The sequence below is a fragment of the Legionella sp. W10-070 genome (genome assembly GCF_900640175.1).
Taxonomy (GTDB): Bacteria; Pseudomonadota; Gammaproteobacteria; order Legionellales; family Legionellaceae; genus Tatlockia.
In genome coordinates this window covers 57672-115342 of record NZ_CAAAJC010000007.1, presented here as the reverse complement: position 1 = coordinate 115342, position 57671 = coordinate 57672, and the positions used below count along the sequence as shown (strand labels likewise).

Here is a 57671-nt window from a genome sequence, read left to right as displayed (position 1 = left end):
TGATTCGTTAGCAAGAATTTCATCAATGAGTAGTTTAGAACGAGGATATTGTTCACATTCAATGGGAGCAATTAGAACCATCTTTCTGTTGGGGGCAGTGACTAATTGAGAGTTAAAAAAATAAGTATGAACAGCCTCAGCAACGGTTAATTGATTACGGCTTATCTCAATGATCTGGATGGGAGAATTTATTTTTTGTCTTAATTCCTCTATAACCGCTGCTTGTTCCACAAAAGCATCCTCATGAACTAGTAGTACGGATTCATTCGCGACTGAAATGACGTCATTATGAAAAACACCTTGATCAATTGCCTGGGGATTTTGGCAGGCAAATACTACCTGTTCCGGATTTAACTGATGGGCGCGGACTATTGCTTGCGATGCTTCCAGTGTTTGTCTTGCCGGGTATTTGACAGGTATTCTCGCTTTTTGATATTCATTAAAACAGCGTTTACCGTAGACAAACAAGTTGACGGCTGAACTGGCATGTTCACCGCATAATCGACTATGGTTAGCTGCTCCTTCATCTCCGGTTACACTGCTTCCTGGAAGTAAAGGATGATGAGAAAAATAACCCTCATCAGCGAATAGCTGTTTTAACAAGTAGCTTGAAAAATCGGCTTCCTGATAACGGTGTAAATTACTGATTAAGTTTGCTGCAGTAAAGTGGACGTGATGGTCAGCAGTATCGAGGCTTGATGACACGGTTGCTGCGTTGGCAGTCCACATGCTTGATGCTGAATAGCATACGCTAAGGAGTTCTGGTGCACTGCGGTAAGCCTTCTCAATTTGTTGTGTTGCATTGCCGCAAAAGCCCAACTGATAAAGCAGTTGCAAGTTAGGGCGCTGGTGAGGAGGTAATAAGGCTTGTTTGACACCCATTTGATGTAAAAGGCGCATTTTTGCTAAACCTTGAAGTGCTGCTGCCTGCGGGTTGGCAAGAGTCAGGGCATTCATTGTTGAGGCAATATTGCCTTTTGCCAACCCGGCGTAATGATGTGTCGGACCAACTAATCCATCCATATTCAGTTCAAAAACAGGCATAATCTTATTCCATATAAATACCCGGTAATAATTGGGCCGGGGTCGTCAAGGCTGCTTGCTCAAGGCTTGCAATGGGATAAGTGCAGTAGTCGGCAGCAAAATAAGCGCTTGGCCGATGATTGCCGCTACAACCAACACCTCCGAAAGGCAGACTGCTGGAAGCACCGGTAGTCGGTCTGTTCCAGTTAACAAGGCCGGCATGAATTGTCTGATAAAATTGCTGGTAATGTTTTAGATTATCACTGAGTAAGCCTGCTGCTAAACCATAACGGGTGTTATTAGCCATAACCAGTGCTTCTTCAAAATACTTGTATCTATAAATTTGCGTTAGGGGGGCAAAAATTTCTTCATCCGGGGCATTTGCTACTTCAGTCATATCAATAATGCCGGGAGAAAGAAACCCGGTGTTTTCAGTGATCAGTGTCATGGTGAGTAGTGCCTTACCTCCCATCAGAATTAGTTTCTGCTGTGCCTTCAGATGCATAAGTGCATGCTCAGGGCCAATGACAGGCCCCATAAATGGTTCGGGTTGGCTCGTGAAGGAAGCAATTTTGATGCGCTTGCAAGCCTCAATAAATTGAGATAGAAACTCGTCTCCTGCAGTGGTGTCAGGAATAAATACCCGCCTGGCACAAGTACAGCGTTGTCCAGAAGTAATCATGGTGGATAAAAGGGTGTGATAGACTGCGGCATTGACATTTTTAACGTTGTCTACTATCAAGGGATTGTTTCCCCCCATTTCCAAGGCCAATATCACTTCAGGTTTCCCACTAAAGGATTGGTGAATTTTTTTACCGGTAGGGTAACTACCAGTAAAGTAAACCCCTTGAATATCCGAACTTAAAAGTATTTTTCCGCAATCACTTCCACCTTGCACACAATTGATAACGCCCTTGGGAAGACCGCTTTCATGCCAACACTGCATAATAAACTGGGCAACTGCTGGTGTTAACTCGCTAGGTTTATACACTACGGTATTGCCTGCCAAAAGGGCTGGTACTATATGTCCATTACTTAAATGGGCAGGGAAATTAAAGGCACCAAGAACGGCTACTACCCCGTGAGGTTTATAACGAAGGCAAGCGTTTGCTTCTGGAGTTTGGGTTTGTTTTTGCGCATTACGCTCCTGGTAGGCTTGGATAGATAAACTAACTTTTCCGATGACTGCACTGACTTCAGTATGGGCTTCCCATAATGGTTTGCCTGTTTCCAGCGCAATTAAGTAAGCTAATTCCTGGCGTTTAGCTTCAATTTCACCGGCAAAATGCAGCAAATAATCAGAGCGGGTTGAGAAATCAAGTGAACTCCAGTAAGGCAGCGCAAGGTGTGCGGCTTCACAAGCGGCGGTAACTTCTTCTTCGGTGGCATGATATCCTTGCCAAATACTGCTGCCATCCGCTGGATTTCTAGATTCAAATGCTTCGCCTTCCCCGTGTACCCAGCATCCATCAATATAATGGATTGCAAGATTACTGATTGGTGTTGCTTTCATGTTTTGGTTCACTTTCACTGTAAATAATTTGTTCTTCTATGTATAAAGGAGCCAGACGGATGCACTCCCCGCACTTTATTTCTAATAGTTCTGCTGTATCTCTACTGATGATACAGGTATCTTGTCTGACATTAATAATTGCCTGGCTGATTGTTGCTCTGAAATCAAGCTTGGTGTTCGCTAACAAGAATCGTTTGGAGCTTACTTCATCACTGATATTCTTCACGGTCAAAATTCGACTGGTAGCGATAGTCCGTATTTCTTGCCGTGGTGCTTCAATGGTTGGGCCGGCATCAAAGATATCAATATAGGAATTATAGCGAAATCCTTCACGCAACAAGATATTCATTGCTGGTACCGTGGATTGATGGGGTTTGCCAATGACTGCCTGTGCTTCAGGAGAGAGTAACTTGATGTAGACAGGGTTTCTTGGCATTAAGTCAGCAATAAACTGTTTATTGGTTGAAATGGTCAAGCGATCAGCCTCGGGGAAAGGCATATGAAAAAAATGACGGCCCACATTATCCCAAAAAGGGGAATGCCCAAGGTCATCAGAAATACCCCTCATTTCTGCAATCACTATGTCTGCAAAGCGGGCAGGATAATGAGCCATAAATAAAAATCGTGCTCGCGAAAGCAGCAATCCATTACTGCTATGTCTGAAAGAAGGCTCTAAAAACAGGGTACAAATTTCACTTCGTCCTTGATTATCATTAACCAGACTCAACACTTCATAGTCGCTGCGAATATTTAATGAATGACAGATGCGGGTTCGCTTGGATACTTTATAGGAATAGAAAGGGGTATCGTGACCCGTTGCTGCTTCAATTCCAGAGGTACCTACCACTTTAGAGTCCGCAGGATCCTCCAGGACGAATAAATAATATTCACTAACAGGATGGTTAATCGCTTTATGAAAGGAAGTGCAGGACCAGTTAAGTCTTTCTTTTAGTAATTTTTTATCCTTGGGTAAGGTGGTCATACCAATGCCACAACCTTTAGCTAAATGATAAATAGCGTCAAGATCAGATGCGCGAGCACTGCGAAAAAGCATCATCGGGTTAATTCCTCAAGCCCTCCCTGGGCTAAGTCGAGGAGTAGAAGGGTACTTAGTGCTGCACGTTCCACCAAACTATCCACAAGAATATATTCATCCGGGCTATGGATAGCTCCTCCTCGGACGCCCAGGGTGTCTATAACAGGAAGGCCATGACTGGCTAAATTATTTCCATCACAGCAGCCTCCACTGTCTTTCCAGTCTATTACCAAGCCAAGTTTTTTGCCTGCGTCCTGGATACGGGTAAATAATCGTTTTGTTGCCGGACATACCCGTTTGACGGGGCGGCCAAAAGCACCCTTAAGGGTTAAGGAATAATCTTCGCGCTTCATATCATTAATAATTATATTAAGTTGGTCCCAAACCCAATGTTCATCTTCAGATTGACCAATACGAACGTCCATTTTAGCAACAGCTTTGTCAGGAACTACATTCAATGCATCTCCACCGGCAATTTTACCCACATTAATTGTGACATCTTTTCGCAGGCCATTGAGTGCGTGAATCGCGGTAATGGCTTCTGCCAGATAGCAAATTGCATTACGTCCCTGATCAAAAGAGCGCCCGGCATGCGCTGTTTTCCCTGTGGCAATTAAGGTTAATTTGGCACTTCCTCTGCGATGTTTAGCCAAGGTGCCAGTTGGATTCATTGCTGGTTCATAAACCAGGGCTGCCTGATAATGAGAGGCAATTTCCTCAAATAAGATGCTTGAAGCAGGAGAGCCAATTTCTTCATCGGCGTTAATGACAACATCCCAGCCTAATTTGGAAGCTACTGATGATTCTTCAAAAATACTTAATGCATGCAACATGACAATTAAGCCTCCTTTCATGTCAGACACCCCTGGGCCATTGAGGTGATTGTCATTAACGTAGGTTAATTTTTGAAAGGGATGATTAGCAGCATAGACGGTATCCATATGACCGCTTAGTAAAATCCGGCGCTTTAATTCGGGACGTTTACGAATTAAAAGTGCATCACCACATTGTTGCACAGTAGGCTCACCTCTCATGTCAATAGTAGTGATTTTTGGAAGTTGGTGTATTGTTATTTCATCAGCGAGCGGTTTAAAGGCTCTATTCAATGTCTGGAGCATTATTGCCAGCCCCTGCAAGTTTTCTGTGCCTGAGTTGATTTCACAGAATTCATGCAGCTGGTCTATCATCAGCTTTTGGCGAGCATTAAGAGAACTTAATAATCCCTTTGTTATTTGATCCATATTCTATAACCAGATATAAAGCTTACGACATTAGCGGAAATTTTTGCTAATCGCAATATTAGCAGTTAGCAGGCCAGGGGATAGAGCATGCCTATCCCGACCAGTTTCAATAATCAGTTTATTGTCGTTTGATTGAAGGCTCCTGGCTTTCAGACAGCTCTGGTTCCCTTAGCGAGTTGACGTGCTCTTTCATATTACGTTGGAGCGCTTTTCTCTCATTAGATTCAACACCTGCTTTGACAGAGGCTAATCCTTTGTCGATCCATTGTTTTGTATGGCCAAAGGAAGGAAGATAAAGTGCTATGCCAGCCAGAGTTTTCATCATTCCGCCAAGTATTTGCAAAGCAGGATACTTACTGGCAAGTTTATCTGCGAGTCTTATATAGTCTTTTCTATTTTCCTTATTTGGGTGCAAGACGATATCAGGAGTACGTGAGGCTGCTTCTAATAATAAGCGCTTGCCACTTACTCCTATGTCAACCTGGGCTTTTATTTGATTTAAAATTTCAAGCCCTTTTTTTATGGCGTTTTCTTGTATGTTAATTTCTTTTAAGGGGATAGTTTTCGCTTTGTTTAAAGTTCCTTTGGCTTTGTTTAACTCATCTATACTTTGTTCAACACGTTGTTCTAATAAATGTTGTACGCGAGAGTGGGGACAGTTGGCATCACGCCATTCGATTAACCAGGCTTGATCTTTTTTACTTCTGAGGGTTTCATAGTTTGCATTGATATAAGCATCAACCGCATTCCATATTAATTTTAAATGGTGATTCATACCGCGTGCCTTAACCATTGCCGGGGCTGCATGCAAAGCCCGCTCAAATTCTTCTCGGCTAAGGGGTTTTTCTTGCCTGAACGATTCCAGCAGATTGTAATAAGCTGAAGAAACCCCTCCTCGGTCAATCGCATCCTTACAGGAAAAATTAATACTTTCTGGTTCAAGTGTCTTAATAATATAATTGGTTAGTTCAAATTTAATAAAATGAAACCAGACGGCTTGTCGCTGAGCACTGGATAGTGTTGCATCCTCTTCAAAACCCATAGCCTTAAAGCTTTTAGTTAATAAAAACTTCATCTGGTCTTCTTCAGCTACATTTTTAAATAAAAGTTGGCGTACTTTATCGCTGATAAAAAAATCTTTTGTTTTGCGCTTTGATTTTTGAGTCGCAATTGACAAGAAATCATCATAAACATCCTGATAGCTATGCCGGGGTTCAGTTTTTCTATATTCACCCTTGCTCATTAATCCCTTGTCGGCAGGCAGAGTGATAACAGCAATATTGTGATGTTGATCTTCAAGTTTATGTAGGACTTTTGTAAGATCGCGCTCCTTTTTTCCCTCAGTATCGTTCCTGTCCAAACCAAGGTTGTTAAAGTAAATATGGGTTATTTTTTCATTACCTGTTCTAGTGGCTTTAACTTGCAGCCATCTTTCAAACAATGGACTGACTCGTGCTACTCCATGGTGGCGCTGGCCTTGGGTTCCAATACGGTATTCGGTAACCGGAGCAGGGTTATTCTCACTGGGCTTATTGTAGGCATTAAGCCTGACTGCTGCTAAACTCGTGTCATGCTGCGGCTTAAAATTATCCGAAATCATGGCGAAGAAGCGACCGAACAAAGAACCTGCCTGGGCAGGTGACTTCGCTTTATTAATTCGTTGGTTATCGTCGTCTTTTAGATATTGGGAAATTGATTTCTCGATGCCGGAGTCAACCAGGGTATGGCTAAGTGGGATTTTTTTAATCACCTCGAAAGTATCTTCGAGAATAGAATTTTCATTGTTATAAATGGAAAAAATAAAATCATCGAGAGCCTGGATTTCCTGGTTTATTTGTTTTGTATCACCCAACTGTTTTCTATAATATCGCATAAACTGCTGAGAATCTTTGACCAGGGGGGCATCAGAATTGGCAAGCGTTTTTTCATACTCTTTAATCCGGGCATCGCTAAGAACCAGGTTGGCTCTTCTTTTATCGTATAGCTGCTCAATGTTTTCTTCGACGTAGGAGAAGAATTGGGTGTAAAGATCAGCATAAGCAACGTTAGGATCATAATTATGTTGTTGTACTATTTTTAACTGTTCTGCCATGGATGATGGAAGTGCTTTTAAAACCGACTCGCTTAAATTTAATTTCTTCAAATAAGAACAACAGTTCTTATTGTGTAGGCGATCACTGGTGGTTTTTATTATGTCTGCAGCATTGGTGGACATCGTTATCTCATAGGTTAAGCACTTAACTTATTATAGCTTAGTGGATAAACCTTAACATATTATGAAATAATATTTTTTTAGATTGGCTTTGCATTTATTTTTTCGTTACCCTTCGTACAGTAGTTTAAGATGAATGATAAGGTATCTGGAGGAATAGTGCATCAATCAGTTAAGAATACTCATCCAGAATGGCATGATATATTAAATAAGGCACTGCGGTGTGTTGATGAAGATTATTTGATAGAGTTGCAGCAATATAGTGATTGGTTGCCCGGTATTGAAAATATATTTGCCGCATTCAGTGTTCCGTTGACTAAAACCAAATACATTTTACTGGGCGAATCCCCTTACCCTCGTCTGCAATCAGCTAATGGGTATGCATTTTGGGATAATGCGGTCCAATGCCTGTGGAGTATGAAGGGACTCAGCAAAGAGGTTAATCGTGCTACTTCATTGAGAAACTGGATTAAAATGTTACTGGTGGCGCGAGGGGATCTTAAACAGGATCTGTCGCAAGCAGCTATTGCTGCGCTGGATAAGTCCTCATTCTGTCAGACTGCCAGTGAATTTTTTCATTCTATAATAAAGAAAGGTTTTTTGTTGCTAAATGCCTCTTTAGTTTACAGAGAAGGAGAGGTACGTTTACATGCGCGAAAATGGAAACCCTTTATGGCAAGCCTGTTTGAGCAATTGGCAATCTGTAAACCTTCTGTTGAGTTGCTTTTATTTGGCAACATTGCCAAGGAAATTCCTCAAACTGATTTTTTCACTTGCTTAATTGCAGAGCATCCTTACAATTTAAGCTTTATTACAAACTCCAACATACTGGAGTTTTTTAAACCTTTGGACTTACTTAATTGTCATGAAAACTAAATCAACAGTAGATTTACAGGAAGTTGCAAAATTTGCGCAACATGCGGCTCATTGGTGGGATAAAGACGGCCCATTAAAGACCCTGCATGATATAAATCCCACCCGACTGGAATTTATTACCAGCACTTGTGATTTAACTGATAAAACTGTTCTGGATGTAGGTTGTGGTGGAGGTATTTTATGTGAAGCCATGGCAATGCGTGGTGCAAAGGTCATTGGTTTGGATGCGGAAGAAGATGCCCTTAAGGCAGCGGCAGCCCATGCTTTAAAGAATCAATTGCCTATAGAGTATGTTTGCTCTCCAGTTGAAAATTATAATGGTCAATCTTTTGATATTATTACTTGTATGGAACTTTTAGAGCATGTGCCCGAACCGCAAATAGTGATTAGTCATTGTGCTCGCCTGTTAAAGCCAGGAGGGTATCTTTTTCTCTCTACAATCAATAGAACATTCAAGGCTTATGCAACTGCGATTATGGCGGCAGAGTATATCCTTGGTTTACTGCCCAGACAAACGCATGATTTTAAAAAATTCATTAAGCCAAGCGAGTTAGCCGCTATGATAAGGGCTACTGGACTTGAGATTTCCACTATTGCTGGCATGGCTTATAATCCATTAACGCGAACAGCAAAGTTACAAAGTTCAGTGGCCGTTAACTATTTGCTTTCTTGCTCAAAGCCTTGAGTTTTTTTTCCACATAGCGCTGTTGGTAGCGTTGATGCGCATATTTTGCTTGCTCTTCAGTGACGATATCTACCTCGTTGCCAAATAAATCGACACGTGCCACATTAGGTTTTTGACAATTTAAATAAGCAGGAGAGGCGCTATAGTAACTAAGAGCTTCTCTTAATGCTTTTTTGCTGAACGGCGGTGTGTCGAGGCGTTCATAAAAATCAATAATTTCGTCAAAAATACCGATTTGCAGCGGCTTTACTTGGCTGCCTTTTTTAAAAAAAGCACCAGGAAAATGTTCAACCAGCCAATCAATAATTTGTAGTTTATCTTTTTTAGCACTTTCAGCTTGTCGGTTCATAATAATATTCTGAGACATATTTAATTCCAAGTTAAATTATCATAATCCATGAGATTAGTAAGGTAATTTACCTTATTTAAACATTAAAATTAAGTCCATTATTTCTTAATAAGAACATAGTTTATCTTGGCTTGGTTTGAGAAATATCTCAATTTGGGGCGAGAAATTGAAACGTTCAGATACTGTATAGTGCTTTAATCCTTAATAACGTTTTGATAATAATAAAATAAATTAAAAATGAAAAACATAAACGCGCTTCAGACAAAAGCTTAATGTACTTGCCAGAGAAAATTCAAACTGCTAAATTTTAATTATGGGCTTCAACGGATTGAAGTCTTTACAAAGGGATTTGGAATCATAGGGAATATGATAGTCAGGGAAGAAATCAGGATGGGATTTCCTGATTGGAAAACTGCGAAGCCAGGACTTTGTTCCTGGCTTTATTTTATGCAGAAAGAAAACCTGAATGTGAAAGGTAATATTGATCGGGATAATAAGCAAAAACGACTGAACCACCCTTTATTGTATTAATTACGGGTTTTGCCAGTGTCTTGGCAATAGAGGGGCAACCCCAGCTTCGTCCCGCACGTCCTGCTTTCTTAATGAAATCAGGTTCAACATACCATGCTCCATGCATCACTACGCGTCTTGAATAGGCGTTATCGTTAAATCCGTGCTCCAGGCCTTGGAGATTAAGTGAGTAACCTTTAGAGCCAGTATAAGTGTCTCGAGTGACATAAGTACCAAGACTGCTCTCCTTGCTGGAGGGTTGGTTTGAAAAATGGTTCGGAACGCTCATACCGGAATTTCTGCCATGGGCCACGTATGTATTATATAACAGCCGTTCTTTACCGAGATCAAAAACCCACAAACGCTGTTTGTTAGAGGGCAATGAATAGTCAATAACAGTAAGCAGGGGTCTTTTCACAGCGCCTTTTTCGGCTGCTTTTTTATAGGCAGTTAATGCCAACTTCAAGACTTTCTTGTTAAGTTGCGGTGCTTTTTGACTAAGTTGCTTTACTTCTTTGTTAATATCCAACTCGGTTTTAGCTGAAGGGGGAGTGTGAGTGATACCTGTCGAAAAAAAAGCTGCCGAAAGAATGCTTAATACTGCGTTCATAGTACTCCTTTTCTTATTTCATTCGCATGAATAAATCTCAAAATTTTGGTGATTATATTGTCAATTAAGACAAAAGTAAAATTATAAGGAGAAATATCGATCATTAGGTTGGAAAATCAAGCAATATCATTGCCTTAGAGCAGAGGGCGAATCCCGGATTGTTCAAAATATACACAAAAAGATGTTAAATTAAACGCAAAAGATGGTTTTTTGGGGTTCTTTTTGTGTAAAATTTAATCATTTTTAATAAAATAAGATCAGCTTCTAGCAAAATGGATGCCAGGTTTAACGAGTTTACAGACTGCTTTCTAATATCTTATGGGTAGATTTTGCCATAATAGATTTTAATTCGATATATTCTGAATTATCATCCATTGAGATTTTTTACCTGCTTTGATTGGAGAAAGATATGCTTGAGCAGCATTCAGCACTATTGCCGCAAGGTTCTCGCGCACAAATTAATAAAGCTTACCGGATTGATGAGCTAACCTTAATGACAGAACTTATTGAAAAGGCAAGGTTAGATACTTATCAGGTGGCTGCTATTCAAAACCAGGCAACCGGCTTTGTTGAACAAGTAAGGGCTGAACGAAAAAAAAGTACAGGAATTGATTCTTTCCTTAATGAGTATTCCCTGTCAAGCGAGGAAGGAATTGCGTTGATGTGTTTGGCTGAAGCCTTATTGCGTGTCCCGGATAATGCAACGATAGACAGTTTAATCAAAGACAAGTTAACTAACGCTGATTGGGAATCACATCGTGGCCAGAGTGAGTCCTTTTTTGTTAATGCAACCACCTGGGCTTTAATGTTAACAGGCAAGGTATTGACTCCAGAAAGAGCTGACACGGTACTAAGCAAATCTTTATTCAAGTTAATTAATCGCAGTGGTGAAGGGGTTGTGCGCAAAGCTGTAGATAAAGCAATGCGCATTATGAGCAAACAATTCGTTACAGGACGCACTATTCGCGAAGCACTGTCACGTGCTTCAAAAAAGGAAGCCAAGGGGTATCGTTACTCATACGATATGCTTGGTGAAGCGGCGTTGACCGCAATAGATGCCAATCGCTATTTTATTGCTTATAAAGAGGCTATTGAGGCAATTGGTGCCAGTGTTGATAAAAATTTAAACGTTTATCAACGTCCAGGCATTTCCATTAAATTATCTGCGTTGCATCCAAGATACCAGGAATCGCAAAAGGAGCGGATTCTGGCAGAGTTACCTCCCAAATTATTAGAACTTGCTCAACTGGCTAAAAAATTTGATCTTCCATTGACTATTGATGCCGAAGAGTCTGAGCGTCTGGACTTGTCTTTGGATGTTGTCGAGCGGGTTTTCAGTGATGACAGTCTTCATGGCTGGCATGGTTTTGGTATGGCTGTGCAATCCTATCAAAAAAGAGCTTATTATCTCCTGGATTGGATAGCAGATTTGGCCAGAAGTAAACGTCGTCGTATGATGGTTCGTCTGATTAAGGGGGCGTATTGGGACAGCGAAATTAAAAAGACTCAAATGCAGGGATTGGCAGAGTATCCTGTCTTTACGCGCAAGGTGTTTACCGATGTTTCGTTTCAAGCCTGCACTAAAAAACTGCTGACTATGACTGATGCGATTTACCCGCAGTTTGCCACACATAATGCTTATTCTGTGGCGATGGTTTTAAATTTGGCAGGCGACTACCGCGATTTTGAGTTTCAATGTTTACATGGTATGGGAAATGAACTTTATGAACAGATTGTCCCTGCAAATCGCTTAGGGATTCCTTGTCGAGTTTATGCTCCTGTGGGTAGCCATGAAGATTTATTGCCCTATTTAGTTCGTCGTTTGTTGGAAAATGGTGCAAATTCCTCCTTTGTGAACCGCATTGTGGACGAGAAAGCTCCAATAAGCTCTCTGGTTGAGGGTCCGGTAGGGAAGGCGAATCATTTCCTGGGTAAGATCAATCAAAATATTCCTTTACCCGCTTCAATTTTCTTGCCGGAAAGAAAGAATTCCAGTGGCCTTGATTTTACTGACAGGGAAGTTGTGGCCAAACTGCAGCAACTTTATAGGGAGATGGATTTTTCACGTTGGCATGCAAGGCCTTTACTTGCTGGAAAACAAGGAGGGGAAGTAGACAGGAGTGTTGCTTCACCCCAAAACGCTGAGCGCTCTATTGGCCGGGTAAGTCATGCCACACTACAGGATGTTGAGTGGGCTTTATCTCAAGCTCAGGCTGCATTCAGTTCATGGAGTAAAACTAACGTTTTTGAACGTATTAGCTGCATTGAGCGTTTTGCTCAGCTTCTTGAAGAAAACATGCCGGAGCTTTTGGCAATTGCTTGTTTGGAAGCTGGTAAAACCTGGAATGATGGTGTTGCGGAAGTGAGAGAAGCGGTTGATTTTTGCCGTTATTATTCGGCGATGGCTGAAAAACTAATGGTAAAGCCTGCAAAGCTTCATGGTTATACCGGAGAATTGAATGAGCTGAGTCTCCATCCCAGAGGGACTATTTTATGCATCAGTCCATGGAATTTCCCATTGGCTATTTTTACAGGACAGGTTGTTGCTGCTTTGGTGACCGGTAATTGTGTGATTGCCAAACCGGCTGAGCAAACGTCAATTATTGCCACTTATGCAGTGGAATTATTGCACCAGGCGGGTATTCCTTCAGGCGTGATTCAATTATTGCCTGGTAGTGGAGAGGTAATAGGTGCAGCCTTGGTCGTTGATAAACGAGTAAAGGGCGTTATATTTACAGGTTCGACGCAAACTGCTGCAAGTATTAATAAGACTTTGGCTACTCGAGGTGGGGAAATAATTCCTTTAATCGCTGAAACGGGTGGTCAAAATGCAATGATTGTGGATTCTTCTGCCCTGTTGGAGCAAGTGACAACCGATGTAATTACCTCTGCTTTTGGCAGTGCTGGTCAGCGATGCTCCGCATTACGTGTGTTATTCGTACAGGAAGAAGTATATCCACGGATGATTGAGTTGCTTAAAGGTGCGATGGCTGAGTTGCAAGTCGGTGATCCCTGTTGGCTATCAACTGATATAGGGCCGGTAATCGATAATGATGCACTGGCTGGTTTAAAAGCCCATGTTAGTGCAATGCAGCAAAATCACGAGGTTATTTATCAATGTAAGCTGGCAGATGAATGCGAAAATGGCTATTTCATGCCTCCTACTGCCATTGCAATTGATAATATGTCGGTACTTGACAGGGAGGTTTTTGGTCCTGTACTACATGTAATCCGTTATAAGCGCAAGGCTTTAGATGATGTTATTCAACAAATTAATAATACTGGTTACGGTTTGACTCTGGGAATCCATAGCCGTATTAACCAGACTGTTGAATACATCCGTACCCGCGTTCATGCAGGGAACTGTTATGTTAACCGCAATATGATTGGTGCGGTAGTGGGATTACAACCTTTTGGTGGGGAAGGGTTGTCAGGAACGGGTCCTAAAGCAGGGGGGCCTTATTATTTACTGCGCTTATGCCATGAGCGAACCTATACAGTAGATACAACTGCTGCTGGTGGAAATGCCAGTTTAATGTCAATACCGGAGGGGTATTAACGCAGGGTTTACGCATGAAAAATTCTTGACTTCTACGTTCCGTGCTTTATGCGCGGAATCCATTAAAATTCAAATGCTTATTATGATAAAGAGTGAGGTATATCAGACGCGGGAGTAATTCCAAAGTGAAATTCATTGAGCACTTCATTTCGCCTTTGCTCCAGTGTCTGCATGACAGATTCGAGGGATCCGTCTATCTTCTTGTTTTGCAAGTCGGTTAATCGATGGAAAACCTGGCTGCTTTTAGTTTCTGTTGTATCGAAAGTGCGTGGTTTCTTCAGGAAGCCCAGGCATTCTGGTGAATTGGAGATGAAGTTTAATTGGTTGTTTTGTTCCTTACTCAAATCAATTGCTGCATTATAAAGCAATTGTGTTTTAATCGCTTTTTCTATATGGGAAATAAGTGCAGGCGTAAATCGGGTTGGTGTGTTAAAAAATGAATTGGTATTTGTATTTAACCCTTTATAGAACGAGCTATTTACAATATTGCAGTAAAAATCAAATAATTGTTGATTATCATCTATATGTAATACCGTGTAACTGAGTATACCCGCTATTGAGCGGTAGCTGGCTGCATTATTGCTCTTCTCTAAAACAGGGACTGCTATATCGACTAGTTTAAGAATTTTTTGTGTATCATTACAGTTTGGTAATAAAATAACCTGATGCAGCTGCTCCATTAACTTAATGCTTTCTTCATCGCTTAAATATAGACACTCAGGCAACGAATTATAAATAAAGGCAATTAGATCATTAACCGGTTTTGAGTAATTTTGCACATAGGCAGATAATTGGTCTTGCAGCTTATGAGAGAAGATTTTCTGGTAAACGTCCTCATCGCTATCTTGTACGTAAGTCAGAGCATTTGTCAGTATGCGATTACCTTTATTTTTTGCGTTCACATAGAGTGAATTCTTGGCTTCAGCCAAGGTTTTTTCTTTTCGGGTAACAGGCTGCTTCATCTGTTTACTGCCCAGGTTTGCAAATAATCGTTTACTTTGGCTTAATCTAAAAATGGAAGATAAGGATTGCGGAATATCTGCTCTGCCAAGCGTTACATAATCAGACTCACCCAGATTTTTTTTAAGGTGCTGAAAGACATTGGTACGAGAAAGAAAAGAAAGATGATCAACAACAAAAATACCGCAACTGACAAAGTCAGTTTGGATCATATTGGCAACTTTTTCCTTAGGGGTTCCTGCAAGAGGGCCTTCTGAAGGAACTGAAACGTAGTAGGTATATCCTGATCTTAAAATCTTATGGTGTTGCAGGTGATTATTGTAGACCAGGAAAAAAATTCTTGCTTTATCTCCCATGACTGCATCCAAATTAAAAGTACTGATTCCTTTGGAAGTAATTAGATTGTCTACACAAGTCCAATGGCCGTTTATCAGCACGGCTAATTGAAAACGTAGTCCTTCTGGCAACTTATGGTGGTTATCTTTTAGAAATTGAATAAACCCTGATAACTCTTTGTTTTCTTTCAGGTAATAATCTGTGGAATCTTCATGCGATTTAAATTCAGTCACCATGTAATTAAAAGGTATTTTTTTTTTCAGACGATGGCTTGCTTTTTGGGCTAAAGCAACTTTCATAACCTCTTCAGGCCAGATGCTCTCTTCAATATATTGGGGAGGATACTTTAAATCATACTGTGTTTTTTTAATTGCTCGAATAACGTTTTTTTTTTGCAGCAACGAAATTTTCTATTTTTTTAATATTTCTCATAATGAATAAAATTTAAGAACACCACATTCTAATATTATAGTCATTTTGATTGAAATAAAACCAAAAAGGTTAATTTTATTATATTGTGGTTTTTCTTGGTTCTTTGATTGGATAACAATCAATAAAAAATCTGTTATGAAATCCTAATTGGAAATAGGGGTAAGGGTTACTCAATAATTCATAGCATTAGATACAGCGAGTCTTATAACCAGCGTCTATATAAATCAGGCATTGGTTTGTGGATACTGTCTTTCTTCAAGAGGCTTGAAAGTATTACTTTAGGCTCTGTGAACCAATACATTATCTGATTAATTTGTAAAATGTTCCTCGCTATTTATAGCTATATTCAAATTAATCAACAAAATGGTCAGGATGGGTTTTATCATAAGTTTCTTCATGCTTCTTGGCAAACCACCAAGGCAAAACTACAAACAAGAATAAACCACCCAATAAAAAACTTTCAAAAAAGATAATATTGCCGACAGGAATTTGTGTTGGGGGGACAAAACCTATAAGCATAGCCATAAGGCAACATAAAATACCGATGCCAGCGACTACCCACATGACAGCGTTACCACCAGGAATTTTATAACTACGGGGTTGGTCTGGCTTGCTGTAACGGAGTTTAATTGCTGCGGCGAACATAAAGACATAAACCAGCAATGCCATTTGTGCGCTCAAATCGCTTAAAAGCCAATAAGCTTCATTAACTGAATCCAGGAGGATAAAAAGGGAGCTCAGCAAGGAAAAAATAATACCTTGAGTTATGAGTACGGCCACCGGAGCCCCATAGCGGTTCACTTTAGAAAATACTTCGGGCAAAGAACCATCCTGTGCTGAAACCAGTAAACCTTTTGTGGGACCTATAATCCAGGCAGATACCCCGCTTAGACCGCCGATTATAATAAAAATTGCAATGACTGTAATTAACCAATGCAGATTGTAAGCGTTAAAGAATACGGCATAGGCATCGATAAGTCCGGATACCACGCTTAACTGTTGATTAGGGACAACTAGAACTATCGCTAATGAACCTAATACCAGCGTGGCAAAGATAATAATGGTTGAATAAAGAATAGCTCGTGGATAATCCCGTTGAGGATTTTTAACTTCATCTGCATGGACAGCCGACATTTCCATGCCAATTAATCCAAACAACACCGCTGAGAAGAGGGATAAGTTTCCGATGGAGCTGAAATCAGGAATCCAGCTGGACATTTCGACCGATAATGGACGGCCTTGTAAAAGCCAGATCCCTCCCAGGGATATAATGCCAAGCATAGGCAGAATTGTCCCTACGGTGGCGCCAATGATACTAACGATGCTGGACACCCGCATCCCAAAACAATTAAGCAAAGTAAAAAGCCAGAATAGGCCAAGGGCTGAGCCTAATAAGTAAAATTTATTGTTAGCAAGCTGTGGGGCAAACAGGTAAGACAGTGTTGCGGCAATAAAGGCAAGAATGGTGGGATACCACACAACATTATAAATCCACTGTAACCAGATAGTAATAAAACCTGCGCGACGTCCAAAGGCTTCCCTTACCCAAACATAAAGCCCCCCTCGATTGGGGTAAGCTGTTGCCAATTCCGCAGCGACCAATGCTATTGGAATAAAAAAAGCAAATGCAGCAACAAGATAATAAAAGATCAATGAAAAACCTAATTTTGCACTCATAGGGAGTGTACGCAGGCTATCTACTGCAATGACATTAATCATTACCAGAGAAAAGACTGATAAAACTTTTTTAGAAGGATACATAGGGAGTCCTTGATGGATACGGCCGAAGCGGGTAGCAATTAACCGTACCATACAGACAGTTAACCAATTCACAAGCTTCAAAATTTAGCAGTTTACCTATCTAAAATCAATCAGTGCGGGTTTTTATCATCATTATCTGGTTAATGGGTAGTTGTTTGTATGCCGTTATCTGATTAAGTAAAAATAGAGGTCAATAACTGTTTATTTCAATTATTTTTTTATAGAATTGTCTTGGGTACTTTCTCTCATTTTCTTTGTCTGTGGATAATTCATTCACTTCGGTACACCACGTTTAATCTTATTTATGTGGCATAAGGATAGAAACCATGCAAAATAATGTCAAAGACAAAAACTTAATAAATAGGCTTCTGGTTTGCCTGTTCTCCTGCCTGCTGATGACAGCAGTTCATGCCGCCAAACCCCTATGGACGTTTGTACCGCAAACAGCGACCGAGATTACCGTGGCGAAAAGTGGCAGTGCTCAGGTTGTTTATACCGTGCAGAATCAGTCTTCCAAACCCAAAACGCTGGTGATGAAACCGATTGCAGGTATCAGTCAAGCGTTGCCCTGCCAGATGGCGCCCAAAGGAAGCTGCACACTGACGCTCAACGTGAATGGCGCTACCTTGCAGGGGGATGTCGTGGGTGGCCCTGTTTTATGCCAACAGGGCAAGGACTTGCAGTGTTACCAGCCAAGTTCGACCCATATTTTACGTATTCGTCTGATAGAGCAGCCTCCGGTGCAGCAATTCACAGTCACGCCATCGGCTGGTGCGGGCGGTTCGATTTCGCCCTCAACAGCGCAGATTGTCAATGCCGGTAGCAGCCTGACGTTTACAGCAACGCCTGATGTGGGTTTCGGAGTCAATCAGTGGCTGCTGGACGGCAATATGGTGCAGACCGGCGGCGCCAGTTTTCAATTAAACAACATCCAGGCCAATCATACCCTGCAAGTGACCTTTGAGCAGACTACCCTTTCTCCCAGTACACAGGAACTGGCTTTGTCTGTTAATGCCAATGACCCGAATTTCCCAGAGCTTATCGGCAATCCGCGCATCATCCGCATAGAAAATACAGGCTCAATACCAGCAAGCAATGTGCAGGTAAACGTAACCGCTTTTCCCAATAATACTGGAGTCAACGACGACTGTATGGGCACTCTCAATCCAGGCGATAGCTGCGACATCACCATCACCCCGGGTGATACGGCCAGTGCTGACATCAACGGTTTGGCCTGCAATACAGTGCCACCAGGCACAGTACCTGTGCCGACCACGGTCACAGTCAGTGCGGCGAATGCCACAGCCGTTAACATAAGCGTTGTGGTTCTGAATTATGGCTGTATCTACCAGGGCGGATTTTTGTTTTCCGTGGATGACAGCACCCCTGATACCGACAGTATTGGCGGGAAAGTGGCGGCGTTGGGGGATGAGCCAGCTCCATTCTATCTATGGGCAACGTCGCCTGGTGTCACTGGCGCAGACAGTCTGACGAATGGCCAGGAGAATACGGATACACTTGAGCAACTTGGTGCTGCTCAATTTCCTGCGGCGAATGCCTGTATTACGAAAAACAGCGAAGGGTTTGCTGACTGGTTCTTGCCGGCGATTTGTGAAATAGGTTCTAATGTCGGTGCTGCCGGCTGCGCTCAAGGCCCGGGCAGTTTATATACTTCCTTGCAAGATAATGGTGGCCTAGGTGGTTTTGCCGCTGGCAACTACTGGAGTTCTACCGAGATTGATGCGAACAACGCACGGCTCCAGGAGTTCGTCACTGGCGGCCAGTTCTCTGGCCCTAAGAACTTCGTCAACCACAGAGTGCGTTGTACCCGGGCTTTTTAACCCGGCCCCTTTATCCCTTTTCTTTGAGGCAGCGTAGCTGCCTCATTATTGCTGTTATTAGAGAGATTGATAACTCTTAATGGATATCTAAAGGGGCTATTTTCCCAATCGAAACAACAGGGCCATGATCTCCTGGTTCATAGCTATCGGGATTTTGGTTATCCAGGACAGTTAACTGGATACTAACACCATCCAATGGAAAATCACTCATTAGAGCTCTTCCCATATTGATAGCAAGAATTTCCCAAAACACCCCGGCAGGAAACTCGTCTGACGGTTCCATATATTCCAATATTTTTGCCCGCAATACTCGATAGTCAGGATATTCGTTTGTTGACAAGTCTTTCTTATAAGCATACCGCACGTAAATATTAACGGTTTGCCCAGCTTGGCGCGTAGTGTGGTAGTCAGAAATGACAAACTGAAAATAATTCTTTTCGCTCTCGTTTTCATGACTTGAGGTAGCCCATAGGGAAACAGGCCAATATGCAACCACTATAATTAATAAGATTGTCTTAAGTAAATTTTTCATAAATTCTCCAATATAGCCCACACACCAACGAAAAAACGATTGGTGTAGTCTAATTAAAATCGATAGATAATCAGGCTTGGAGAGATAGTTTAGGGGGTTTATAGATAGGGGTTTTAAAGCCTAGGCATAAGACAACAAGATAGATAAATGTGATAAGACCGAGTTGCAACTGCAGGTTTGAGTGGATATTGAATAATACGGATGCGATGCAGGTTATATTAGAATTACACTGCATACGGGCATTATTTGATGATTTTTGTGGGCAGGGAGCATTATGCTGTGATTTGCTCATTACAGCAGTATTTATTTGGAAAGTATCCTTATTGACTGTATAGGGTATCACTAAAAAAAATATAATGATAAAAATTAAACCTATTTTCATATTTTCGATTCTAACATGACCCGATAACTCCATGCAAAAATTTAAAAAAAAGTTGGGTGTGATTTAACCGCACAAAATCCTACCCAAACGTTAATTTAACTAGGTTCCGTGAACAAATTTTTTCGCAAAGCGAAAATGTGGGTGATTGAGTACCATGGTGTCTTTGAATGAGGCGAATAGCTGGCTCTATTTAACGAATTCAAAGATATCATGGTGCCAATTAGCCGCATTTGCAGCTGTGAAAATTTTCGTTCACGGAACCTAGGGCATGCCTTCAATTAAGGCCTATTTTTTAGGCATTTGCTGCATATTAAAGCTCATTAGTTATCTAACTTTTCAGTTTGCATGTCATTCCCGCGCAGGCGGGAATCTATGCACTTGCGTAGCCCCTTACGTTGCTACGAAGATGGATCCCCGCCTGCGCGGGGATGACAAAGAGTGCTCATAATTGTATCTTAAATTGAGGACACTAGAGTCTGTTGACATTTCAACTTAAACTGCCCACTTCCCGCGCTTTATGCGCGGGATCCACGCAAACCACACGAAACTAATCATCCTCTTGACAAGGTTTGAGACTAGATTCCGCGCATAAAGCGCGGAACGTAGTACAACGTTTGACTGTCTTACACTGTCATTCCCGCGCAGGCGGGAATCCATAGCCCAATTTAGCTCCTCACTTCACCTGAGAGATAGATTCCCCCTGCGCGGGAATGACAAACTGGACAGATTCAGTGAAACGTTGTAGTAGGCTCTGGCTCCAATTGTCAACAAACCCTATTCAATTGTTGTGAAATAAATTAGCCGAAAATGCCGAAGATAATGTTAATAAGATTAATGAAATGGGTAGTCAGAAATACAGCTTACGATGGTGCAGAAGAACAGGGCTCCTGGAAATTGCCAGGAACCCCCTCAAAAGATTCACATTAAATTACGGAGGACATACTGCAGGATGCCGCCATGACGGTAATATTCCAGTTCATTCGTGGTATCTATACGGCAAACCACCTCTATTTTTTCCTGATTGCCATCCTGTCTTTCAATCAGCATGGGTAATTTAGCACCTGGTTTCAAGGAGTCGTTTACCTCAATACTGATACGCTCAGTTCCGTCCAGGCCTAAAGTTAGCCGGCTTGTACCGTCTTCAAATTGCAAAGGTAATACGCCCATGCCAATTAGATTGGAGCGGTGGATACGTTCAAAACTTTCTGTAATAACTGCTTTCACCCCTAAGAGATTAGTCCCTTTAGCAGCCCAGTCACGTGAGGAGCCAGTACCGTATTCTTTACCTGCAATCACAACTAATTGCTGGTGATCTTTCTGATAAAGCATTGAGGCATCATAAATAGACATGATTTGATTGGAGGGGATATGACGTGTGACGCCTCCTTCAACATCAGGTGTCATTTCATTGCGGATACGGATATTAGCAAAGGTGCCTCGCATCATGACTTCATGGTTACCTCGTCTTGAGCCGTAAGAATTAAAGTCCACTTCATTAACACCATGTGACTTGAGATATAAACCGGCAGGCGAATTTGCTTTGATAGAGCCAGCAGGGGAGATATGGTCTGTTGTAATTGAATCTCCTAAAAGCGCCAATACATAAGCTTTACTGATCGGCTTAATTGACTCGGGTTTAGTTGAAAGATTCTCAAAGAAAGGAGGATGTTGGATGTAGGTCGATTTGCTATCCCAATTATAGGTAGAACCACTGCTGGTTTGAATTGCTTGCCAGTGGCTATCGCCTTTAAAGACTTCAGCATATTCTTTACGGAACATGGTGCCTGTAACTTTGGTGACTTCAGCGGCGACTTCAGCATTGCTTGGCCAGATATCTTTAAGGAAAATGGGGTTCCCATCCTTATCCTGGCCAATGGGTTCTTTGCTTAAATCAATACAGGCCGTACCACATAAAGCGTAGGCTACTACCAGTGGTGGTGATGCCAGCCAGTTAGCCCGCACTTGCGGGTGTACCCTGCCTTCAAAGTTACGGTTACCGGAGAGAACAGAACAGACAACCAAATCATTTTCATTGACACATTCGGCAATAGCATCGGGCAATGGACCTGAGTTACCAATGCAGGTAGTGCAGCCATAGCCGACCAGATTAAAGCCTAACTGATCCAGATAGCCCTGTAAGCCGGCTTTTTTTAAATAATCAGTAACTACTTTGGAGCCGGGAGCCAGGGAAGATTTAACCCAGGGTTTGCGGTTTAATCCTTTTTCAATTGCTTTTTTTGCAACAAGGCCTGCCGCCATTAGTACGCTCGGATTTGAAGTATTAGTACAGCTGGTTATTGCTGCTATTACTATATCCCCGTGCCGCATCTCATAAGGATGACCTTTTACTGGAAATTTTACATCCTCTTCAGAGGTTTTACCTGACTCTCTAAGAAAGGCATTCAGTTCTTTTGGCAGGGAATGCAAGGTGACTTTATCCTGAGGACGTTTGGGACCTGCCAAAGAAGGTTCAACGGTTGTCAAATCGAGACTTAAGGTGTCGGTAAAAAAAGGATCTTCTGATTCCTTGTCGTACCATAAACCTTGCGCTTTACAATATGCTTCAACTAACGCAATTGTCTGATTATCCCGCCCGGTTAGTTCCAAATAGCGTAGGGTTTCTTTATCCACTGGGAAAAAGCCGCAAGTGGCACCATATTCTGGTGCCATATTAGAAATGGTTGCCCGATCGGCAAGTGGTAAATCAGCAAGGCCTGAGCCATAGAACTCAACAAATTTTCCAACGACTCCCTTCTGACGCAGCATTTGGGTGACGGTTAAGACCAAATCAGTAGCGGTTATTCCTTCTCTGAGTTTTCCTGTTAATTTAAAACCGATAACTTCGGGAATAAGCATGGAAACAGGCTGACCCAGCATAGCCGCTTCAGCTTCAATCCCGCCAACGCCCCAGCCTAATATACCCAGACCATTGATCATTGTTGTGTGAGAATCAGTGCCTACCAAGGTATCGGGGTAAGCATAGAGCGTATTATTTATTTTGCCAGACCAGACCGTCTTGCCTAAATATTCCAGGTTAACCTGGTGGCAAATCCCGGTTCCAGGCGGTACTACCTGAAAATTGGCGAAGGCTTTTTGTCCCCAGCGTAAAAACTCATAACGCTCCTTATTTCGCTGGATTTCAATTGCAGTGTTTACTTCCAGTGCATCTGAAGTGGCAAATTTATCTACCATAACGGAGTGATCGATAACTAAATCAACGGGTGAAAGAGGCGAAATCTTCTCTGGATTTCCTCCCATCTTTGCCAAAGCATCGCGCATGGCGGCTAAATCAACTACTGCCGGTACACCAGTGAAATCCTGCATCAGTACCCTGGTTGGGCGATAGGCAATTTCATGGTGGGAATTTTTAGTATCAAGCCAATCAGCAAGTGCTTTGATGTCCCGGGTGGTTACTGTAGTGCCATCTTCAAATCGTAATAAGTTTTCCAGTAATATTTTCAAAGAATAAGGTAAGCGATTAATACCGGGAAAATGTTTGGCTTCTGCTTCCTTGAGGCTGAAATAATTATAGGTTTGACCATTGACAGATAATTGAGATTCAGTTGCTAGGCTATCTTTACCCACGTTCATATACTGGACTCCAGTTTTCAAAAATAGTAATAATAGCTGAAATAAAGTAAGTTTTCATGGGGCAAAGAGTAAAACCATGCTTAATTTTTTAACCGGATTTTAAAAAAACTACAGCGACAGACTGTCTTAAGCCGATTGTGCCTGCGAGTGAATTAGCAAATAAGTGAAAACTCAGGGTGCGATTTTAAGTGTGATTTTTCTTGAGAGTGGTAGCGCCATCCAGACGCCATTAATTAACACCAACCGCAGTTTTAATCGCCCCCGAAAAACGCTTTATTGGACTTGGTATATATTTTGCATTAATGTGGGGGATAAACAGGGAGTTAATATGATCGATTTAGTCCAATTAATATCTATCCCACAGGCCACAAATGAAGCTGATCTTGGCCTTCAGGATAACAGCGATGATAGCAATCTATCGGGAAATACGGCGTTTATGGCTATTTTGGCACATTTATTGATCAATGAGTCTGATTTACCTGGCGTAGAAGAAGCAAATTTGAAGACTATTAATGAAGATAATGAGCTTGTATTATCCTCAGGACAAAATGAAAAGCAGTCGTCAGAAGATACTCTAGTTGTTTCTGAGGAATTGGAGCGGTTTACCCCCAAACCGTTTGAGAAAATAGAGAGGCTAATGGAGGACAACCTTCAGCTGGCCTGGTTTAACATTCCCTCCTTTGAACCACCCCAAGTCAATATGGAGCTGTCCCGAGAAGAGAGGACTCCTTTATCTCTCAAAAATGCAGCGGCAGAATTCAATTTGGCGGAAATGGCTGGTACCCAATTGGATCCTGAGATTGGTAACACATCGGGATTGATCGAATCAGAATCCTCTAAGGGAATCATTCCTTTTATCAATCAGCAAGGTCTAGATAATGGCTTCCTTACGGCTGGCTCACCTGATGACAGTGTTGTTGGCAGCAAACAACAGACAGCTGAGACAGCTCCCATCCAGCCTGCAGTTTATGGGGATGCGTTTGCAAGTAACCTGGTGAAGTCTTCAGATAACTTATTGGCATTTTCAGCACATGCCAGTGATGAACCTACGACAGATGAAGTGTCCAATACTACTTCTACACAGTCTTTGGCAGCCAACCAGTCTGCAGTTGAGTCAACAATCCCTGTCGCCGCAAAAAAAATGATTGATTTGCCATCTAATATTTCTAACTCTGACTGGGGAGAGCAATTTAACCAACAGATTGTATGGTTGGGGCAGCAAAAAATTAAAACCGCTATTATCAAATTAAATCCTCAGGAGCTAGGCCCTCTGGAGGTTAACATAAAAATGGTCAAAGATACTGCTAATCTGAATATTACGGCTCATACAATGCAGGTGCGCGACTTAATTGAACAGGCGTTACCCCGTTTGCGTGAGATGATGATGGAGCAAGGGGTTACTCTTTCTCAAGTAAATGTTGAATCAAATAATAATCAACACCAAGGCCATTATCAGCCCAGGGAAAATTGGTCTGTTTCCCCGGATGAAGGGAGAGAAGACGCTGTGGTTACGTCACTGGATGGCGCAAAAATTAATAACACTAAAGGTATTATTGATTATTTTGCTTAAAAACGATTAAGTAAAAACAACAGCCTTCTACGGGCTGTTGTTTTTAGAAGATTAAATACAACGATTAACACAACGAATAATAGCGCCATTCCAGCGGTTGACGAGACAACTTCTTTGACAGCGTATACCATGACGGCGATGGTAAGTACGCCAGCCAGTCCAATAAGTATGATGTCGATAATGACCTCGTTTGGATCCCCAATGGCGATCTCGATGGCGATTATGAACATGATAGTAGGCTAACTGAATATAATTAGTAGCACCTGGTGCCTGTTGTGGGGAGGCAGCCTTAGCACTAGCCGTAGATCCGGCAGCTAGTAATAATACAAAAGAAAAAACCACAGCAGGTAGCAGCCCAAAGCGTTTAACAGAATAACTGTCCATATTTCTGTCCTTAACCTAGATCAGCTAACTTTAATTATAGACAATTATTGCATTTTTTGAGCACAAATTTATCTATTTTATTTTTCTAAATTCTTCTCCCTTGCTGTGGTTGCCCAGAGGGAGTTTCTTTAACTTGCTTTTTAATTTGGTCTGCCAGATACTGTAATTCAAATGAATAGCCCTTATATTTATGCCAAAGGAAGCAAGTTGGTTGTTGTTTATAAGGCAATGGTTCATCATAATCTTCACGAGTCAGTGGATGGTTGGTGAAATTACGAAATAAGTTTGCCAAGTCTTTCCTGTCTGTAATTTTTGTGCTTGCCGGGACTGCTTTCCAGTGTTGTTTGCCAGGGTATGCTTTAAATAAAAGGACAGGGTCTGTTATCTCTGTATAAGGAATTAATTCATTATTTTCACAATATGATGCCCCCTCCTTATTGAATACCGATAATCGTTGATTGAGATCCAGATACTGCTCAGTCAGGCGCTTTAATTTTGAATGCTTTTCAGATCCTGTTGGCAATCTGGCAGTTATGGCTTCCGCTTCTTTTAATTCCCTTGGGGAGAGATACTCCATAATCATACCAGTAGTCGATAGGTTTAAATTATCCATTACTGCTGGAATATCTTCCCTTTTTTTAAATAGAGTTTTTTCATCCAGCTGTCGGTAATGTTGTCGATAAAAAAAAATAGTGACTGCTGCGGCTACAGGGAGTGTCAACAGAGGGAAGGCTCTCAGATAAGGAGTAACTATCATCAGGAGGCAGAGAAAAATATATTTTGCCATGTAAGATCCCTTTAAACTTTACGAATGACTATATTAACCAAGGTATAAAAGGCTGGCAAATTGGAGTAAAATCAGAGCAAATGCATGAATGATTTTATAGCGATCTGCTGTTACTGCGAGTATAGTAAAATCAATTGCTTACAATTCTCGAGCAAAATTAATCTGGCTTGCTTCACTTTGTTGGCAATGACTAATTGTTCTTTTATCTTTCTTTGATGCGTTTACCTGGGTCAAATCACGAATGATTTGACCCGCTTGGAAATGACTTGCAAAACTTACAAGTAAAATTATTTGATAAGCCCTGCTTTCCTGAACTCTGCTTCCTGTAATCGATTGGCGAATTGACTATCGGATTCATGTTCCTCAGCTTTAGCCACATCGATATGTTCAATAGCAATTTTATTTTGAATATCAGTAAATAATCCTTGTTTTCTGACTGCACTAACCAAAGCGGTTATGTTTTCTTTATACAATGCCCGTTTTTCTGGGGAAATTTGAGCAGAGGAAGTTGTTTTGATGATTTGAATTTCTTTTTCAGTCAAGGTGTCCTTAATCTCCATATCAGCATGCACAAGGGAATTGTTTTCCGCGGTTATTTCAGAAGCTGGCGGGTTGGTATTCCCACCTCCCGTTACAGTGACTTCCTCAAGGCTTGACTCTGGCTTAGGGATAGTCTGGATGCTTGCAGGTAAACTTTCTTCAGGACATTGTTTACCGAAGATCTCTATAAGAATTTCACGATGGCTTTTCTCAACATAGCAGTTATCGGCTTTTTTTCTATAGGCATTAATGACCTGAGTGCCGCAATCGTAATCATTTAGCTGTTTGCCACTGGTTTCAAAACGCAGCACTGAATGTTCTTCTTCCATACCTATAAGAAAGTTTTTGCTTTGTTCTAGCATGGATGCTTGTCTTGGTGAATAAGTGGTATCATCCTTTAGCGGTTGGGAGTCATGTAGTGACCATGCCCCTTTTTCTTTTAACAAATAAACCCAGTGTCCATCATGGAGAATAGGGAGAAACACTGTTTTTCCTTCGCTGTGGCTTAATAGTTCTTTAACTTCTTCTGTCTGATCTTCGCTTGCTTCTGTAAGTGAAATAGGCTTTGATACCAATATATTGTCAGAAGAATAACCTGCCAGGAGAGTATTCATATCTTGCATAGTCAGCAGAGTAACAGGAGAAATTGTATGAGTTTTTATATATTGATCGCCAACGCTGAGATAAGCTTGATGATGTATCTCAGCCAGTTCCTTATTATGCTCAACAAGATGCGCTTACAATAGTTGTTGTTCTTTTAATTGCTCTAGCTGCTGAGATTCTTCCAGGTGGCGGGATAAAGAAACGATCTCGATTAATCTATCCAGCAATTTGCAGGCTGTTGTAAGCTTGATAGAAGCAATATTGTACAGATGGATGCCGTTATCAATACAGAACGAAATAATGTGTTCCTTTTCTGCTTTCCATGCATTGAGTAATCCTTCGGATGCCAGCTGTCCCAAGCCATCATACTCTTCACGCAATTTACGTTTCTCTGCTTCTGATAATTTCATGACAATTGCTCATTAAGTCGATAGGGTAGTAATTCAGTTTACCTGCAATGAAAAACCATTTAATGCTTATGATAATACATATAAGCTTAAGAAAAGCTTAAAATAGAAGTCATATTGTTTAAAAAATTTGTTATTGTAGGCATGAAAAGCAGCGATATTAAATGAATCGCGCGTTCTAATGACTACTTTTCCAGCAATAAGCTGTACTTTGAAAGTGCAGGAATATTCTCTATCATAATTTTGATTGTCGCAAGTAAGGGGATGGAGATTAATACACCACTTACACCCCATAACCATGCCCAGAAAAAGATACTGAAAAAAACAAGGAGAGGGTTCAAGTTCAGGCGATCTCCAATTAATATGGGGGTAATAATTTGTCCCTCTAATATATTAATTAGAAGATAAACTGCAGGCGGTAAGAGAATTTGCAAATAGGAGTCGAAAGTTAATAAAGAAACCAAAAAAATAATAGCAATTCCAGTGGCAGGACCAAGATAAGGGATAAAATTAAGAAGGGTTGCCATTACTCCCCAAAGTATCGCATTTGGAATGCCTAGCAACCATAGAGAAAATCCCACAAAAAAGCCAACAAAGATACATATTAGTGTAAAAATGGCTAAGTAATTAGAAACCTCTTTTTCCAGACCAAGAAGAAAATTACTGGCTAAATCTTTCGTTTTTTCAGAAAGAGTTTTTTGTAGATTTTTAAATAAAGTGGGCAAGTAGATTAATAAGAAAAATAATAGAACAATAGTGATAAATATCAAAAAAATAATATTTGTAGTTAAATCAAATAATGAGTGGCCTAAACTTGGATTCTCTGCTGTAATTTCAACAGATTTTTCTTTGTTGACAGAGGTTATGTCTTGTGCCTTTTCAAAAGCTTCGCTAATTCTTTCAAGTGGTTTCTTTACAATAGAAAATTTTTTTTCAATGATCTGTAAATTCTCTGGTGCTTTATCGAGCCATCGAGATGCGGGCTCCATAAGAAATGTAATACCGGCACTAATTATCCCCAATAATAGAAATGCAATAATTGCTGATGCCAGAATTTTTGGAATTTTAATCAGTTGCAATAGCCCCATGAAAGGCGTTAATAACAGGTATAAGAAAAAAGAGAAGAGGAGAGGGAATAAAACAGGCTTCGCAATATATATGGTGTAACTAATGGCAAGAAATAACAGTGCTTTTATTTCCCATCCTGCTTGGGATTTATCCGTCCTTGATTTATTCATAATCTCATGATAAATAATACATGTTGTCAGCCATTATATTCAGAATAAATAGTAGTAGCCAGTTTTATATATTAATGCGCAGGGTAAAATTGTCATCGCATAAATCCATTTATTAGCTAAAAGAGTATCAGATTGATCCCTATACAGTGAAATTTTGTAAGATGGTTTTGTGAGAAAGAGGCAGTTATTATAACTATTGTATAAAGAAATCTTTTAAAAAATGACTTAAGTGAGTTATTAGCTACTATAATTACTATCAATATAAGGAAATAAGGAGAACATCATGGCTGATCGTAATGATAATAGTGTGGGTATTGTTGCTATTGTTGTGATCATAATTTTAGCGGGTATTGCCCTGTATTATTTCTTTGGAGCCCCCCGCACCACAACTATCCCACCGACAGAGACAACCATAGAGACACCAGCTACTCCAACGATTACTCCAGGCGATACTACGGTTATAAGACCGAGCCACCCTGATACAACTACAAGTCCTGATGTTGGGACTGATACCAATGTTACTACTCCTCCTGATACTACGACGACAACTAATACTGAAAATCGGTAGTTAGGGCGGATATAAAATTGGACTCGGCTGGTATTTACCAGCCGGGTTTGTTGTATGTGATAGGTTTGATGAATAATTACGTTTTCTGAGAGGGTAAAGGCTGATCGACTATGGTTAAAATTAATAAATAAAAATGATTTAAAAAGCTACAGGATAGCTCAAATGCATAATAAGAAAAAAAATTTGGCCAAAGAGACGGTGATAGATTTTTTAAGATCGGCCGGTATCACTGTTAATGGGCATGCTTTATGGGATTTGAAAGTCCATAATGATGAATTTTATCTGCGTGTACTGCGTGATCAAGATTTGGGATTAGGGGAATCCTATATGGAAAAGTGGTGGGATTGTAAGCGGGTTGACCTTCTAATCGAACGTATCATAAGAACCAGGACTCATGAGAAGTTAACATTTAACCCTAAACTTGCTTTCAAATTATTGCTTTCCAAGATTTTTAATTTTCAGACAAAAAAACGTGCATTGGAAGTTGGAAGAGTGCATTACGATTTAGGCAATGACCTTTTTAAGGTCATGCTTGACAGCAAAATGAATTATACTTGTGGTTACTGGAATAATGTGAGAACGCTTGATAAGGCACAAAAGGAGAAATTGGACTTAACCTGCAGGAAATTGCTGCTCAAGCCTGGTATGCGGTTACTTGATATAGGTTGTGGCTGGGGAGCATTGGCAAACTACGCGGCTGAGAATTATGGTGTAGAGGTAGTTGGTATTACAGTCTCGCAAAAGCAGTACGAATTGGCCACAGAACACTGCAAAGGTTTACCGGTGGAAATTCGTTTTCAGGATTACCGTGATTTGAACGAGAAATTCGATCGCATTGCTTCATTAGGCATGTTTGAGCATGTAGGTCATTTAAATTATCAGGAATTCATGCAAATTGTACATGGTTGCCTGACTGAGGATGGGCTTTTTCTCCTGCATACGATTGGCGGTAATGAAAGCACCACTCAGGCGATGCCCTGGATTTCCAAGTATATTTTTCCTAATGGGATGTTGCCTTCAATTACCCAAATAGGAAAAGCCAGCGAACGATTATTTATTATGGAAGACTGGCATAATTTTGGTCTGGATTATTATAGAACATTAATGGCATGGCATCGAAATTTTAATTACGGTTGGGACTCTCTGAAAAAAGATTATGACGAAAGGTTTTTTCGCATGTGGAATTATTATTTACTTAGCTGTGCCGGGGGATTTAAGGGAAGAATGCTGCAATTATGGCAAATTGTTTTTTCAAAAGGCTTAAAAACCAGATATAAGGCTCCCAGATAGATCAATCTATTCGTGGCGATTTTGCAATAGTTCCCTCAATTGTTCGGGTAAAAATGCTTGCAATTTTCTGGTAATTAACTCCTCATGCTTTTGCCACAACGTTCCAAGGTAAATAATTAAAAAACCAATGAAAGTTAATGCTATTGGGAAAAGCATGCTATGTTTAAATACTTGTGAGGCAAGATATCCCAGATAAAGGCTGCTGCCTATTGCGCCAAAAATAACAAATACTTTCCGCATTAAGATAACCCCCACGCCAATCATAAGCAGGTTAATGCAAAGGTAAAGAAATTTTGATAACTCACTGTCGGAGTGTTGACTGGTTAAGCCGCCCCAAAATGCGATGACTCCAAACAAATAGAGCCAAAAGGCATAATCGGCAGTGCTTTTTGATCTTAAATCAACCCAGAAGGCAATTAACAGGATAACAAAGCCGAAATACATAGATACGATCGCTCTTAGCTGGAAACTTGCATACTCACCAGCCAGCATGCTGGTTAAATCCATTGATAAATACCAAAGCGTTACTGCAATGGGCATAAGCATGAAGGGGTATTTGTAAATCCAGGCAAGTATTATCCCAACGGCAAGAGTACCTAATTCCATCAATATCCAATGCCATTTAATATAGACATGATAATCTCGATAAACCGTGTCATCCGGCCACCAGCCCATTCCTACCTGTAGACCATAGATTGCCAGTGGGGTCAGGGCAATAACAAAAGTTGCACATATTCCTGCAGGGATGAGATAAGATTTTTTATTGAATCTATATGAAAGCCACAGGCCAATTGCCCCATAAATAATAGCAAGTGCAAAGATCCCCCAGCCGCCAAATTTTTCCCAGCCTAAATTCATAAAAAGTGTCATTGCACTTATTGCTACAAATCCCCCGAAATAATATAAGACGTTGGTGAAATTAAATCCTTGATTTTGTTCGGGTTGATTTTGAATAAAGTGATATAAGGCATCTGCTTGCCGGGAATTAATAATCCTGGCTTGAACTGCTTTATCTAGTTGAGTACGCGAGATTTTCATTATTTTCCCCCTAAACACTGATTCATCAGCCCGAACGGGACAACGGGGTAAACACTGAATTGCTTTGAAGCCTTACAATTACTTTTTATTATCCTGAGATTGTTTTTTCCCGGGCTTTTTCTTTTCTTTCTTCAGAACATCACAAACATCCTTTGTAAGTTTGGAGTTTGGTGCAATGTCGCAAATATTTTTAGTATCTTCAACTTCAGGATGATTAGGTTTATCTTTTTCCATAAAAACTCCTTATGCTTACCTTATTTATAGCAGAAATAACTCATTTAATCCTCATTTTAAAGAGGAAACCAAGTACTTGGTATTAGGCAGGAATGGGGGGCAGCAATATAATGTAGCCTCAATACTATTATGAGGTCGTTATTAAAGATGATTAACTTAAAACCGATTGACTTTAAAAAATTCTTAACTATGTATTGGCAAAAAAAGCCTTTAGTAATTCGCCAGGCCCTTCCTTTGTTTACTAATCCATTAACGCCTGATGAGTTGGCAGGTTTGGCCATGGAAGAAGAGATAGAAAGTCGGATTGTACTGGAAACACCAAAAAAACCACCTTATTGGCATTTGAAGCGTGGGCCTTTCTTGGAAAAAGATTTTAAAAGGTTGCCAACATCACACTGGACGTTATTGGTTCAGGGCGTTGACCGTTTTGTGCCGGAAGTTGCAGAGATGATGGATTATTTTAATTTCATTCCTCAATGGAGGATGGATGACATAATGATTAGTTATGCTGTTAATGAGGGGAGTGTAGGCCCCCACTATGATAATTATGATGTATTTTTATATCAGGCAATGGGACAACGAAAATGGTTGTTAACTACTCAGAGTTGCCATACGCAAAATTATATGTCCGATGTTGAGTTACGTATCATGAAGGAGTTCAGGGTAGAAGAAGAATATATCCTCGAAGAGGGGGACATGCTTTATTTACCTCCTCATGTCGGTCATTACGGGATATCAAAATCAAACGCCTGCATGACTTATTCTTTTGGTTATCGTAGCTATCACAGCGAAGAGTTATGGCAGAGCTTTGCTGATTATTTGGCTGAGCAAAAGCAAGCTGCTATTTTGTATAAAGATCCGGATTGGAGTCTGACCAGTGGTTCTTCTGAGCTGCCAAGGGAAGCATGGATAAATGCTAAAAAATCAATGGAGCAGTTACTGACAAATGAAAAAGAATTAAAGTCCTGGTTTGGCTGCTTTGTCACCAGGCTGGATCAACAAGCTGAAGAATTATTACCGGAGCCATTCTCTGAAGAAAATACGCTTGATATTTTTATACGGGAATTCAAAAATAACTCAGGATTTTCACGTAACGTTGTTTGCCGCTTTGCCTATGAAACGGATGATTCAGCGATTACTTTATTTATTAATGGTTATAAATGGCCGACTGAAAATGTTTCTCCTGAACTAATTAAGTTAGTCGCTGATAAGCGCTCATTATCTATAGAAGAGTTACATCCGTTCCTTGAAAGTGAGGAAGACAGGCTTTTTCTGCTTGAATTATGGAAACTACAGTGGCTGGTCGCAACGACTGATGCCTGTTAAGGATTGGTATGAACTTTGCACTATAAATCATTGCTTACAATGAACATCAGGGAGGCTGCTAATGTTTAAGAAATACATGCTTTGCCTGCTCTTTTTCCTATTCAGTCAATCATCTTGGTCTCAGGTACGTGAGGTTGCTCTCACTATTGATGATTTACCTTTTGTCGGTTCATGCAACCATGATCCTAAAAAACTGAAACGCAAAGAAGAACGTTTTCTGAAAATATTACAAACGCTAGTGGATAAGAATGTTCCTGCAACTGGTTTTGTGATTGCTGGCTCTATAGAAAAAGGTCAGTGGCAATTGCTGGAGCAGTTTAAAGAAGCTGGTTTACTTTTAGGTAATCATACTTACTCGCATAAAAGCCTAAATACCTTAACCGCGGAAAAATATATAGAAGATATCGCTCGAGCGGATAAAATCCTGACTCCGCTATTTCCCGAAATCAAGTATTTTCGTTATCCTTATCTGGCTGAAGGTAAAGGTGAAAAACGGCAAATAGTTTATGATTATCTGGTGGCTAATAATTATACGATTGCCCCGGTTACAATCGATAGCAAGGATTTTGTATTTAATCAACAATTGTTTGCAATTCCTTACCGATTGCGTGAGCAGAATTTAAATCAACTCAGGAAAAAATACCTTGCTTACATCTGGAATCAAACACTTAAAGCAGAGAGTAAGGCTGCCAAGAATAATCCTGATAAACCTGTCAAGCAAATACTGCTGATTCATGCCAACCTGCTCAACAGTCACTTTTTAGGCGATATCATTGATCTTTATAGAGAACATGGATATCGGTTTATCAGCTTGGGTGAAGCATTACAGGCTCCCGCTGGAGCAGAGGTACAAGAAGAACAAGAAACAGAGGAGTTGTCAGGTAATTTTATAAATGATGCTGGTCAGAATGATATCTGAATGAAGCACCTGATCTTGGCTCGATATAAGAGGATTCATTTTATGTTGAGCTCAGGGTCATTTATTGGCCGAAAAATTGACTACTTATGTCAAATTATGAAATTCTTGCTTTAGGCGTTCAATAATATGTAGCGGCAGCAGCAGCCAATAATGTCCTTCATTTTTCATGTGACCAGCAATAAATGTTGCTTTTTTACCAGCGCCCCAGAAAACATCGCCTCGAACTACTCCACGAATGGCTCCTCCAGTGTCTTGGGCAATCATCAAACGTTGGAAGGGTTTTTGGTCATCATGGTATTTATCAGGTCTTGTTGTATTTAACCAAAGTGGGGTACCAAGAGGGATCCATTTTAAATCAACCGCCAGAGAATAGCCGGGGGTTAATGCTACACCTTGTGTACCTAGAGCGGCATTCTGTGAAAGAATGGAAAAAAATACAAATGATTTATTTTGATTTAAGACTGCCTCCATTTCTTCCGGATGTTCAGTCAGGTAGCGCTTTATTCCTTGCATGGAGGCGGTATGTTTGGTCATGATGCCTTTATCGATTAAGACTTTGGCAATTGATGTATAGGCTGCGCCATTTTCTGCCGCATAACCAACATAGAGCTGTTTCCCGTCAGTCAGTTGGATAATACCTGAGCCCTGTATTTCTAAAAAAACTCTGTCGACAGGGTTGTCAATCCAGGCTAGTACGGTTGCTTTCTTCTTAATAGCTCCCTTATTGATTTCTTCTCGAGTATAGTAAGGAACAACCTTGTGTCCATCCAGCCTGCCGATAAGCTTCCTGTGCTTGATGCTTGGGTCAAACTGACTCAGATCAATGGTTATAAGATCGGAGGGTGTGCCATAGATCGGTATATTGTACTTGGAAGTTTTAGTAAGACTCCCATGAAGGAGTGGCATATAATAGCCAGTAAATAGACCTTTTAGGGATTGACCATTGTAGAACTCGACAGGAGCAAACCATTTTTGGAAAAATTTCTTTGCGTTCTTATTTGTGACAGGGGAGATTGTTAAAGCTTCCTGGCAAATTGGTTGCCAATCCTTGGCTTTCATAGTTAGATGATGACTACCTACGGAACGTTCTGGATTTTGTCTTAAAAACGCTTTACAGGATGTTTGGAAGGCTCCCAGGGACTTTTTCACATTCGCTGTATTCCAGCCAGGCAGCTGCGAAAATGAACCTTGTCTTAGTGTTATTTTCTCAGTTTTTGGCCAAAACCACCATAAGCAAAAACCAGAAATAAGCAAGGTAGATAAAAAAAGCGAATAAAATAATGTTCTCTTCATTGGACAAATTTTACACGAATTTAAATAAAATGCAAACCTTCTTTATTCCCCAGATCTTAATCCTGTAGAACATAAATGGGCGCAGGCTAGGCTCTGTGAACCAATTTTTTCGTAGAGCCTAAAGCAATCAGAAAAAATATTATCGTTTTATGAATGAACTATTCATGGTCTATATCTATGCACAATGGCAATTTGCAACCCTGAATCTGTTAGTGAAAGGAAATTATAGCCAGGATCAATCGTGGTTCTTTCCAGCCACTCATTGGCAAGACAAATATCAGTATACCAATGTAACTGCTTCAATGTAGCTGTTTTCCCGTATTTTTCTTCCAGTAGCTTAAGGGCTGACTCATCCATACTTAAAAATAACTTATCTCGATTTAATCCCTGGGACTTCATTTCGTCATAAAAAAGCAACAGTACATCTAATTCATTCATAAAAAATCCTTTTATGCCACTTAATCTAAATATAGTCCATGTGCAATGGCACTTACCCACAGGGCGCGGTTCATTTTCCTTAAGGGTGTATGCCATCTTTTTTTAGTACCCAATGGAGGTGATCTGATTATTTGATAATCTGTCCGGTTTTCCCATGTGCAAATGTTGTTTTTTCTGCGATTTCATGAGGTGCTATATCATATAGAACTGCTCCCACATCCTCTGAAACCGGTTGAAGCCATGCAGATTCCTTTAATGCAGCCATCCCTTGTTCATATCCTGATTTAATCCCTTCTGCAATAGCAACTGATGAGAAAGCGTAATCTTTAGAGGACAAATCAGTTTCTTGTTCATGTCTGTGAAATTTAACCAGGGTCATTATTGTTTTGCATCCCATTGCACGAATTTCCTTTACTTTAGGAGTATGTTTTAATTCTTCTGGTAAAAAATCGTAAAGTTGGGTAATAGCATGACGCAGGTCATGGGCTTCGCAAAATGATTGAATCGCTCGTTTATGATTACTGGCATAAATAATATCTTTCTTTTTAGTAAGCACTTCGTCCATGGTGGCAGGTTCTTTACTTTCAGGATCAAAAAGGTGAATCATAAAGCAGAGGGTACTGACACGTGGCAGATCATTTAAAATGACTTCAATAGGGGTATTATTTACTATTCCGCCATCCCAATAATGTACTCCATCAACGTTGATTGCCGGGAAGCCCTCAGGGAGAGCCCCACTTGCCATGATATGTTCAGGGCGTATTTCCTGGTATTTTGTATCAAAAAGCACTTGTTGGCCATCATTTAAACGGACAGCAGATAAGGTCAAACGGGTTTGCCCACTATTAAGGATTTTAAAATCAATCAGTTGTTCAAGTGTATCGTGCAATAAGCTGGTGTCATAAAAACTGATTTGATCAGGTGTTGAGTTGAAGAGTAAATAAGGGTTAATCAAACGAGGTTGAAAAAATCCTGGCTGACCAAAAAGTATAGTAGCTTGTGCATGCCATTGATTGTATAAGCGCCGCATGCCTATATTATCCAAATCTAAAAAATAATCCCACCAGGAAAACATGGATTGAGTACTGACAATGTTCCAGAATTCTTTAAGCTTCTCTACTCTGTTTTCAGGTTTATTGCCCGCGATGATGGCAGCGTGAATGGCTCCTATTGAAATACCGCTAACCCAATCCAGCTCGTAGCCCGCATTATGAAGGGCTTCATAGACTCCTACCTGGAAGGCCCCAAGAGCCCCTCCTCCTTGAAATAAAAAAGCAACACGTTTCCAGGACGGTTTTGCTTGTTTTTGTCTCATAATCTCTCCTGATCATCGCTGACTTATCATCCCTGTTATTTGGCGGTATTTACACTTAATCTATCTTATCTGATTCTCTTGCCTCTGTCTTTAGAGAGTAGGGCTAGCCTGTTTTTAAATCAAGTGCATCTAATCGGGCTGCTTGCCCTTGCTTTTCTATCTATTATGAGCAAGCCAGGTCGAGATTTTTTCATGTTCGGTTTGGGCGAATAAAGCAGGTGCATGCCCGGCATTTTCAATTTCTATAACATTCACATTGGGATGTGTTTTTTGCATTTTTTCTATGTGTTCAGGAAGCAGTATATCGGAGTTTTTTCCATGAATAACCAACACAGGACATTTTACTGCCTGCCAGAGATGCCATAAGTCAATATCAAATAAAATACCCTCCAATGCACGGCGAGGATGGGAAAAAAGTTCTCTGAGTATTTGGCTTTTGGTTTTTGTTTCTTTAATTTTGGGGTCAATTTTGACCATAAATGAACCAGATGCACTTGTTTGAATACTATTTTTTGTAATATGTTCCCATTGCTCTTCACTAAGAGGACCAAAACTGGTGTAAATGCTTTGAAAATACTGTTTTGCTTCTTGCTCGCTTGAGAATTCCGGATATTTGCCTACGTACTCACCTAACCTGCGAATCGCTTCAACAGGAATTTGTGGGCTAATATCATTCAAAACCAATGAACGAACAGGAGAATTAGGGAGGGCGGCAAGGATTATCCCCATCAGTCCCCCCATGGAAGTCCCAATCCAGTCAATCTGTTTGGCGCCAGTTCTAGCTATTAGGTTATTCATATCAATAATGTATTGTCGATAATTATAAAGGTTGGCATTTTTAAGCCAACCACTGTCTCCACGACCTACAATATCAGGACAAAAAACATGATAATCTTTAAGACTTAGAAAGGAAGCAAGCGGGTCGAAGTCGTGGCGATTGCGGGTTAAGCCATGAACACAAATGACTGCAGATTGTTGCCCATTCGACTTGCCCCATTCAGAATAAACAACTTTATGGAAGCCCTCGGGTGATGCACCCAGAAAATAATCCTGCTTCATTTAGCTTTCCTTCGCTTATTATTGATTTAACATAATGATATAGAAAAGAAAAAAATTTGAAAGATGTGTTTCTCTGTTAGAGGTTGTCCTCATGAGGCTGTTTGAAGTGAAAATTGCGATGATTTAGAGTAAAAATAGTTATCCTAATGCAGGCTATTTCTTATCAACCTCCTGGCTGGAGCTAAAATAATGCACAAACCATGTTTTTGCCAAACGTGCAACTTTATCAAGCGTTCCTGGCTCTTCAAAAAGATGGCTGGCTCCAGGGACTATTTCCAGTTTTTTTACGCATGTCATTTTTGACAAGGCTGATTCATTCATTTTAATAACCAGTTCATCATCACCGCCTACAATCATTAAGGTTGGTGCTTTAACAGAGGGTAAGTATGCACCTGCTAAATCGGGCCTTCCTCCTCGTGAAACCACTGCTTTTATCAGGTTGGCCTTTTGTGCCGCGGCAACTAAAGCAGCACCGCCTCCGGTGCTCGATCCAAAGTAGCCAATGGGTAATTTTTCTATAGGCGTTTGATTTAAACACCAAAGGGTTGTGTCAATCAGTCTGGATGCCAGGAAATTAATATTGAAGCGAAATTCTGCCGTGTAAAGATCTATTGCCTCTTCTTTTGGGGTTAGGAGATCGAATAACAGAGTGGCCAGACTAGCCTTATTTAATTCTTTAGCTACAAACTGATTACGCTTGCTGAGCCGACTGCTTCCACTGCCATGGGCAAAGAGTACCAGTCCTGCTGTATTTGGGGGTAAATATAAAAAACCATCAAGATGGACATTATCACTGGGAATACTGACTGTATGCTCCTTATTATAAGAAAAAGTCATAGTCCCTCTCCTGGATTAGAAGATTGACGAAGCATTATGATTAATATGTGGAACGGTTGCCAACAAGTTAGAAACTTCATTATCTGAAGTTTGGGCAAAATCATCATACCATAGACCAACGGCATAGAAATGCAGGGGTTGTAAAGGACATACTATCTCGTCAACCAAATCTGTCATCTCCTGGTAGGTTGAAAAAGCAGCAACTGGTATTGCCATAATGAGGCGTTTGGGATTTAATTTTCGCAGTGCCGAAATGGCCGCGCGCATAGTCGCTCCGGTTGCAATACCATCGTCAACCAAAATAACAATTTTATCTTGTAAATTCGGGTAAGGCTGATTGCCCCTGTAGAGTAATTCTCGCCGCTTCAATTCCTTTTCTTCTGTTTGGATTACTTGATTAATTTTCTCTTGCGATACGTGAAGAGCCTGTATAATCTCTTCATTGAAAGTTAGAGTGCCTCCTGATGCAATGGCTCCCATTGCTAATTCTTCATGACCTGGCACACCAAGTTTCCTCACAGTAAAAATATCAAGTGGGGCAGAGAGTTTTTTTGCTATTTCATAAGCGACAGGAACCCCTCCGCGAGGTAATCCTAATACAATTACATCAGGATTATTAGCATAAGATTTGAGCTGATCTGCTAAGATTCTTCCTGCCTCATTGCGGTTGATAAACTTCTCCATATGCAGCGCTCCTGTCTTGAGCGTATTTAATCGAGTTTTTATTAATCAAAAATCGCTCGTTATTTTGCTTAAAAATATCTCTTGTTTTTAATCAATATTTTTATTCATATTTATAATTTTAGCATATGAATCGATTTATAATTTTCAATAGGTGACTTACAACCAGAAAGCGCCTGGCATAATTGAATTTACTTATCAATAGATTACAAATTAAAAGCTTGTTGTAATTACTGTAGTTCCTCTGGTTATTATATCCAGTTGAGTCTATTTTATGCTGAATCCAGATTCTGGCAATGGCAAGATGTTGTCAGTCTGAGTGTTTTTCAGATTCCAGGCCTTATGATTTACTTCTATTTCATTTTCAATAAACGCGATTATTTTTTCTTTCATTGGCTGAGGTAATGTGCAGTAAGGATTAGTGAGTATATTATTTTCAAGTTTGTAGTTGCCAAAGACGTAGCCATTGTCATCAATTGCCTGATTTTTTCTGATTTTTACAGCACAAGCGATATTTTCTGAGAGAATTTCTTCAGTGATAATCTCATCGACATAGATGTTCATTATTTCTTCCCGGTGATTCTTCTGATCGTTAAGTGTGCCAAGTATCCCGTGCATACGCATATCAAATCCTTTATCAATGTGAACGGCATAGATCCATGAGACTTTCTCTTTTTTCATTGAGTCATATTCACTAATAGGGAAAAGTGCAGCTGCTTTGAAACGAGATGAGACAGCAATTAAATGTTTTGATTCAAAAGGTTCTTCTACAATTTTTCTGACTTCATCTTCATTATCAACCACGTTAATAATACCCTTCTCTACTCCATACAAAATTTCATTAACCCAATTATTGATATAAAAAATTGATTCTTTATTAAATGTTTTTATCAGATCCGGTGTAACCCATCTGTCTCCTTTTTCTCGATGATGTTGTTGTATTATTTGACTTAACTCAGTATAAGTACCAGCGGTTGTATTATTCCTGCCAAGATAATTCGTGATTAATTGGTATAATTCCTTTGAAATAACAGATTTTGGTTTAAATCCTTGAGTAAAAATTTTTTGGGGGTTTCTGTCATCACCGCGGAAACAGATGCGATTAATTTGACTAAAAGTAATTTCATCAATTGAAATAGAGCTTTTTAAATAAGCTGAGTTACTTCCTAATAATTGATGCTGAATAGTTAAATTTTTGTTTTCATTCATTAGAGGGAATGGGTTATGCTTTTTAAAAAATCTGGCCATTTTAAAGGTCTCCCTTTCATTAAGAGGCAGATCAAATTTAAATTTCAAATGGTAAAATCCATATTCAGAATGCTATATTTTGTAAGGATTAATATTTTATTACCTGACTGCCTTAATAAATTAACACTAACTTGAATATGCAAAAATTACCACGTGAATTTTACGCCAGAGATACCATTACAGTTGCCAAAGAACTTCTTGGGAAGTACTTAATTCATAAAGTTGATGGTTTGGAGCGAGTCGGCAAAATTGTCGAGGTAGAGGCTTATCTGGGTCAACATGATTTGGCAGCCCATTCTTCAAAAGGACTAACCAAGCGTACAAAAGTAATGTTTGGTCCCCCAGGATATGCCTATGTCTATTTGATATATGGCATTTATCACTGTGTGAATGTGGTTACAGAGGAAGAAGGAAGTGGTTCTGCTGTGTTATTACGTGCCCTTGAACCGATGAAGGGCATTAAGGGACGTACCCAGGGACCTGGGCTTTTATGTAATGCAATGCAAATAGACAAGCAGCTTAATGGCCATGACCTGCTTAGCGACAACTTTTACATTGCCCAATCGCTTGAAGCGTCTCGTGTTATAATATCAAAAAGACCTCGAGTCGGTGTGCATTATGCCAGGCATTGGGCAAGAAGATTATTAAGATTTTATATTAAAGATAATGAATTTATTTCAAAAATTTAGGCCTGATGCATGCGGGTATGGATAGGTTGGATATTAACCTATCCATATGGTGTCAATTAGCCGCATTTGCAGCCGCGAAAAATTGGTTCACAGAGCCTAGGCTTTCTCTATTTTTAAAGTTCGATTTTTTTTAGAAGACTCTGGTTTTTTAGGGATCTCAACCCACAACATACCCTTTTTAAAAGACGCCTTTGCTTTATCAATATCAACGGAATCCGGTAAGCGTATGCTTCGTTCACAAGAACCGTAACTAATTTCACGCAGGAGATAGTTTTTATCTCTATCTTGCCTGGAGGATTCTTTTTCACCTTTAATGGTCAGAATACCCTCGCTGATGGAAACTTGAACATTTTCTTCACTCATGCCAGGCATTTCAACTTCAATTTTAAATTGATCTTTATCATCAACAATATCCATGGCAGGGCTAATAGCTAAATTTTCAAATTCCTTGGAGGAAAAAGAGGGGAACTCAAAAGCACTATAGAAATCTTCAATTGTTTTATCCAATACTGCTTGCATTCTGGCAAATGGATTGCTCAGTTGATTTGAAGTAATTGGAATGGATTTTTTCCTGTTTGATAAATTACCAGCCATAATTAATTCTCCCTGAATTCAATTATTGTCTAAATGAGCATTAACCTGGCAATTATAATTGAATGATCAATCATTTTATCTACATTATCCTTAATGCTCATATCCATATGTTGTTACGCAGGAAAAGCATAGTTTTTGTATTAGATTTTGTCAAATTTTGTTTCGGGTGTGATTAAAGCTGCGATTTTCCTTGAAAATTGTAGCCAGGGATGGGCGTATAACTCATTAGTAATCGAATAAATAAAGCGATCTTCTATAATCAATACACCAGTTGCTTTTTTCATTATAGGGAATAATAAAGAAGCGAGACAATGAACTTAAAAAATGATGACATTTGGCAGGATTTAAAAAATAAGGTTGAATTTTTAAGTCAGCCTGATTCTTATATTGAGCCTGGCCAAAAGGTTGAGGTTATAGAAACTCATATGTCATGGATTTTTTTAACGGAGCAGTATGCCTATAAGCTCAAAAAACCCGTGCAATTCCCTTTTCTTAATTTAAGCCAATTAGATGTTCGATACTCAAATTGCCAAAAAGAGCTTAAGATTAATCAGTTTCTGGCTCCGGATGTTTATTTGGGGGTCGTGCCTTTGATGCAAGGCAGAACTTCGCACTTTTATCCAGTTGGTTCTCGCAATAGAAAAAATATTGTTGACTGGTTACTCAAAATGCGGCGCCTTCCTCGTGAATTAACGCTGGAACAGCTAATTCTGAAGAATAGCCTTAAACAACTTCCTCAGATTAAAGAGGCGGCACAAATGCTGGTGGCTTTCTACCAGAGGGCGAATCCTGAAAACATAAAACCGGAAGAATACAAACAGCAGCTTAAAAACAGCATTCAGGAAAACAGTAGTGTCCTGATTAAGACATATTATGGCCTTAATCAGGAAGTGGTTAAGGTTGTCCATCAAAAGCAGTTGTATGAACTGGAAGTCCTGACAGAATGTATTAATGAGAGGGTGTCCCAAGGGAAAATTATTGAGTGTCATGGGGATCTTCGACCTGAGCATATTTGGTTACTTTCTCCACCAGTGATTATCGATCGCCTGGAGTTTAACGATAAACTCAGAATAATGGATCCGGTTGATGAATTATCTTATTTATTTCTTGAATGTGAGATTTTGAAAAGGATGGATATCGGGAAGTTATTCCTGACTGTTTATCAGGAAATATCAAAGGATCCTGTTCCGGAAAGATTATTTGCATTCTATAAAAGCTATCGTGCCTGTCTGCGGGCAAAAATTTGTATTTGGCACCTTGATGACCCGAGAATTCAGGATCTAGACAAGTGGTTTAGAAAGGCAGAAAAATATCTAAACTTATCTGAATTAGTTCCCACCTAATCTGACACAATCAATTCAAAAAGTGAGAGTTTCCGAGAGAAGTGCAATTTAGCCGAGGAGTTGGGCAATGTACTTTTTCTAGTTGAGCATTTAAATTAAAAATACTTGATGCGGCCGATATTAAAAGTGCATTTTTTCCCTTAAGCGGATGATTTAAATTCATTTCTCCTCCACGACCATTAGGACAGTTTGTTGTTATCTCTACTGCAAACTCTCGGCTTATGAAGCCATCTCGAGCTAATACTTCTAAAGTTTTTTTGATATTCGCAGTATCATGTAGCATAGTTTGGATTGATATATTGGTTAATCCAACTTCTTTTAAAGGTACGTTAGCCTCGGATAATGATTTAACTATCTCTGCTTTTTTATCCAATGGAAAATTAAGCGTCATTGTTGTTATGTAAACGTTAGCAGTAATTATAACTGAACCAATACTGGATACTTGATTACCAGAATATTTAAATTTTTTTTCATAGCAAAACATATCTACATCCTCATTTGTTTAAAACACGTATTTTATCATATTTTGACCATGAATTGATTTCTAGTTCGCATTTGCCCCGTTTCTGTAATTTAACCCAATGTATCAAAAGCCTGTAAGATCATGGGCTTATTCCGCTCATGGTCAACTTCGTACCAGTAATAAATTGCGCAAGAAAGGCATTTTTGAGTCTCCTAAGGGCGTGTGCAGTGTCTGGCTTCGGCACGGTTTAGCTAATTTCAAAGACCGCTGACCGCTTGAAAGCCCTTGAAGCCAAAGTAGCATCATCGATCATACAAAGACAAAAACACAATCACCCTAAACAAACGGCATTTGCGAGCGTTTTCATAAAACGATTTTGCGAACACCCATGGAAACATTGATTGATGGCAAACAAATCTGGAAGGAAAAATTGATAAACTGAATTTGACCTGACAGAGACTTCTGAAAAACCGACAACTATCAGATCAAGTTTGAACTACTACAACTTATTGAATGCTATTTTACTTTAGGGTTCATTAGTGATGATGCATCTCTTGGTATCCAAAAATGTATTGAGTAAATTGGAAATGGAGCCATCCTGATGAATTTGCTTGATAGTTTCAGCAAATAATAAAGAAGTATCCAACATAGTTATCTTTCCTTCCAATAAATCTTTATGCAAGCGAAAAGGGGATACGCTATCAGTGATAATCACTTTATGCAAACGGGGATCGGCAAGGATTTTACTGGCATTGCCGATAAAAAGGCCATGGCTGGCACAAACAATGATCTTTTTAGCCTTTTGTTGATGCAAGGCCTCCACAGCAAGGCCAATTGTTGTTCCAGAGCTTATGATGTCATCAACAATAATTGCTGTTTTAGCTTTTACATGGCCAACTATGTTCTGATCACTGCTAACCACACCCAAGCTTCTCTTTTTATCCAGAAAAGCCATTCCTACATCCCGTTTAAGGTGTCCCTGAAGCGTTTCTCTTAGTTGTTCGGCTCTTTTGGCACCTCCAGCATCAGGAGAAACTATAACGACCTCTTCATTTTGAATTAATTGAATAAGATAAGGGGCAAATAAGATGCGTGTCTCCAGATGCTCCGTGGGAATACGAAAAGCATTCTGGAATGCTGCAAGGTTATGAACGTCAAGCGTTACAATTCTGTCTGCACCGATTGCTTCGAGTAATTGAGCCATATACCTCATGGTGATTGGGTCTCGGGATTGTGTTTTACGATCCTTTCTCGCATAGGCGAAATAGGGGATAATCGCTGTAATCTGCCTGGCGGAGGCATCTTTTAATGCACCTATGAAGAAAAGAAGCCGGCAAAGTTTGTCATTGACGCTTTGTTGATCGTCACTGAATAAGGATTGAAGTAGAAAAACATCCTGGCCTCGTACGTTCTCTAATGAGCGCACCTTATGTTCCCCATCTTCAAACTCTCTCTCTTCATGACAGGCTGGTTGGATTGCCAAATGAGCCGCTATTTTTTTTCCCAAGTTCCTGGATGTTTCAAGTGCGAAAAGTTTAATGTCCATTTAAACCCCATGTAAAAAGTGGCTGGTTTTACTTCCTAGTTCTTTGTTGGTTGCCAGATAATACTCTTTAATTTGTGTGCCGACGTCCTGAGTATAGAGAATATTGTTTCCTGATGAGAGGAACAACTGCCCCCCTGCCTCACGGAGAATAATTTCTGGTCCGCAAAGATCCCATAAATGACAATGACATGAAAAATTAAAATAAAGATCGGCTTTGCCTTCAGCAATTGTTCCCAGTTTTAACCCTATGGAAGCTTGTCTTAATATTTTACTAATACCTAATTGTTTTGCGATTCTATCTACTTTAAGGCTCCAATGACTTCGAGATTGAAGTAATACCGCTTGTATGGGATCAGAAACGGATTTTACTTGCAGAGGTTCTGTGCTTCTTGAGGTAGTTAGGAAAGCGCCTTTGCCTTTTACAGCAAAATAAAGCCGTTCGAGATCCGGTTGATAAACGACTCCAAGGCAAGATTCTCCATTAATTGCAAGCCCTAGCATCACCGACCATTCATTACTACCATCAATGAAATCTTTTGTCCCATCGATGGGATCGATATACCATATACGTTTTGCAGATGTTGTTTTCTCAGGAAGAGGCTCCTCTTCAGAGATAATAATGTCTTGGGGAAAGGCCAGGCTAATTTCTTGAAGCAGCATTTTACTAACCGCTATGTCAGCTTCAGTAACAAGGCCAAGATGTTTGCCTTTATCATGAATTTTATAACCTCGAGTGCGAATTTCCTGAGCTATTTCTCCTCCTTTGCGCGCAAACTTGGAAGCAACTTCCAATTCTTTTTTCAGGTAATTTTTAATATTGTTCATACGACTAACACTCTCTCCATAGAATTAGCTACTTAACTCCGATTATAGCTACTATATCCGGAGTTATCTTGGTAATTAATTTAAAATTAAGAATATAAGGTTTCTTGTTATCTCTGGTTGTAAAAAAACCAAAGGCGAGCAGGTTACTCGGTGAATTTCTACCCAAGTTGACCATTAATGACGCTTAAATTTAGCGCCATTAAAATTAGGCTTGGTTTAATTAAAAAGTGTTTAACTCAGATTTAAATAAATTTAAATTAATAAAATTATCTATAATACAATAAGATATTTTTGATAAAAATTACTTATTAATAATGATATAAATTCATTTTAAATGGAGAGTTATTATGAAAAAAAATATTGGAAATAATCAGGGGAAAAGTAATTATCAAAAGAAATCTTCTTATAAAAGGTATGATATCTCAAAAACACCAAAAACAAAACGTGCGATAAGTGAAAAAATGCTTGATAAAACAATAGAAGATACTTTTCCTGCTAGTGATGCTACTGCTAAATACTAGGGTAGGCCAATTTGCAGGGTAAAATCATCTAATAAACCCTCAAAATCTCATATTGCTATATGAATAACTCATTTTTTAATTACCTAATAAACTGCGACAGTGGCTGTTTGTAACAGAAACATTTTTATTGTCCTTGCGAAAAATCCCATGGTTGATTAAGGGCAGATCTTCCTTGGAGGAAGAACTCACTGGTTTCTCTTTTGTTGCACAGGGAGCATGCAAACGTTCATACAGATAATCAGCAATAGCGGTTTGTTTTGTGGATGTTGCTTTGCGATAAGCAGTTCTTAATGCATCATGGTATTGAGGCGCATCTTTTGTCAGCACGCATAAATGTTGAATCACGGTAAATTGCTTAAACTTAACTGCTAATAATAGTGCTTGCTTCATTGTTTGTTGATTTAAAACCGTCGTAGGTTGCATACTACAAAAATAATCGATAACGTCTGCCTGTCCAGTTTTGGCTGCTAATAGTAACGCCGTTTGAATGGCTCGCTTGTGGGGTTTTTGGGGGGATTCGGTACAAAGATATTTAACAATTGATGGATTTCTCACTTTAACCGCAGAACAGAGTGCCCACTCAATGGATTGCTGTTCCAGAAGCTTAGGAGACAAGTTGCAAAAATGTTTGACAATCGGTAATTGATTAGCGGTGATAGCCTCTATCAATGCTTCTGTTCTTGCGGATTTGGAAATATTCTCCGAAGTACACAAGTACAAGGTGATTGCCAAATTTCCTAGCTGGCTTGTCTTTTTGAAGGCTCGTTCTATCGCTTTTACACGGGGAGTATTTGGCAGGCTACATAAGCATTTTATTAGCTCTAATCGGTTATTTTGGGCTGCCTGTTCAAATGCATTCTCGATGCTAACTACTGATGGGGCGTTGGTGTTTAAATTACCAAGACAATTTATAATATCAAAATGCTCAAGGTAAATGGCTTTTTTGAAAAGTTGCTCAACCACAGATCTCTTCACCACAAAACGACTACAAAAATAAGCCACTATATTCAAATGACCATTGGTAACGGCTTTCTCTAAAATAGTTTCTATATTCTCTCGGGATAGGGAGTAGGCACAGCGCTTACAAAGATTGGTGATGATACCAAGCTCTCCATGCTCAGCAGCCAGTAGGGTAATAGTTGCTAATGTTTCTTTCCTGGGTATAAGTCTAGTTTCTACCATGTAATTAACAAACTCCCAATGACGGCTATGAGCGGCCAGAAGGATTGCTTCATTGAGCATTTCAGGATCGTTTAAAAGAGGAATAGTTTTAATAAGGCCTATATTTCCATGGCGGGCTGCTTTCAGGAAGATGGTTTCAACACCGTATTTTTTTTGCATCCAATCCAGCCGTTCAATGGGAGCGCTCCTTAGTCTATAAATGATATCTTCTCTTACGGATGTATCATCTATTTGGGCTAGAATCTCAATGAGGATACGTTCATACTCAGGGATTTTTTCCCCAGATTCTGTCATTTCTAGCGAGAGGGCTTGCACAAAATTTTCAATATCAAGAGAGTTGCCATTCCTGATGAAGCAAACCTCAGCAATATGAGTCTGCAACTCATATTTATCGTGAAGATTATAGTTAATATGAGGCTTGATTTGATTGATAATGACCAGATGTCGGCTGATTTCCAGCCATTTGTCTTCCATAAGTTGATAATGCTGAGGACGTAAGGGGTTATTTGTAATTTGCTCATCAATGCATTGACTAATTTGTTGTTGTAATCGTTCAGATCGTCTGATTAATAGCATCTCGCTTTTAGGGTAACTATCCAATTGCTGCAAAAACCTGGTGTCTTCGAGGATGATAGGGTGCAAGATTAAATTGTCGATAATTGCTTCAAACAGCGGTTCGCTGGCAGGGTGCTTTTTTTCTACTAAGACTGTAAACAGGCTCATGAGCTGAAAAACAATTTCTGGATCGGAGGTGTTTGCTACAGTTAGTTGATGAATATAATCTTCAAGATGGTTTTGGTTGATTTTGTCAAATAGCAGGGGATTGTAGGGTAACAAATATAAAACAGCGCCTTTATTTAAGGAAATTAATCGCTGTATAGCCTTATCATCTACCAGTTTAGCAAACTCTTTCAAGGTTTTGGGCGAGCCACTCTTGGCTATATAGTTGATTAAACTGGATAATTGCTCAATAGCCATAGTTTCCTGATTAATTGCCTGTTTCAGCAAATGAAAACAGCTTTTATCTTTATGATTGAGGTACCAGATTGTTGCTGCAATTAAAAAGGAGGGACCGAATAAGGCATGAAGATTGGCAAAATTAGTTTCAGTCACTGTAAATTCAAATACAGGAAGGTTTTCCGGGATAGCAGCAAGCGTTTTTTCTTTCTCCATGATGCCGCTTAGCGTATAGAGTTCAAAGCCGCGTTCACCGCAACAAGTCAGGTTGGCGGATTCAATCAGTTCATTGGCTTGTGGAAAAAATGCCAGCAGAGTATACAACTGAGTGAGTGAATTGTCGGGTAAACTTAATGTATACAAGTTATATTTTAAAAAATCATGCAGAAGATGACTCCCTAATATTGCTTCTGTGGTAGCCTCGCGCTGCAAAAGCCAGAGTAGCAATGCGGTAAATCTCTCAGTATTGTCAATGTATTCCCTAAACAAGCTAACAATTCCAAGGGGATTTTTTTGTTCTTTTAAATTTTCTGTTAAGTAAGCTAACTCAGACTTAATAGATGAGACACTTTTTCTTAATTCCGTTTGGCTAATTTCAGCAGCTACCCAATTATTAATGTCATGGCAAGTTTTGAACAGTTCCTGATTTTGATGATAGAAGGTGAGCGTCTTTTCTGGTTCCTCCTTTAACAGTGCAAGAAATAACTGGCTTATCTTATAGGTTGGCAAGATTTCCTGCTTGTTATGAGACAATAAGTACTGAAGTGTTAGTCGAAATAAACTCGTTCCCTCACTGTTAACTTGTGTTTGGCAAAATTCAAGAAAACCGACTAAATCATCCTGTTGCGCCAGGTTATATATTCCCACTTTGGAAAGCGAGCGCTCTGTATTTGACGGATTAAATTTTGCCAGCCGGGCTTGAGCAAGCAATAGACGTTGTCCTTCTTTAGCTTGTGATAACGTTTCATTGATAATTGATTGAGTTATTATCTGATTATTAAGAGTGAGTTCTTTATCTTCACCATTTGTCCATATCAATAACTCATATATCATTATTATTCCCTGCTGTTTTAATAAAGCAATCAATGAATTATAAATAAACAAGAGGGGGTTATCTATATGGACAAGGTTATTTTCTATCTTAAAATAGTGTATAGGAAAATTTTCATCTGCCAGCTTCCCAACTTAAGCAAAACTTAATTTAATTTTGATAAAATGATGTGCAATATTTTTTAAGGAATACTCATGGTTAGTGAGAAAAAATTCGCACAGATTCGCCAGCAAACTCAACTCAGGCAATTCAAGCTGGGTAATAGCCGTTCTCTTCAAGTGGCTTCTATTTCCCCGCTGCCTGGAATCCTGTATTCCCCGAAAATGATTAATTACCGTAAGGAAGAGTTCCCTTTATCTCAAGCAGGTGCATTGCATTTTATTAAGGAAGATGAACAGACGGAAAATTTTGTCTGGCATACAACGGCAGCGGCTTTACAACAAGCGCTACGTTACGGCTTGTTGGAAGTTGAATCCCCAACAGCGCGTGCCATTGCAGCCCTTGGGCTATATAGACGTCAGATTTTAAGCCGTGCGCACGAGAAAGGGATAATATCTCACAAATTTGAGCAGAAGGAAGCATTGGTCAATATTGCTCAAGACAACCTTGCTTCTCTGCAAGAACTGGAATTATTAGCCAATACCTTTAACGCGAATGCCAACCTTGATTTAGAGAAAAAACGTGTCCAAATGGTGCTTGATAAAGTATTAAAAGAATTAAGAAGACAAAGCAATGAGGCAGATAATACTTTAGAGAGTCTTAAAAAATTTGATAAAAAGGCTGTAGAGAAGATGAAAGCCTTTTATGCCCACCAGATTCAGCTACTTGAAAATCTGGCTGAGCGTGTCAGCAGGGCGGATGCAAATACGGTTCAGTCCATACTCAAGGCAACAGGCAGTGATTCTATCATGACAATAGCAAAAACCATGAGTATGGCGACCTTGATTAAAATTCAGGAGCTGAATCAGAATATTACTTATAGCCGTGATGCCAAATCATTAATGCGAGGTGACCTTAACAGCTCTTGTGAAGATGCTTTAAAAGCCCTGAGGGATTATGAAGCAGATCCTCATAATCCCATCCTGGCTGCTCATCAGGGTCGATTTTACCTGGAGGACAACCAAAAAGTTGCTGTTGACTTTTCTCACTTGGGCCACGATGAGAAAAAAATAAAAAGCACCTTAGAGGCTATAGCTGCAATTGATGGGCATGGCATCATTAAAACTGACAAAGGCTATACTCTGGATGGTCATCATTTATTAACTACCCGTTTTACCAAATGGCAAGTCAATGCAGCGCCAGGGTATACATTCAAGCGTCTTTCTGCCGGTACAGTGAATGTTGTCATTGGCGTAGTGGTCGGATTAGCGATTGACCTGCCTTTAGGTTTCTTCACAAGTTTTTTTTCTTTCGGACACTATAAAATGCCGTCGTTAGCTTCGAAGTTAATGATTACCGTCCGTACTAACTCTCCAAAAAACGCTCTTGCAGAGCATTTATATAATAAGTTTGTTTTTAAACATTACTCAGCAGGAACCCTCTTAGGACAAAAATTAGGTAGTTTTATCAGCAATACTATTTTAGATATGGCCAATGGTATTCGTGCTTCTTTTCAGAATTTAAAATTTAAAGGTTTTGATGAATTAAGGGCTGATTTTAAAACAGGTGCCTGGGGAAATGACTACGCTAGTCTTACTAAGCAAGAACAGATTTTACATAGGCTTCGTTCTATCCTGGATGTGAAGATTAACGATAGAAAGAATCTTGAAAATCAAATAAGAAATAAAGAAAAGGTTATCCTCAATTTGGGAAGCGAGTCTGATTCACGATCTTTATCAGCTTCCAGTTCTTGCTTTACCGGGATGCCCTATCATTTAAATGCAGGCGAGTGGGATGATATCGGCAATGCTGTATTTTCAGGAATAGAGGCAGTTAATGATACCTTTGTGCATAATATTCATGCCAAGCACCCTTTTACCGGGTTAATTTTTTCTACCAGCTATGCTGCAGGGGGCTTGGCGATATTTACGCCAGGATTGTTTGCTTTCTTACCTAAATCTTACCTGGCTTTCTCACATATGGTTGGTGATTTGATGGCACATGGCACATCATCGGCTGCAATCGCCTCAGGATTTACCCAGGCAAAAGTATTTGCCGCACTGTTTGAAGCGGCTATTCATGGGGGGGATAGTTGGATAGCAATTGGCACCAAACAGTTTGAAAGAAATCCGGCGAACACCATTGTGTATGGTGCATTGGCTGTTGGTTTAGGATATACCCTGGCTAATTATCTGGATATTCCCTGGTTAAGTGAGCATATAAGGGAAGATGTGGGGAGTGTGGCACCGGTAGGTTGGGCTTTCGCGGGTGCCAAATTAGGACTTCTCTTAATCGACCTGTTAGAACCAAACCATGGAAAACCGGTAGAAGAAACGATGAGTTCATTAGAAAAAGAATTAAAGAATTTTTGTCCAGAGGCTAGCGAACAACAAATTACCAGTTGGCGAGATTCATTAGTAACTGATGAACAATTAAGACAGCGTTTGCAAGAACAGATAGAGAATTCCAAGCGTATCCTGGACGAAAAGAAAGTCAATCCTGAGATTGAGGCAAAGCGTTTGCGGTTCATCCACATGCTTAAAGAACATCAGGATCTGTTACCTGAGCTGGATAATACGTTCAAGCGAGAGCTGTTAATGACAGCTCGCCATTTATTCCAGGGTATTGATAATCAGAATGTGATGCTAAGAGGATTGAAACTGGCATTTTATCCTAAGCCAGAACGGTCTATCTTTACCCGTACAATTACTCTGATAACAGATTATATTCCTTTATTAATTCGTTGCCTTTTGAGTCCTGTTACTGCTTCTTTGCAACCTTGGCGTGATTTGCGAGATAAAACGATAAAGGATATTACCCGCATTCCTCATGGCTTAAGTAAACTAACCACGATGTTTACAAGAACTTTTGCTCGGGTAGGGTTCAGGGGGCCTGCAGATGTTTTTGCTAACGAAGTGGCTGCAAGGATGGAAGGGTTTATCCGAAACGATTCTCATTCAATTTCAGGTCAAACGTATAAAATTACTAACTGTTATGAGAAAAACTCAGAACTATTACGTCAAACAGTGTCTGCAGGTACAGATGCCATGCGCAGCGCTGCAGCTGCTCCAGAAGCAGAGGTAGTATTTAATAAAACAAGGAACCAAGCATTTACAAGACTTAGTACCGCTGGTTTTTTCAACCCTGAAAAGATGAACTCTGATCAAAGTCAGGCGGGTTGTAATCCTTTCCCTGGATAAGGTAATTTCCCCTTGCCAGTGAAATATGTATTAAAAATACTGGCACTATATAATTCTTTAATACTATTATTAACTTAAGCGCTAAAATAAAAAAGGGAAAGTAATGGAAATACTCTCTAATTCATTAAACCAGCTTTTAATTAAAAATGAACAGCAAGCGGGTGACAGGGTCTATTTAAGACAGCCTCGAGGGGGAAAATGGCATGAATTTACCTGGAGGATGGTCATGCGTCAGGCGAGGAAGGTTGCACGCTTCCTGCATGATGCAGGGCTCAAACGAGGTGATCATGTGGCAATTTTTTCAAAAAATTGTGCAGAATGGTTTATCACAGATTTTGGTATCAGCCTGGCAGGAATGGTGAGTGTTCCTTTGTTTGCCAATCAGCATGAGGAGAGCATTAAATATGTTCTGGAGCATGCTGAAATTAAGATGGTTTTTATTGGTAAACTCGATGATCATCAACGGGTTCGTCGTTATATCCCTGATGAATTGACAACGGTAAGTTTCGATTATCATGATGCACTTGAGGCTTCCTACCATTGGTCTGATATCCTGGCTAAAGAACCTGTAGAGGAAGTAGCGGAGTCCCTCCCTGATGATAAATATACTATTATTTACTCCTCTGGTACTTCGGGTAAGCCGAAGGGAGCTGTTTATACCCATGAAATAATTGCTAATTACCTGACATTATTTCCTCAGGATATTAAACGGATCCGAGAGGTTGATTATTATCACCTGATGTCTTATTTGCCTTTGGCTCATGTTTATGAGCGATCTGCAATACAATTAGGCAGTGTAACGATTCCCTGTGATGTCTCTTTTGTGGAGAGCCTTGACAAGTTTGCGGATAATTTACGGGAAGTCCAACCTACTTTTTTTACTGCTGTACCGCGAATTTGGGGGGTATTCCAACAAAAAATAGAACAAAAGTTACCGCCGGCCAAACTTGATTTTCTCCTTAAAATTCCACTGGTCTCCAGTTTGATTAAAAAGAAAATAAAACATCAATTAGGTTTAAGTCGTTGTACCAATTCTTTTTCCGGAGCCTCTCATTTGCCAGAGTCTATTCTTGCATTTTTTGATAAATTGGATATAAAAATTCAGGAAGGTTATGGGCAAACTGAAAATTTGGCTTATGCAACATTCTCTCTACTTGACCATCGCCGTCCGGGTTACGTGGGAACGCCTCGCCTCCAGGTTGAGGTGAAATTAGGGAAAGACAATCAATTAATGACTAAATCCCCCTGTTTGATGAAAGAGTATTATAAAAACAAGGAGGCGACAGAGGAAGCCTTAACTACAGATGGTTGGTTGAATACGGGTGACATTGCTGAACTGGATGAAAACAACAATGTGAAAATAATAGGTCGCCTGTCAGAGAATTTTAAAAATCAGAAAGGTGAGTTTATTGTCCCCACCCCCATAGAAGAACGTTTTTCAAACTATACTGAGATTGAGCAACTTTGTCTGGTAGGTCGGGAGCTGCCTAATAATGTTTTAGTTGTGACCTTAAGTGAAAAAGGGCGCAATAAAGAGAAGGAAGATATAAAACAAGAGCTTCAGGACAACCTGCATAGGGTCAATAGTCAATTAGCCAGTTATGAAAAAATTAGTCATATAATTGTTGCAAAAGACGGCTGGACTCCTGAAAACGGTTTTTTAACACCAACATTAAAGGTTAAACGGCGGATTGTTGAATCAAATTATAGGGATCTTATCACTCAGGCAATTAGCCAACACAGTACGATAGTTTGGGAGTAAGAAAAATCTCAGGGAGTAAACCAACGGAATTTGGGTTAAGAAGCTAATCTATTTCATAATTAGCTTCTCTTTGTTCCAAATTCCGTTATTGTTCTATTGGCTTTTATACCTCTCAGAATAATTTTTAGCCATCTCTTTGGCTTGTTGCAGTTGTTCTGAACTTAATGTTTTTTCCAGCTCATCCCGACTTTGGGACGCATCTGTAAATCCATTGACTACCGCTGTGCTAAACCAGGCGTAGGCTTCGACAGGGTTGGCTGTAGCTCCTATCCCATCACGATAAAAGATACCCATTTTGTTTTGTGCTCTTCCATAGCCTTGTTCTGCGGCTTTACGGATCCAATTAAACGCCTGCTCTACATTCCTCGTCACTCCATCCCCATACAGGTACATATCTCCTATATTAAATTGGGCATTAGGATTTCCCTGATCAGCACTTTTTTGATACCAGTACGCGGCTTTTTGCAAGTCGGTTTTGCCTGCTTTGCCAGTATCGTAAAAATAACCGACCTCAAGCTGAGATTTGGTATGCCCCTTGTCGGCTGCTTTTTGGAACAGTTCAAACGCTTTACTTTCATCTTGAGGCATACCATCGCCAAATTTATGGATTAGACCCAGGTTATACAGTGCTCCAGGATTATCAAGATCAGCAGCCTTTCGGTACCATTTTATAGCTTCAGGTAAATCTTTTTGTACACCAGTTCCAGTATCATACATATATCCTATGGACAGGGCTGCATCAGCATGTCCTTGCTCTGCCGCTTTTTTATACCATGATATGGCAGTCTCATAATTTTGCCCTACACCTGTACCATGATTGTACATATAACCAAGGGCATATTCTGCGTCAGGGTTATTTTGTGCTGCGGCTTTTTCATACCATGAGAGCGCTTTCCTAAAGCCATCTGGTGTATTTTCATACCAGTAAAAGCCTGCCAGTAATACTTGTGCATCTACGTTTCCCTGATTGGCAGAAGCAAGCAAGAGTTGTTCTGTTTTTTCCGGATTATGAGTAACGCCCTGGCCGTGATAATACATTTTACCGAGGAGGAATTGAGCTTTTGCATTGCCTTTGGCTGCCTCATCAGAAAGCAGGACAAACGCTTTTTCGTATCGTTTGTTATTATAGGCTGCCTCTCCTTCTTCAGTGCTGGCATAGAGAGGGGAAAGGGATAAAGTCGCAATAGAAAGTGAAATAATATATTTTTTCATGTCCATGATGATAGCCTTCTATAGGTTAGTCCTCGCTTAATACATATGCCTAAAAAACTTTTTAATCTCCCAAAATACTTAATCCCCCCTTGTCCTTATAGCCCAATATCATGGTATTTAAGAAAGAAGCGTTTGTTAATTGGGTTCTTGCTCGTTTTTACTTCCCAGCTCTTGTCAATAGCTTAGTGGATAAGCATACAACATGCCGTAAGATTAGTATATTTAAGCGGTTTCCTTGTTAGCTAATTTTTTTAATAAAGACTGAATTTCATGGATACGTTCTTCTGAAGAGGAGCTATCCAGGGTAAATCTCAGGCGCGTTGGGCCATCCATTTGATAACGTTTGGCATGCACCTGAATCAGATTAATTAATACACCGGGATTAATGTTTGGCTGGTCATTAAATTCGATTCTTCCATTTTGTTGGTCGGCATTGATTTTGTTTATACCAAGTTGGCCGGCCAGTAATTTTAACTCAGTCACTAGTAATAGATTTTTAGCTGGTTGCGGTAGTAAGCCAAATCGGTCGATCATTTCAATCTGCAGATCGCGGAGTTGTTGTTTATCTGTAGCGTTGGCAATACGCTTATACATAATAAGGCGAGTGTGGATATCGGTAATATAGTCTTCTGGAAGAATGGCGCTTAACCGTAAATCAATGTCTGGGCCTTGGTGCATAGGTGCTGCCAGCTCCGGTGTTTTACCTGCCTTTAAGTCAGTTACTGCCTTATCCAGCATTTCCATAAATAAATTGAAACCTATTGCTTGCATATTGCCGCTTTGATCTTCTCCCAATAATTCTCCTGCTCCTCGAATTTCCATATCATGGGTTGCCAGGGTGAAACCAGCTCCCAGATCTTCCAGGGAAACAATGGCTTCCAGACGTTTAATAGCATCCTGGGTTAGCAGTTTTTTATTGGGAGTAAGCAAATAGGCATAAGCCTGATGATGAGAGCGGCCTACCCGGCCTCGTAATTGATGAAGTTGCGCCAAACCAAACTTA

Annotated in this window: 46 protein-coding genes and 1 pseudogene (2 of these 47 cut by a window edge); 15 read left to right on the top strand and 32 right to left on the bottom strand. The window is 40.0% G+C overall.

The features are described 5' to 3' along the window. The 5 genes from astB to E1O65_RS04545 form a co-directional block, all read right to left on the bottom strand. Positions 1–1044 carry the 5' portion of an N-succinylarginine dihydrolase gene (gene astB, locus E1O65_RS04565; protein ID WP_133132409.1) on the bottom strand. The gene continues 312 nt to the left of window position 1, outside the view, so only the first 1044 of its 1356 coding nucleotides appear in the window; its start codon is at positions 1042–1044; the stop codon falls past the left edge of the window. 4 nt (positions 1045–1048) lie between these two features. After that, positions 1049–2536: a succinylglutamate-semialdehyde dehydrogenase gene (astD, locus tag E1O65_RS04560; RefSeq protein WP_133132408.1), complete on the bottom strand. Its 1488-nt coding sequence runs from the start codon at positions 2534–2536 to the stop codon at positions 1049–1051. Continuing rightward, positions 2514–3593: an arginine N-succinyltransferase gene (locus E1O65_RS04555; protein WP_133132407.1), complete on the bottom strand. Its 1080-nt coding sequence runs from the start codon at positions 3591–3593 to the stop codon at positions 2514–2516. Before E1O65_RS04555 ends, astD begins: the two co-directional genes overlap by 23 nt. Continuing rightward, positions 3590–4813 carry a hydrolase gene (locus E1O65_RS04550; protein ID WP_133132406.1) on the bottom strand — a complete coding sequence of 408 codons (1224 nt, stop codon included), beginning with the start codon at positions 4811–4813 and terminating at the stop codon, positions 3590–3592. The genes E1O65_RS04555 and E1O65_RS04550 overlap by 4 nt, the downstream gene beginning before the upstream one ends. A 118-nt stretch (positions 4814–4931) precedes the next feature. Then, positions 4932–7028, bottom strand: coding sequence for a hypothetical protein (locus E1O65_RS04545; RefSeq protein WP_133132405.1), 2097 nt, complete (start codon positions 7026–7028; stop codon positions 4932–4934). A 129-nt stretch (positions 7029–7157) separates the two neighbouring features. Here E1O65_RS04545 and E1O65_RS04540 point away from each other — a divergent pair, with 129 nt between their 5' ends. Together E1O65_RS04540 and ubiG are read left to right on the top strand one after the other, a co-directional pair. Beyond that, positions 7158–7901 (top strand): uracil-DNA glycosylase, encoded by a 744-nt coding sequence (locus E1O65_RS04540; RefSeq protein ID WP_133132404.1) that lies wholly within the window; start codon positions 7158–7160, stop codon positions 7899–7901. Continuing rightward, positions 7891–8586, top strand: coding sequence for a bifunctional 2-polyprenyl-6-hydroxyphenol methylase/3-demethylubiquinol 3-O-methyltransferase UbiG (gene ubiG / locus E1O65_RS04535; RefSeq protein WP_133132403.1), 696 nt, complete (start codon positions 7891–7893; stop codon positions 8584–8586). Before E1O65_RS04540 ends, ubiG begins: the two co-directional genes overlap by 11 nt. Here the strand turns inward: ubiG and E1O65_RS04530 are convergent. After that, positions 8555–8935: a ProQ/FinO family protein gene (locus tag E1O65_RS04530; RefSeq protein WP_165474901.1), complete on the bottom strand. Its 381-nt coding sequence runs from the start codon at positions 8933–8935 to the stop codon at positions 8555–8557. The genes ubiG and E1O65_RS04530 overlap by 32 nt on opposite strands. A 445-nt stretch (positions 8936–9380) precedes the next feature. Continuing rightward, positions 9381–10055: a murein L,D-transpeptidase catalytic domain family protein gene (locus E1O65_RS04525; protein ID WP_133132402.1), complete on the bottom strand. Its 675-nt coding sequence runs from the start codon at positions 10053–10055 to the stop codon at positions 9381–9383. 409 nt (positions 10056–10464) lie between these two features. Between E1O65_RS04525 and putA the strand changes: the two genes are divergently transcribed. Further along, entirely contained in the window at positions 10465–13614 is a 3150-nt protein-coding gene (gene putA / locus E1O65_RS04520; protein WP_165474899.1) for a bifunctional proline dehydrogenase/L-glutamate gamma-semialdehyde dehydrogenase PutA, read from the top strand. 80 nt (positions 13615–13694) lie between these two features. Here putA and E1O65_RS04515 read toward each other — a convergent pair whose 3' ends face one another. Both E1O65_RS04515 and E1O65_RS04510 read right to left on the bottom strand, forming a co-directional pair. Continuing rightward, positions 13695–15311, bottom strand: a complete 1617-nt coding sequence (locus E1O65_RS04515; protein ID WP_133132400.1) for a hypothetical protein — start codon at positions 15309–15311, stop codon at positions 13695–13697. Between the two features lie 382 nt (positions 15312–15693). Continuing rightward, a complete protein-coding gene (locus tag E1O65_RS04510; protein WP_133132416.1) occupies positions 15694–17103 on the bottom strand; it encodes an APC family permease in 1410 nt (469 codons plus the stop codon). 326 nt (positions 17104–17429) lie between these two features. On the opposite strand from E1O65_RS04510, the gene E1O65_RS04505 reads away from it, so the two are divergent. Then, positions 17430–18944 (top strand): DUF1566 domain-containing protein, encoded by a 1515-nt coding sequence (locus E1O65_RS04505; RefSeq protein WP_133132399.1) that lies wholly within the window; start codon positions 17430–17432, stop codon positions 18942–18944. Between the two features lie 76 nt (positions 18945–19020). On the opposite strand, the gene E1O65_RS04500 is transcribed toward E1O65_RS04505, so the two are convergent. After that, a complete protein-coding gene (locus E1O65_RS04500; RefSeq protein ID WP_133132398.1) occupies positions 19021–19476 on the bottom strand; it encodes a hypothetical protein in 456 nt (151 codons plus the stop codon). A 1300-nt stretch (positions 19477–20776) separates the two neighbouring features. Further along, a complete protein-coding gene (gene acnA, locus E1O65_RS04495) occupies positions 20777–23449 on the bottom strand; it encodes an aconitate hydratase AcnA (protein WP_133132397.1) in 2673 nt (890 codons plus the stop codon). A 328-nt stretch (positions 23450–23777) separates the two neighbouring features. Between acnA and E1O65_RS04490 the strand changes: the two genes are divergently transcribed. Next, positions 23778–25019 (top strand): flagellar hook-length control protein FliK, encoded by a 1242-nt coding sequence (locus E1O65_RS04490; RefSeq protein WP_133132396.1) that lies wholly within the window; start codon positions 23778–23780, stop codon positions 25017–25019. Between the two features lie 51 nt (positions 25020–25070). On the opposite strand, the gene E1O65_RS04485 is transcribed toward E1O65_RS04490, so the two are convergent. The 5 genes from E1O65_RS04485 to E1O65_RS04465 all read right to left on the bottom strand — a co-directional run bounded on the left by E1O65_RS04485 (position 25071) and on the right by E1O65_RS04465 (position 28978). After that, positions 25071–25403: a hypothetical protein gene (locus E1O65_RS04485; RefSeq protein ID WP_133132395.1), complete on the bottom strand. Its 333-nt coding sequence runs from the start codon at positions 25401–25403 to the stop codon at positions 25071–25073. An 85-nt stretch (positions 25404–25488) separates the two neighbouring features. Beyond that, positions 25489–26190, bottom strand: a complete 702-nt coding sequence (locus tag E1O65_RS04480; RefSeq protein ID WP_133132394.1) for a hypothetical protein — start codon at positions 26188–26190, stop codon at positions 25489–25491. A 287-nt stretch (positions 26191–26477) separates the two neighbouring features. Then, a complete protein-coding gene (locus E1O65_RS04475) occupies positions 26478–27344 on the bottom strand; it encodes a hypothetical protein (RefSeq protein WP_133132393.1) in 867 nt (288 codons plus the stop codon). A gap of 123 nt (positions 27345–27467) precedes the next feature. Next, positions 27468–27743, bottom strand: a complete 276-nt coding sequence (locus tag E1O65_RS04470; protein ID WP_133132392.1) for a hypothetical protein — start codon at positions 27741–27743, stop codon at positions 27468–27470. A gap of 182 nt (positions 27744–27925) precedes the next feature. Continuing rightward, a complete protein-coding gene (locus E1O65_RS04465) occupies positions 27926–28978 on the bottom strand; it encodes an AI-2E family transporter (RefSeq protein ID WP_133132391.1) in 1053 nt (350 codons plus the stop codon). Positions 28979–29261: 283 nt separating this feature from the next. Here E1O65_RS04465 and E1O65_RS04460 point away from each other — a divergent pair, with 283 nt between their 5' ends. Further along, positions 29262–29546: a hypothetical protein gene (locus tag E1O65_RS04460; RefSeq protein WP_133132390.1), complete on the top strand. Its 285-nt coding sequence runs from the start codon at positions 29262–29264 to the stop codon at positions 29544–29546. A gap of 162 nt (positions 29547–29708) precedes the next feature. Next, positions 29709–30836 (top strand): cyclopropane fatty acyl phospholipid synthase, encoded by a 1128-nt coding sequence (gene cfa, locus E1O65_RS04455; protein WP_133132389.1) that lies wholly within the window; start codon positions 29709–29711, stop codon positions 30834–30836. 6 nt (positions 30837–30842) lie between these two features. Here the strand turns inward: cfa and E1O65_RS04450 are convergent, their stop codons facing one another. Beyond that, positions 30843–31874: a DUF2157 domain-containing protein gene (locus E1O65_RS04450; RefSeq protein ID WP_133132388.1), complete on the bottom strand. Its 1032-nt coding sequence runs from the start codon at positions 31872–31874 to the stop codon at positions 30843–30845. Positions 31875–31952: 78 nt separating this feature from the next. Continuing rightward, a complete protein-coding gene (locus E1O65_RS12540) occupies positions 31953–32108 on the bottom strand; it encodes a hypothetical protein (protein ID WP_165474898.1) in 156 nt (51 codons plus the stop codon). A gap of 147 nt (positions 32109–32255) precedes the next feature. On the opposite strand from E1O65_RS12540, the gene E1O65_RS04445 reads away from it, so the two are divergent. Then, positions 32256–33434: a cupin domain-containing protein gene (locus E1O65_RS04445; RefSeq protein WP_133132387.1), complete on the top strand. Its 1179-nt coding sequence runs from the start codon at positions 32256–32258 to the stop codon at positions 33432–33434. Positions 33435–33495: 61 nt separating this feature from the next. Next, positions 33496–34353: a polysaccharide deacetylase family protein gene (locus tag E1O65_RS04440; RefSeq protein WP_207384226.1), complete on the top strand. Its 858-nt coding sequence runs from the start codon at positions 33496–33498 to the stop codon at positions 34351–34353. An 84-nt stretch (positions 34354–34437) separates the two neighbouring features. Here the strand turns inward: E1O65_RS04440 and E1O65_RS04435 are convergent, their stop codons facing one another. The 7 genes from E1O65_RS04435 to E1O65_RS04405 form a co-directional block, all read right to left on the bottom strand. Then, on the bottom strand, positions 34438–35646 hold the full coding sequence (locus E1O65_RS04435; protein WP_133132386.1) for a murein transglycosylase A: 1209 nt from the start codon (positions 35644–35646) through the stop codon (positions 34438–34440). A 162-nt stretch (positions 35647–35808) separates the two neighbouring features. Next, positions 35809–36084: a hypothetical protein gene (locus tag E1O65_RS04430; protein ID WP_133132385.1), complete on the bottom strand. Its 276-nt coding sequence runs from the start codon at positions 36082–36084 to the stop codon at positions 35809–35811. A gap of 127 nt (positions 36085–36211) precedes the next feature. Beyond that, a complete protein-coding gene (locus tag E1O65_RS04425; RefSeq protein ID WP_242601536.1) occupies positions 36212–37399 on the bottom strand; it encodes a patatin-like phospholipase family protein in 1188 nt (395 codons plus the stop codon). Positions 37400–37555: 156 nt separating this feature from the next. After that, positions 37556–38458, bottom strand: coding sequence for an alpha/beta hydrolase (locus E1O65_RS04420; RefSeq protein ID WP_133132383.1), 903 nt, complete (start codon positions 38456–38458; stop codon positions 37556–37558). Positions 38459–38611: 153 nt separating this feature from the next. After that, a complete protein-coding gene (locus E1O65_RS04415; RefSeq protein ID WP_133132382.1) occupies positions 38612–39295 on the bottom strand; it encodes an alpha/beta hydrolase in 684 nt (227 codons plus the stop codon). Between the two features lie 15 nt (positions 39296–39310). Next, positions 39311–39979 carry a phosphoribosyltransferase gene (locus E1O65_RS04410; protein WP_133132381.1) on the bottom strand — a complete coding sequence of 223 codons (669 nt, stop codon included), beginning with the start codon at positions 39977–39979 and terminating at the stop codon, positions 39311–39313. A 264-nt stretch (positions 39980–40243) separates the two neighbouring features. Continuing rightward, positions 40244–41272 carry a hypothetical protein gene (locus E1O65_RS04405; protein ID WP_133132380.1) on the bottom strand — a complete coding sequence of 343 codons (1029 nt, stop codon included), beginning with the start codon at positions 41270–41272 and terminating at the stop codon, positions 40244–40246. Positions 41273–41361: 89 nt separating this feature from the next. Here E1O65_RS04405 and E1O65_RS04400 point away from each other — a divergent pair, with 89 nt between their 5' ends. Beyond that, positions 41362–41913 (top strand): DNA-3-methyladenine glycosylase, encoded by a 552-nt coding sequence (locus E1O65_RS04400; RefSeq protein WP_133132379.1) that lies wholly within the window; start codon positions 41362–41364, stop codon positions 41911–41913. A 96-nt stretch (positions 41914–42009) separates the two neighbouring features. On the opposite strand, the gene E1O65_RS04395 is transcribed toward E1O65_RS04400, so the two are convergent. Then, positions 42010–42507, bottom strand: coding sequence for an Hsp20/alpha crystallin family protein (locus E1O65_RS04395; protein ID WP_133132378.1), 498 nt, complete (start codon positions 42505–42507; stop codon positions 42010–42012). A 311-nt stretch (positions 42508–42818) separates the two neighbouring features. On the opposite strand from E1O65_RS04395, the gene E1O65_RS04390 reads away from it, so the two are divergent. Next, the gene (locus E1O65_RS04390) at positions 42819–43850 is read left to right on the top strand and encodes a hypothetical protein (RefSeq protein ID WP_133132377.1); all 1032 of its coding nucleotides are present in this window, start codon (positions 42819–42821) and stop codon (positions 43848–43850) included. Between the two features lie 10 nt (positions 43851–43860). Here the strand turns inward: E1O65_RS04390 and E1O65_RS04385 are convergent, their stop codons facing one another. Then, positions 43861–44334, bottom strand: a complete 474-nt coding sequence (locus E1O65_RS04385; RefSeq protein WP_133132376.1) for a hypothetical protein — start codon at positions 44332–44334, stop codon at positions 43861–43863. Between the two features lie 124 nt (positions 44335–44458). Between E1O65_RS04385 and E1O65_RS12650 the strand changes: the two are divergent. Continuing rightward, positions 44459–44755: pseudogene (locus E1O65_RS12650) on the top strand (hypothetical protein); the annotation flags it as partial. 84 nt (positions 44756–44839) lie between these two features. Here the strand turns inward: E1O65_RS12650 and E1O65_RS04375 are convergent. Continuing rightward, positions 44840–45859 (bottom strand): ribose-phosphate pyrophosphokinase, encoded by a 1020-nt coding sequence (locus tag E1O65_RS04375; RefSeq protein WP_133132375.1) that lies wholly within the window; start codon positions 45857–45859, stop codon positions 44840–44842. After that, entirely contained in the window at positions 45860–46684 is an 825-nt protein-coding gene (locus tag E1O65_RS04370) for a 3'(2'),5'-bisphosphate nucleotidase CysQ (RefSeq protein ID WP_133132374.1), read from the bottom strand. It lies immediately after the preceding gene. A 347-nt stretch (positions 46685–47031) separates the two neighbouring features. On the opposite strand from E1O65_RS04370, the gene E1O65_RS12530 reads away from it, so the two are divergent. Next, a complete protein-coding gene (locus E1O65_RS12530; protein WP_165474897.1) occupies positions 47032–47205 on the top strand; it encodes a hypothetical protein in 174 nt (57 codons plus the stop codon). Positions 47206–47280: 75 nt separating this feature from the next. On the opposite strand, the gene E1O65_RS04365 is transcribed toward E1O65_RS12530, so the two are convergent. Next, positions 47281–50397 (bottom strand): ankyrin repeat domain-containing protein, encoded by a 3117-nt coding sequence (locus E1O65_RS04365; RefSeq protein ID WP_133132373.1) that lies wholly within the window; start codon positions 50395–50397, stop codon positions 47281–47283. Between the two features lie 192 nt (positions 50398–50589). Between E1O65_RS04365 and E1O65_RS04360 the strand changes: the two genes are divergently transcribed. After that, positions 50590–53694, top strand: a complete 3105-nt coding sequence (locus E1O65_RS04360; RefSeq protein ID WP_133132372.1) for a hypothetical protein — start codon at positions 50590–50592, stop codon at positions 53692–53694. Between the two features lie 103 nt (positions 53695–53797). Beyond that, the gene (locus E1O65_RS04355; RefSeq protein WP_133132371.1) at positions 53798–55456 is read left to right on the top strand and encodes an AMP-binding protein; all 1659 of its coding nucleotides are present in this window, start codon (positions 53798–53800) and stop codon (positions 55454–55456) included. A 93-nt stretch (positions 55457–55549) separates the two neighbouring features. On the opposite strand, the gene E1O65_RS04350 is transcribed toward E1O65_RS04355, so the two are convergent. After that, the gene (locus E1O65_RS04350; protein ID WP_133132370.1) at positions 55550–56674 is read right to left on the bottom strand and encodes an SEL1-like repeat protein; all 1125 of its coding nucleotides are present in this window, start codon (positions 56672–56674) and stop codon (positions 55550–55552) included. A gap of 216 nt (positions 56675–56890) precedes the next feature. Beyond that, a protein-coding gene (gene mfd / locus E1O65_RS04345; RefSeq protein WP_133132414.1) for a transcription-repair coupling factor crosses the window boundary here: on the bottom strand, positions 56891–57671 show its end. It continues 2675 nt past the right edge of the window; the window shows 781 of its 3456 coding nt (coding positions 2676–3456); the start codon falls outside the window, past its right edge; its stop codon occupies positions 56891–56893.

Excerpts from the sequence above, each read along its gene's own strand:
- E1O65_RS04360 (WP_133132372.1), top strand. The coding sequence starts at position 50,590 with ATGGTTAGTGAGAAAAAATTCGCACAGATTCGCCAGCAAACTCAACTC.
- E1O65_RS04450 (WP_133132388.1), bottom strand. The coding sequence starts at position 31,874 with ATGAAAATCTCGCGTACTCAACTAGATAAAGCAGTTCAAGCCAGGATT.
- E1O65_RS04505 (WP_133132399.1), top strand. The coding sequence starts at position 17,430 with ATGCAAAATAATGTCAAAGACAAAAACTTAATAAATAGGCTTCTGGTT.
- E1O65_RS04390 (WP_133132377.1), top strand. The coding sequence starts at position 42,819 with ATGAACTTAAAAAATGATGACATTTGGCAGGATTTAAAAAATAAGGTT.
- E1O65_RS12530 (WP_165474897.1), top strand. The coding sequence starts at position 47,032 with ATGAAAAAAAATATTGGAAATAATCAGGGGAAAAGTAATTATCAAAAG.
- E1O65_RS12540 (WP_165474898.1), bottom strand. The coding sequence starts at position 32,108 with ATGGAAAAAGATAAACCTAATCATCCTGAAGTTGAAGATACTAAAAAT.
- E1O65_RS04350 (WP_133132370.1), bottom strand. The coding sequence starts at position 56,674 with ATGGACATGAAAAAATATATTATTTCACTTTCTATTGCGACTTTATCC.
- E1O65_RS04480 (WP_133132394.1), bottom strand. The coding sequence starts at position 26,190 with ATGGCAAAATATATTTTTCTCTGCCTCCTGATGATAGTTACTCCTTAT.
- acnA (WP_133132397.1), bottom strand. The coding sequence starts at position 23,449 with ATGAACGTGGGTAAAGATAGCCTAGCAACTGAATCTCAATTATCTGTC.
- E1O65_RS04375 (WP_133132375.1), bottom strand. The coding sequence starts at position 45,859 with ATGGACATTAAACTTTTCGCACTTGAAACATCCAGGAACTTGGGAAAA.
- cfa (WP_133132389.1), top strand. The coding sequence starts at position 29,709 with ATGCATAATAAGAAAAAAAATTTGGCCAAAGAGACGGTGATAGATTTT.
- E1O65_RS04550 (WP_133132406.1), bottom strand. The coding sequence starts at position 4,813 with ATGGATCAAATAACAAAGGGATTATTAAGTTCTCTTAATGCTCGCCAA.
- E1O65_RS04410 (WP_133132381.1), bottom strand. The coding sequence starts at position 39,979 with ATGGAGAAGTTTATCAACCGCAATGAGGCAGGAAGAATCTTAGCAGAT.
- E1O65_RS04445 (WP_133132387.1), top strand. The coding sequence starts at position 32,256 with ATGATTAACTTAAAACCGATTGACTTTAAAAAATTCTTAACTATGTAT.
- ubiG (WP_133132403.1), top strand. The coding sequence starts at position 7,891 with ATGAAAACTAAATCAACAGTAGATTTACAGGAAGTTGCAAAATTTGCG.
- E1O65_RS04510 (WP_133132416.1), bottom strand. The coding sequence starts at position 17,103 with ATGTATCCTTCTAAAAAAGTTTTATCAGTCTTTTCTCTGGTAATGATT.
- E1O65_RS04460 (WP_133132390.1), top strand. The coding sequence starts at position 29,262 with ATGGCTGATCGTAATGATAATAGTGTGGGTATTGTTGCTATTGTTGTG.
- E1O65_RS04500 (WP_133132398.1), bottom strand. The coding sequence starts at position 19,476 with ATGAAAAATTTACTTAAGACAATCTTATTAATTATAGTGGTTGCATAT.
- astD (WP_133132408.1), bottom strand. The coding sequence starts at position 2,536 with ATGAAAGCAACACCAATCAGTAATCTTGCAATCCATTATATTGATGGA.
- E1O65_RS04475 (WP_133132393.1), bottom strand. The coding sequence starts at position 27,344 with ATGAATACTCTCCTGGCAGGTTATTCTTCTGACAATATATTGGTATCA.
- E1O65_RS04395 (WP_133132378.1), bottom strand. The coding sequence starts at position 42,507 with ATGGCTGGTAATTTATCAAACAGGAAAAAATCCATTCCAATTACTTCA.
- E1O65_RS04385 (WP_133132376.1), bottom strand. The coding sequence starts at position 44,334 with ATGTTTTGCTATGAAAAAAAATTTAAATATTCTGGTAATCAAGTATCC.
- E1O65_RS04430 (WP_133132385.1), bottom strand. The coding sequence starts at position 36,084 with ATGAATGAATTAGATGTACTGTTGCTTTTTTATGACGAAATGAAGTCC.
- E1O65_RS04545 (WP_133132405.1), bottom strand. The coding sequence starts at position 7,028 with ATGTCCACCAATGCTGCAGACATAATAAAAACCACCAGTGATCGCCTA.
- E1O65_RS04465 (WP_133132391.1), bottom strand. The coding sequence starts at position 28,978 with ATGAATAAATCAAGGACGGATAAATCCCAAGCAGGATGGGAAATAAAA.
- E1O65_RS04370 (WP_133132374.1), bottom strand. The coding sequence starts at position 46,684 with ATGAACAATATTAAAAATTACCTGAAAAAAGAATTGGAAGTTGCTTCC.
- E1O65_RS04440 (WP_207384226.1), top strand. The coding sequence starts at position 33,496 with ATGTTTAAGAAATACATGCTTTGCCTGCTCTTTTTCCTATTCAGTCAA.
- E1O65_RS04530 (WP_165474901.1), bottom strand. The coding sequence starts at position 8,935 with ATGAACCGACAAGCTGAAAGTGCTAAAAAAGATAAACTACAAATTATT.
- E1O65_RS04435 (WP_133132386.1), bottom strand. The coding sequence starts at position 35,646 with ATGAAGAGAACATTATTTTATTCGCTTTTTTTATCTACCTTGCTTATT.
- putA (WP_165474899.1), top strand. The coding sequence starts at position 10,465 with ATGCTTGAGCAGCATTCAGCACTATTGCCGCAAGGTTCTCGCGCACAA.
- E1O65_RS04490 (WP_133132396.1), top strand. The coding sequence starts at position 23,778 with ATGATCGATTTAGTCCAATTAATATCTATCCCACAGGCCACAAATGAA.
- E1O65_RS04355 (WP_133132371.1), top strand. The coding sequence starts at position 53,798 with ATGGAAATACTCTCTAATTCATTAAACCAGCTTTTAATTAAAAATGAA.
- E1O65_RS04365 (WP_133132373.1), bottom strand. The coding sequence starts at position 50,397 with ATGATATATGAGTTATTGATATGGACAAATGGTGAAGATAAAGAACTC.
- E1O65_RS04525 (WP_133132402.1), bottom strand. The coding sequence starts at position 10,055 with ATGAACGCAGTATTAAGCATTCTTTCGGCAGCTTTTTTTTCGACAGGT.
- E1O65_RS04415 (WP_133132382.1), bottom strand. The coding sequence starts at position 39,295 with ATGACTTTTTCTTATAATAAGGAGCATACAGTCAGTATTCCCAGTGAT.
- E1O65_RS04420 (WP_133132383.1), bottom strand. The coding sequence starts at position 38,458 with ATGAAGCAGGATTATTTTCTGGGTGCATCACCCGAGGGCTTCCATAAA.
- E1O65_RS04425 (WP_242601536.1), bottom strand. The coding sequence starts at position 37,399 with ATGAGACAAAAACAAGCAAAACCGTCCTGGAAACGTGTTGCTTTTTTA.
- E1O65_RS04470 (WP_133132392.1), bottom strand. The coding sequence starts at position 27,743 with ATGAAATTATCAGAAGCAGAGAAACGTAAATTGCGTGAAGAGTATGAT.
- E1O65_RS04540 (WP_133132404.1), top strand. The coding sequence starts at position 7,158 with ATGAATGATAAGGTATCTGGAGGAATAGTGCATCAATCAGTTAAGAAT.
- E1O65_RS04555 (WP_133132407.1), bottom strand. The coding sequence starts at position 3,593 with ATGATGCTTTTTCGCAGTGCTCGCGCATCTGATCTTGACGCTATTTAT.
- E1O65_RS04485 (WP_133132395.1), bottom strand. The coding sequence starts at position 25,403 with ATGGACAGTTATTCTGTTAAACGCTTTGGGCTGCTACCTGCTGTGGTT.
- E1O65_RS04400 (WP_133132379.1), top strand. The coding sequence starts at position 41,362 with ATGCAAAAATTACCACGTGAATTTTACGCCAGAGATACCATTACAGTT.